At 44.3% G+C, this 57,671-nt stretch carries 52 protein-coding genes (2 of these 52 cut by a window edge); 29 read left to right on the forward strand and 23 right to left on the reverse strand.

Going from position 1 to position 57,671, the window contains the following annotated elements:
- The 5 genes from rsmG to Q0Q74_RS02730 all read left to right on the forward strand — a co-directional run.
- Positions 1-309, forward strand: the 3' end of a protein-coding gene (rsmG, locus tag Q0Q74_RS02710; RefSeq protein ID WP_294428267.1) for a 16S rRNA (guanine(527)-N(7))-methyltransferase RsmG. Its footprint begins 423 nt before the window's first position; 309 of the gene's 732 nt are visible here — the last part of the coding sequence; its start codon lies off the left edge, out of view; it ends in the stop codon at positions 307-309.
- Positions 310-434: 125 nt separating this feature from the next.
- Positions 435-2,663, forward strand: coding sequence for an Ig-like domain-containing protein (locus Q0Q74_RS02715; RefSeq protein ID WP_294428269.1), 2,229 nt, complete (start codon positions 435-437; stop codon positions 2,661-2,663).
- Positions 2,664-2,696: 33 nt separating this feature from the next.
- Positions 2,697-3,710, forward strand: coding sequence for a fimbrillin family protein (locus Q0Q74_RS02720; RefSeq protein ID WP_294428270.1), 1,014 nt, complete (start codon positions 2,697-2,699; stop codon positions 3,708-3,710).
- Between the two features lie 16 nt (positions 3,711-3,726).
- Complete coding sequence (locus Q0Q74_RS02725; RefSeq protein ID WP_294428272.1) at positions 3,727-5,706, forward strand: fimbrillin family protein; 1,980 nt, start codon at positions 3,727-3,729, stop codon at positions 5,704-5,706.
- A gap of 148 nt (positions 5,707-5,854) precedes the next feature.
- Positions 5,855-6,934 (forward strand): hypothetical protein, encoded by a 1,080-nt coding sequence (locus Q0Q74_RS02730; RefSeq protein WP_294428274.1) that lies wholly within the window; start codon positions 5,855-5,857, stop codon positions 6,932-6,934.
- A 739-nt stretch (positions 6,935-7,673) separates the two neighbouring features.
- Here Q0Q74_RS02730 and mazF read toward each other — a convergent pair.
- The 6 genes from mazF to Q0Q74_RS02760 all read right to left on the reverse strand — a co-directional run bounded on the left by mazF (position 7,674) and on the right by Q0Q74_RS02760 (position 13,541).
- Positions 7,674-8,012, reverse strand: a complete 339-nt coding sequence (gene mazF / locus Q0Q74_RS02735; protein ID WP_294428277.1) for an endoribonuclease MazF — start codon at positions 8,010-8,012, stop codon at positions 7,674-7,676.
- Positions 8,006-8,239 (reverse strand): AbrB/MazE/SpoVT family DNA-binding domain-containing protein, encoded by a 234-nt coding sequence (locus Q0Q74_RS02740; protein WP_178751232.1) that lies wholly within the window; start codon positions 8,237-8,239, stop codon positions 8,006-8,008. The genes mazF and Q0Q74_RS02740 overlap by 7 nt, the downstream gene beginning before the upstream one ends.
- Positions 8,240-8,582: 343 nt before the next feature.
- Positions 8,583-10,019 carry a HipA domain-containing protein gene (locus Q0Q74_RS02745; protein WP_294428281.1) on the reverse strand — a complete coding sequence of 479 codons (1,437 nt, stop codon included), beginning with the start codon at positions 10,017-10,019 and terminating at the stop codon, positions 8,583-8,585.
- A 130-nt stretch (positions 10,020-10,149) separates the two neighbouring features.
- On the reverse strand, positions 10,150-11,829 hold the full coding sequence (locus Q0Q74_RS02750) for a diguanylate cyclase (RefSeq protein ID WP_294428283.1): 1,680 nt from the start codon (positions 11,827-11,829) through the stop codon (positions 10,150-10,152).
- The gene (locus Q0Q74_RS02755) at positions 11,829-13,190 is read right to left on the reverse strand and encodes a GGDEF domain-containing protein (protein ID WP_294428285.1); all 1,362 of its coding nucleotides are present in this window, start codon (positions 13,188-13,190) and stop codon (positions 11,829-11,831) included. Before Q0Q74_RS02755 ends, Q0Q74_RS02750 begins: the two co-directional genes overlap by 1 nt.
- A gap of 3 nt (positions 13,191-13,193) precedes the next feature.
- Entirely contained in the window at positions 13,194-13,541 is a 348-nt protein-coding gene (locus Q0Q74_RS02760; protein ID WP_294428286.1) for a hypothetical protein, read from the reverse strand.
- Positions 13,542-13,625: 84 nt separating this feature from the next.
- Here Q0Q74_RS02760 and Q0Q74_RS02765 point away from each other — a divergent pair, with 84 nt between their 5' ends.
- Complete coding sequence (locus Q0Q74_RS02765) at positions 13,626-14,261, forward strand: AAA family ATPase (protein WP_294428288.1); 636 nt, start codon at positions 13,626-13,628, stop codon at positions 14,259-14,261.
- 2 nt (positions 14,262-14,263) lie between these two features.
- On the forward strand, positions 14,264-15,217 hold the full coding sequence (locus Q0Q74_RS02770) for a pectinesterase family protein (RefSeq protein ID WP_294428290.1): 954 nt from the start codon (positions 14,264-14,266) through the stop codon (positions 15,215-15,217).
- An 85-nt stretch (positions 15,218-15,302) separates the two neighbouring features.
- Here Q0Q74_RS02770 and Q0Q74_RS02775 read toward each other — a convergent pair whose 3' ends face one another.
- The gene (locus tag Q0Q74_RS02775; protein ID WP_294428292.1) at positions 15,303-16,850 is read right to left on the reverse strand and encodes a hypothetical protein; all 1,548 of its coding nucleotides are present in this window, start codon (positions 16,848-16,850) and stop codon (positions 15,303-15,305) included.
- A gap of 225 nt (positions 16,851-17,075) precedes the next feature.
- Between Q0Q74_RS02775 and Q0Q74_RS02780 the strand changes: the two genes are divergently transcribed.
- From Q0Q74_RS02780 to Q0Q74_RS02790, 3 genes are all read left to right on the forward strand, one after another.
- A complete protein-coding gene (locus Q0Q74_RS02780) occupies positions 17,076-18,431 on the forward strand; it encodes a glycoside hydrolase family 28 protein (RefSeq protein ID WP_294428294.1) in 1,356 nt (451 codons plus the stop codon).
- A gap of 88 nt (positions 18,432-18,519) precedes the next feature.
- The gene (locus Q0Q74_RS02785) at positions 18,520-20,403 is read left to right on the forward strand and encodes an SPOR domain-containing protein (RefSeq protein ID WP_294428295.1); all 1,884 of its coding nucleotides are present in this window, start codon (positions 18,520-18,522) and stop codon (positions 20,401-20,403) included.
- Positions 20,404-20,406: 3 nt separating this feature from the next.
- On the forward strand, positions 20,407-21,258 hold the full coding sequence (locus tag Q0Q74_RS02790; protein ID WP_294428298.1) for a phosphatase PAP2 family protein: 852 nt from the start codon (positions 20,407-20,409) through the stop codon (positions 21,256-21,258).
- Between the two features lie 5 nt (positions 21,259-21,263).
- Here the strand turns inward: Q0Q74_RS02790 and Q0Q74_RS02795 are convergent, their stop codons facing one another.
- A complete protein-coding gene (locus Q0Q74_RS02795; RefSeq protein ID WP_294428300.1) occupies positions 21,264-21,830 on the reverse strand; it encodes an ANTAR domain-containing response regulator in 567 nt (188 codons plus the stop codon).
- 42 nt (positions 21,831-21,872) lie between these two features.
- Positions 21,873-23,045 (reverse strand): glutamine synthetase family protein, encoded by a 1,173-nt coding sequence (locus Q0Q74_RS02800; RefSeq protein ID WP_294428302.1) that lies wholly within the window; start codon positions 23,043-23,045, stop codon positions 21,873-21,875.
- Between the two features lie 9 nt (positions 23,046-23,054).
- Between Q0Q74_RS02800 and Q0Q74_RS02805 the strand changes: the two genes are divergently transcribed.
- Together Q0Q74_RS02805 and Q0Q74_RS02810 are read left to right on the forward strand one after the other, a co-directional pair.
- Positions 23,055-23,177: a hypothetical protein gene (locus Q0Q74_RS02805; protein ID WP_294428304.1), complete on the forward strand. Its 123-nt coding sequence runs from the start codon at positions 23,055-23,057 to the stop codon at positions 23,175-23,177.
- 132 nt (positions 23,178-23,309) lie between these two features.
- Complete coding sequence (locus tag Q0Q74_RS02810) at positions 23,310-23,942, forward strand: RpiB/LacA/LacB family sugar-phosphate isomerase (RefSeq protein WP_294428306.1); 633 nt, start codon at positions 23,310-23,312, stop codon at positions 23,940-23,942.
- Between the two features lie 3 nt (positions 23,943-23,945).
- Here Q0Q74_RS02810 and Q0Q74_RS02815 read toward each other — a convergent pair whose 3' ends face one another.
- On the reverse strand, positions 23,946-25,091 hold the full coding sequence (locus Q0Q74_RS02815; RefSeq protein ID WP_294428308.1) for an SLC13 family permease: 1,146 nt from the start codon (positions 25,089-25,091) through the stop codon (positions 23,946-23,948).
- Between the two features lie 70 nt (positions 25,092-25,161).
- Between Q0Q74_RS02815 and Q0Q74_RS02820 the strand changes: the two genes are divergently transcribed.
- From Q0Q74_RS02820 to Q0Q74_RS02845, 6 genes are all read left to right on the forward strand, one after another.
- A complete protein-coding gene (locus Q0Q74_RS02820) occupies positions 25,162-26,163 on the forward strand; it encodes a DNA methyltransferase (protein ID WP_294428310.1) in 1,002 nt (333 codons plus the stop codon).
- A 91-nt stretch (positions 26,164-26,254) separates the two neighbouring features.
- Positions 26,255-27,625: a sensor domain-containing diguanylate cyclase gene (locus Q0Q74_RS02825; RefSeq protein ID WP_294428312.1), complete on the forward strand. Its 1,371-nt coding sequence runs from the start codon at positions 26,255-26,257 to the stop codon at positions 27,623-27,625.
- On the forward strand, positions 27,622-31,101 hold the full coding sequence (locus Q0Q74_RS02830) for an ATP-binding protein (RefSeq protein ID WP_294428313.1): 3,480 nt from the start codon (positions 27,622-27,624) through the stop codon (positions 31,099-31,101). The genes Q0Q74_RS02825 and Q0Q74_RS02830 overlap by 4 nt, the downstream gene beginning before the upstream one ends.
- Before the next feature lie 12 nt (positions 31,102-31,113).
- On the forward strand, positions 31,114-31,857 hold the full coding sequence (locus Q0Q74_RS02835) for a two-component system response regulator (protein WP_294428314.1): 744 nt from the start codon (positions 31,114-31,116) through the stop codon (positions 31,855-31,857).
- A 183-nt stretch (positions 31,858-32,040) separates the two neighbouring features.
- Complete coding sequence (gdhA, locus tag Q0Q74_RS02840; protein ID WP_294428315.1) at positions 32,041-33,411, forward strand: NADP-specific glutamate dehydrogenase; 1,371 nt, start codon at positions 32,041-32,043, stop codon at positions 33,409-33,411.
- A gap of 315 nt (positions 33,412-33,726) precedes the next feature.
- Positions 33,727-35,814 (forward strand): methyl-accepting chemotaxis protein, encoded by a 2,088-nt coding sequence (locus Q0Q74_RS02845; RefSeq protein ID WP_294428317.1) that lies wholly within the window; start codon positions 33,727-33,729, stop codon positions 35,812-35,814.
- Between the two features lie 157 nt (positions 35,815-35,971).
- Here Q0Q74_RS02845 and Q0Q74_RS02850 read toward each other — a convergent pair whose 3' ends face one another.
- Genes Q0Q74_RS02850 through Q0Q74_RS02860 form a run of 3 tightly spaced genes read right to left on the reverse strand, consistent with a single transcriptional unit; the run spans position 35,972 to position 39,401 of the window.
- Positions 35,972-37,243 (reverse strand): extracellular solute-binding protein, encoded by a 1,272-nt coding sequence (locus tag Q0Q74_RS02850; RefSeq protein WP_294428319.1) that lies wholly within the window; start codon positions 37,241-37,243, stop codon positions 35,972-35,974.
- A 35-nt stretch (positions 37,244-37,278) separates the two neighbouring features.
- Entirely contained in the window at positions 37,279-38,226 is a 948-nt protein-coding gene (locus Q0Q74_RS02855; RefSeq protein ID WP_294428321.1) for an HD domain-containing phosphohydrolase, read from the reverse strand.
- A gap of 2 nt (positions 38,227-38,228) precedes the next feature.
- The gene (locus Q0Q74_RS02860) at positions 38,229-39,401 is read right to left on the reverse strand and encodes a GGDEF domain-containing protein (protein ID WP_294428323.1); all 1,173 of its coding nucleotides are present in this window, start codon (positions 39,399-39,401) and stop codon (positions 38,229-38,231) included.
- Positions 39,402-39,536: 135 nt separating this feature from the next.
- Here Q0Q74_RS02860 and Q0Q74_RS02865 point away from each other — a divergent pair, with 135 nt between their 5' ends.
- On the forward strand, positions 39,537-40,073 hold the full coding sequence (locus Q0Q74_RS02865; protein ID WP_294428324.1) for a hypothetical protein: 537 nt from the start codon (positions 39,537-39,539) through the stop codon (positions 40,071-40,073).
- Here Q0Q74_RS02865 and Q0Q74_RS02870 read toward each other — a convergent pair.
- The 4 genes from Q0Q74_RS02870 to Q0Q74_RS02885 are packed head-to-tail and all read right to left on the reverse strand — an operon-like array spanning position 40,070 to position 44,034.
- Complete coding sequence (locus Q0Q74_RS02870) at positions 40,070-41,458, reverse strand: GGDEF domain-containing protein (RefSeq protein ID WP_294428325.1); 1,389 nt, start codon at positions 41,456-41,458, stop codon at positions 40,070-40,072. The genes Q0Q74_RS02865 and Q0Q74_RS02870 overlap by 4 nt on opposite strands.
- A 38-nt stretch (positions 41,459-41,496) precedes the next feature.
- Positions 41,497-42,198 carry an LrgB family protein gene (locus Q0Q74_RS02875; protein WP_294428327.1) on the reverse strand — a complete coding sequence of 234 codons (702 nt, stop codon included), beginning with the start codon at positions 42,196-42,198 and terminating at the stop codon, positions 41,497-41,499.
- A 31-nt stretch (positions 42,199-42,229) separates the two neighbouring features.
- Entirely contained in the window at positions 42,230-42,604 is a 375-nt protein-coding gene (locus Q0Q74_RS02880; protein ID WP_294428329.1) for a CidA/LrgA family protein, read from the reverse strand.
- Complete coding sequence (locus Q0Q74_RS02885; RefSeq protein WP_294428332.1) at positions 42,601-44,034, reverse strand: amidophosphoribosyltransferase; 1,434 nt, start codon at positions 44,032-44,034, stop codon at positions 42,601-42,603. The genes Q0Q74_RS02880 and Q0Q74_RS02885 overlap by 4 nt, the downstream gene beginning before the upstream one ends.
- 103 nt (positions 44,035-44,137) lie before the next feature.
- Between Q0Q74_RS02885 and Q0Q74_RS02890 the strand changes: the two genes are divergently transcribed.
- From Q0Q74_RS02890 to pyrE, 4 genes are all read left to right on the forward strand, one after another.
- On the forward strand, positions 44,138-45,280 hold the full coding sequence (locus Q0Q74_RS02890; protein WP_294428333.1) for an Mbeg1-like protein: 1,143 nt from the start codon (positions 44,138-44,140) through the stop codon (positions 45,278-45,280).
- A 54-nt stretch (positions 45,281-45,334) separates the two neighbouring features.
- On the forward strand, positions 45,335-45,604 hold the full coding sequence (locus tag Q0Q74_RS02895) for an ACT domain-containing protein (RefSeq protein WP_294428335.1): 270 nt from the start codon (positions 45,335-45,337) through the stop codon (positions 45,602-45,604).
- 110 nt (positions 45,605-45,714) lie between these two features.
- Positions 45,715-46,968, forward strand: coding sequence for a polysaccharide lyase family 1 protein (locus Q0Q74_RS02900; RefSeq protein ID WP_294428337.1), 1,254 nt, complete (start codon positions 45,715-45,717; stop codon positions 46,966-46,968).
- 600 nt (positions 46,969-47,568) lie between these two features.
- Positions 47,569-48,255 (forward strand): orotate phosphoribosyltransferase, encoded by a 687-nt coding sequence (pyrE, locus tag Q0Q74_RS02905; RefSeq protein WP_294428339.1) that lies wholly within the window; start codon positions 47,569-47,571, stop codon positions 48,253-48,255.
- Positions 48,256-48,315: 60 nt separating this feature from the next.
- Here the strand turns inward: pyrE and Q0Q74_RS02910 are convergent, their stop codons facing one another.
- Genes Q0Q74_RS02910 through Q0Q74_RS02930 form a run of 5 tightly spaced genes read right to left on the reverse strand, consistent with a single transcriptional unit; the run spans position 48,316 to position 51,162 of the window.
- Positions 48,316-48,741: a hypothetical protein gene (locus Q0Q74_RS02910; protein ID WP_294428342.1), complete on the reverse strand. Its 426-nt coding sequence runs from the start codon at positions 48,739-48,741 to the stop codon at positions 48,316-48,318.
- A gap of 3 nt (positions 48,742-48,744) precedes the next feature.
- Positions 48,745-49,428 carry a TMEM165/GDT1 family protein gene (locus tag Q0Q74_RS02915; RefSeq protein ID WP_294428344.1) on the reverse strand — a complete coding sequence of 228 codons (684 nt, stop codon included), beginning with the start codon at positions 49,426-49,428 and terminating at the stop codon, positions 48,745-48,747.
- Between the two features lie 3 nt (positions 49,429-49,431).
- Entirely contained in the window at positions 49,432-50,208 is a 777-nt protein-coding gene (gene rlmB / locus Q0Q74_RS02920; protein ID WP_294428346.1) for a 23S rRNA (guanosine(2251)-2'-O)-methyltransferase RlmB, read from the reverse strand.
- Positions 50,209-50,709 carry a YchJ family protein gene (locus Q0Q74_RS02925; protein WP_294428348.1) on the reverse strand — a complete coding sequence of 167 codons (501 nt, stop codon included), beginning with the start codon at positions 50,707-50,709 and terminating at the stop codon, positions 50,209-50,211.
- Between the two features lie 48 nt (positions 50,710-50,757).
- Positions 50,758-51,162: an Rrf2 family transcriptional regulator gene (locus Q0Q74_RS02930; RefSeq protein WP_294428350.1), complete on the reverse strand. Its 405-nt coding sequence runs from the start codon at positions 51,160-51,162 to the stop codon at positions 50,758-50,760.
- Positions 51,163-51,371: 209 nt separating this feature from the next.
- Here Q0Q74_RS02930 and purF point away from each other — a divergent pair, with 209 nt between their 5' ends.
- Together purF and rnhA are read left to right on the forward strand one after the other, a co-directional pair.
- The gene (gene purF / locus Q0Q74_RS02935) at positions 51,372-52,844 is read left to right on the forward strand and encodes an amidophosphoribosyltransferase (RefSeq protein ID WP_294428352.1); all 1,473 of its coding nucleotides are present in this window, start codon (positions 51,372-51,374) and stop codon (positions 52,842-52,844) included.
- 58 nt (positions 52,845-52,902) lie between these two features.
- Positions 52,903-53,397 (forward strand): ribonuclease HI, encoded by a 495-nt coding sequence (gene rnhA, locus Q0Q74_RS02940; RefSeq protein WP_294428354.1) that lies wholly within the window; start codon positions 52,903-52,905, stop codon positions 53,395-53,397.
- Between the two features lie 51 nt (positions 53,398-53,448).
- Here rnhA and Q0Q74_RS02945 read toward each other — a convergent pair whose 3' ends face one another.
- Complete coding sequence (locus Q0Q74_RS02945; RefSeq protein WP_294428356.1) at positions 53,449-53,766, reverse strand: helix-turn-helix transcriptional regulator; 318 nt, start codon at positions 53,764-53,766, stop codon at positions 53,449-53,451.
- 364 nt (positions 53,767-54,130) lie between these two features.
- Between Q0Q74_RS02945 and Q0Q74_RS02950 the strand changes: the two genes are divergently transcribed.
- From Q0Q74_RS02950 to Q0Q74_RS02965, 4 genes are all read left to right on the forward strand, one after another.
- The gene (locus Q0Q74_RS02950; protein ID WP_294428358.1) at positions 54,131-55,000 is read left to right on the forward strand and encodes a hypothetical protein; all 870 of its coding nucleotides are present in this window, start codon (positions 54,131-54,133) and stop codon (positions 54,998-55,000) included.
- 1 nt (position 55,001) lies between these two features.
- The gene (locus Q0Q74_RS02955) at positions 55,002-56,012 is read left to right on the forward strand and encodes a hypothetical protein (protein WP_294428360.1); all 1,011 of its coding nucleotides are present in this window, start codon (positions 55,002-55,004) and stop codon (positions 56,010-56,012) included.
- A gap of 107 nt (positions 56,013-56,119) precedes the next feature.
- Positions 56,120-57,007 (forward strand): hypothetical protein, encoded by an 888-nt coding sequence (locus Q0Q74_RS02960; RefSeq protein WP_294428362.1) that lies wholly within the window; start codon positions 56,120-56,122, stop codon positions 57,005-57,007.
- Positions 57,008-57,073: 66 nt separating this feature from the next.
- A protein-coding gene (locus Q0Q74_RS02965; protein ID WP_294428364.1) for a CsgG/HfaB family protein crosses the window boundary here: on the forward strand, positions 57,074-57,671 show its 5' portion. The gene runs 1,757 nt beyond the window's last position; the window shows 598 of its 2,355 coding nt (coding positions 1-598); it begins with the start codon at positions 57,074-57,076; its stop codon lies beyond the right edge, outside the window.

Genomic DNA, 57,671 nt, shown 5'->3' on the forward strand with positions numbered 1-57,671 from the left:
CTTGGCTTAAAAAATGTAACGGTCGAAGAAGATCAGGCGGAACGGTTGGAACAAAAGCGGTTTGATTTGTGCGTGTTCCGGGCTTTCCGTCCGCTTGAGAAGAAGATGGCAAAAGTCCTTCTTCGGATTTTAAAAGATGGTGGATGCCTGTGCGCATACAAAGCGAAAAAGGCAAATATTATAGAAGAAATGAAATCTCTTCCGCAAAAACCGAAATACGAGATTTTCCCGCTGGTCGTGCCCTTCCTTACAGAAAATACTGGTGATGAAGAAGAGAGGGAGAGAAATCTCGTGGTGATTGAAAAATAAAGACGGAGCAAGCAGATTAAAATCAGAAAATGTTAAAATTTTCCTTGCAAATTCCTTAAACTGGAGTCAAAATAATTTTGACTTTTGCTTAAGCGAAAGAAATTTTCAGTTTAAAGGAGTTGCCTATGAAACAACTATACAAACGACGGGGGGGGGTAATTTCTTCAGTCCTTATTTTATTACTTTCCCTCTACCTTCCCCTGTCCTTATTCAGTTGTAAAAGTGATGCTGACAATGATTCACCAACCTATTACACCATCACCATTTCTTCGACCATTGAAAACGGCTCTGTAGAAGCAAGCAAAAAAAGTGCTTCATCCGGAGAGTCGATAAAACTTACTGCAAAGCCCGCAACCGGCTATGAGCTTGATTCCTATTCAGTAACAGATTCTAAAGGTTTGGCAATCACTGTAACAAATGGCGAATTTAAAATGCCCGAAAGCAATGTAACGGTGAGTGCGACATTCAAGGAGACTACAGAAACCGTAAACCAGAAAGCGGCAGCTGCGGTTATCGCAAAAATCAACGCCATCGACACTGTCGCCTACACCGAAGCAAGCAAGAGCCTCATCGATACTGCCCGCAATGCCTACGACGCACTCACCAGTGACCAAAAGGTACTGGTAACCAACTACAGCACGCTCACAGCGGCAGAGACGACTTACAGCACGCTCAAAACCGAAGCTGACACAGCGACCGCAAACCAGGCCGCAGCTGCCGATGTCATCGCAAAAATCAACGCCATCGGCAACGTGGCCTACACTGACGCCTGCAAAACACTGATCGACGATGCCCGCACCGCTTACGATGTATTGAATACCGCACAGAAAGCGCTTGTTCCGGCAGACACGCTTACCGTGCTGACCACTGCTGAAACACAATACAGCACGCTCAAAACCGAAGCCGAAACAGCGACCGCAAACCAGGCCGCAGCTGCCGATGTCATCGCAAAAATCAACGCCATCGGCAGGGTCGCCTACACACCTGCCTGCAAAGCACTGATTGACGACGCCCGCAATGCCTACGACGCCCTCACCAGCGACCAAAAGGTACTGGTAACCAACTACAGCACACTCACCACTGCCGAAAGCAGCTACAGTGAGCTTAAAACCGCTGCCGACAACCAGGCCGCAGCTGCCGATGTCATCGCAAAAATCAACGCCATCGGCAGGGTCGCCTACACTGACGCCTGCAAAGCACTGATTTACGACGCCCGCACCGCTTACAACGCACTGAACGCCGCACAGAAAGCACTTGTTCCGGCAGACACGCTTACCGTGCTGACCACTGCAGAAACACAATACAGCACGCTCAAAACCGAAGCTGACACAGCGACTGCAAACCAGGCCGCAGCTGCCGATGTCATCGCAAAAATCAACGCCATCGGCACAGTCGCCTACACTGACGCTTGCAAAACGCTCATTGAAGCCGCCCGCAATGCTTACAACGCACTGAACGCCGCACAGAAAGCACTTGTTCCGGCAGACACGCTTACCGTGCTGACCACTGCTGAAACGCGATACAGCACGCTCAAAACCGAAGCCGAAACAGCGGCTGCAAACCAGAACGCAGCAAACACTGTAATCGCAAAAATCACTGCAATCGGCAGGGTCGCCTACACTGACGCCTGCAAAACACTGATCGACGACGCCCGCAATGCTTACGACGCACTGACTGCCGCGCAGAAGGTACTTGTGACCAATTACGGCACATTGACAGAAGCGGAATCAACCTATGAAAGCCTGATTACCTACACCGTAACCCTTACCGGCGGTGCGAATGCCACAGTAAGCGGCGGCGCAACGACCCAAAGCGACCTAAACGGCGCCATGACCACCGTTACCTACACAGCAAGCAACGGCTACTATTTTGTAGACTTTACCGCTACTACCACTAACGGCATAACCCTGACGCGCACCAGTAGCAGCGTCGTGACCGTTTCCGGCACACCAACAACCGACACAAGCATTACCGTTCCCGATGCAGCTCAAATCGTGCCAGTAACGGGCATTACCCTGAACAAGGCCAGCACCACCATATCTGCCGGTTCTACCGAGACCCTAAGCGTAAGCGCCTATGAGCCAGGAAATGCCACATTCCAGACCGTAACCTGGTCCAGCGACAACACTGCCGTTGCCACCGTCAACGCCACGACGGGCGAGGTGACCGCCGTAGCCGCAGGAGCGAACGGCACCAACGCTAGTGCAACCATCACGGCAACCGCCACTGACGGAAGCGGCGTGACTGCCACCTGCACCGTTACGGTAACGCCCGCTTCTGTAGATGTAGAGAACAGGGGATTTACCGCAAGTTCTTGGGAAGACGAGCCCGGTGACAATCTCATCACCGAGTAGGCAGTTTTACAGAAACGTAATAAGGAGCATACTATGAAACATAGAATACCATATCTTTTTGCAGCAGCAGTCTTTTCGGCTCTGTTTTTGGGCTGCCAGTATAACGATGTGGAAAGCGCACAAGGCTCAGCCAGCTTTCCAGAGGACGGCGTAATCCGCTTTACCACCAACCTCGTTGAGCCCACACAGGCGCGCGCCAGCATCACCGGTAGCGACCTGAACCAGAACGGCCAGCAGTTCCAGGTGAAGATTGTCAACCCGACCTCTGCCACCTACAGCTACTTCAATACCGTACAGTACGACGGCTGCGAGTGGACACCCGTGAACCGTATGCTCTGGCAGAACGACCAGCAGAGCATCACCGTGACCGCTGCCTACAAGCAGGGTAAGACATTCAGCGACTATGACTTTATCTGCGGCGCCAACCTCACCGTGGCTGCCGACCAGAGCACCGCGGCCAAGCTGAAGCAGCAGGACCTGCTGACCATGCCCACAAAGACCATCGCCAACCCCTCTATCGAGGAGACGCTGATGCAGAACGGCAAGCTGGTGGTGAACTTCTACCACGCCCTGTCCAAGCTGGACGTAACGCTGGATTTGTCAACCGAGTTTTTCGGTACCAGCGCCTCTGATGTAACAGATTTTACCATCAGCGGCACCAATGTCGGCTATAACTTCAATCCGATGGAGACTGCCAATGAGAACTACGGCACCGTGACCGCCACTGGCTCTACTTCTGCCGACATCCTGCCCTACCAGAGCGTCTTCAACGCTGCCACCGATGCCGACATGCACAGCACGGCCAAGTACGAGGCCATCGTTGTACCGCAGGAGATTGCCGCCGGGGCATTGACCGTATCGTTCAAAATTGGCACCCGCTCATTCTCATGGACAAACACTGAAAGCCTCACCTTCGAGCAGGGAAAATGCTACACCCTGCCCCTTACCGTGGGAAGCGACAGCTCAACATCGCTTTCGCCATCTGCAGGATTAAATCTTTCATCAACTGACTGGCTTGCAATGCCCGGCTGCTATGTAGCTGAATAAGAACAGGAGGCAAACAATGATAAAAGCACGAAACTATCTTTTTTTGGCTGCAGCCGCGACTCTTCTGCTTGCCGGCTGCCAGAACGGCCTGGAAGAGGAAAGCAAAGGCTCTTCTAATGTCGTTACCATACGATGCAATGCCGGCTCTCCGTCAAGCAGCCGCATCGCGTCCTATTCTACCGATTACGACCAGATGCGTTACTTCGAAGCCGGCGATCAGGTGTGCGTCAGTACCGACGGTCAGGACCCCGTCGTATACCAGTGTACCGACGCCGACCAGCAGACCTGGACTGAGGCAGATTCCAGCAAGTTCCTCCTCTGGACCGACAGCGAGATGACCTTCAAGGCTTACTATCCTGCCACCGAGGGCACTTCGATGACCAGCTTCACCCTGCCCGCCGACCAGAGCACGACCGGGAAGATTGCCCTGGCCGACTACATGACCCGCCAGCAGACCGGCAGCAACGAATACGGCAACGACATCAACCTGAACCTGGAGCGCAAGATGGCCCGCGTCATCGTACGCATCAGCGGCTTCGGCAGCCAGTACTTTGATGACCAGAAGACCGTCAGCAACGTCCGCATCTACAGCGAAGCCAGCGGCATTGCCGACGGCAATCCCACGGGCAGCAGCACCGAAATCCAGCCATACGCACAGGGCAACGGTGGTCAAGGCTCTACCTACACCGCCCTCGTAGTGCCTGGCTATGGTGACAGCGGCGCCCGCTTCATCCAGCTGACCGACGGCGAAGGCAGCACCCTCCTCGTGAAGGGCATCCCCGAACTGGAGGCAGGCAACAGCTACACCTTCAACCTCGTAGTGGGTAAGAACAGGATTGAGGTGGCAAGCGTCACCGTCACCGACTGGACCACCGGCGAGACACTCGCAGGAGGACAGGCTGAGGAGCAGGGCGGTGCCTCGCTTAGCCTCACCAGCCCCGCTGTGGGTCAGGTAATCGGCAGCGACGGCAAGAACTACGCCTACGGCAGCCTGCCCACGGGCGTGACCAAGGTAGCAATGATAGCCTACGTGTCTGGCTCCAACGGTCTCGCCATCGCCCTCGCCGACGAAGGCTCGTCGAATTGGGCGACGGCAAAATCCACATGCGAAGCAAAAACACCCGCCTTCACCAACGGCACATGGCACCTGCCCAGCCAGGCCGAGTGGAATCAGATGTTCAGTGCCAACGGCGGCAGCGAAGAAAGCTACTCCGGCCTGAATACGGCTATCACCACCGCCGGAGGAACAACCTTGCAGTCGGGCTTCTATTGGTCGTCGTCGGAGTACAGTCCAGGCGTCGGCGCCCACTTCGTGCACCTCGACGATGGCGATGTCGACTGGAGCAAAGCCAATGAGAGCCTCGGCCGCAATGTCCGTGCCTGCCTCGTATTCGAAGTGTCAGGCAGCGCGGCAACTCTCGTCACCGCCATCACGCTCAACAAGACCGCTACCACCATCTCGGCCGGCCAGACCGAGACGCTCAGCGTCAGCAGCGTGACACCCGATGACGCTACCGACCAGACCGTCACCTGGAGCAGCGACAACGAGGCCGTCGCCACCGTCGATGCTGACGGCAAGGTGACCGCCGTAGCCTTAGGCACAGCCAACATCACTGCCACGGCCAACGACGGCAGCGGCGTGACGGCCACCTGCGCCGTTACGGTAAGCAAAGTCGTCACCATCAACCAGAGCGATTGGGGAGATGGATATAGTCCTAGTTTCACAAAAGACGGTGTCACCGTCTCAGCAGGCATGATTGACTCTCGGCGCGGCAACCTCATGGACGACGGATCATTCTCTACCACCCTAGGCAACTTCACAAAGATTGTTGTGACGACCACCCGTTGCTATGCTTCCGGCACGGGCTGGAGTGGTGGCGGCTCATCAATGACCTGGGAGGGCACTCCTGCCTCCACAGTCTCTTTCAGCGGCGAATTTTTGGGCAATGGCACGACCCAAACCACCATCGTCTGCACCATCGTGCCGAAGAATTGAGAATAGACCTTGCTCACACAGACACATAAGGGATGGTTCTTATTGTGCACTTTAACGCATAGGACCAGTAACGATGTGTTCTAAATAGCACAAGGAGGACGGCACCGAAAGCCACGGCAGCCTGCCCACGGGCGTGACCGCCGTGGCCATGATAGCCTATCTGAATGGCTCCAACGGCCTGGCACTGGCGCTGACCGATGAGGGCTCGATGAACTGGAGCACGGCCCAGACAACCTGCGCCGCCCACACGCCGGCCTTCACCGACGGCACGTGGAAGCTGGCCACCAAGGACGAGTGGGACAACATGATTTCCGCTGCCGGCAGCTACACCGCCCTGTGCGATGGCTTCAGCAGCGTCGGCGGAACGAATATGCAGTCGAACTACTACTGGTCGTCTACGGGGGACGATTCCGACCGCGCGTGGTGGTACTTCTTCCGCAGAGGCACCTGGACGGGCACTCCTGCCTCCAGCGTATCGTACAGCGGCGATATTGTGGGTATGGAAGCGGGCAATACCAAGTTTGTGTTCACCATTGCCGTGGAGTCCAACACCGTCCCCGAAGGTGCCAACACCGTACCCGAGGGAGCCATCAACGGCGTTTTCAGCGTAAGCTCAACGAAGAAGGTGTATTTCTCCAAGGGTAACCTGCGCTACGCATCGGACACATGGAGCTTCTTCGACAACCAGTATGACTATTACACAAGCTACAGCGCAGACGCATGTGATAAGTTCTGCTGGAGCACATCTGCAACCACATACGGTATGAATACTTCTGTAAGCACCAGCACTTATTCCGGCGACTTCGTGGATTGGGGCGCAACGATGGGCACAGGCTGGTTCACGCTGAGCAAGGACGAGTGGACATATCTGTTCGACGACCGCACAGTAAATGGCGGCTCAGGCAGCGGCAAGAGTTACACACTGGGCCAGAGTGTGAACGGTAAGCTTGGCGTTGTCATCTATCCTGATAATTATACCGGTGCAGAGTATTCCGGAAGCGATTGGGCTACATTTGAGTCTGCCGGCTGTGTGTTCCTGCCTGCTACCGGCCACTGGTCTGGTTCGGCGGTGGAGAATGCGGGCACGAACGGCGGCTACTGGTCTGCTACGCCTTATAGCACGAGCATCGCGTACTACGTGTTCTTCCTTTCGGACGGTCTGACTCCCGAGAACTACGACAATCGGAGCTACGGGTACAGTGTCCGCCTGGCTTGCGAGGTCGAGTAGAATTTTTTACCCTTGCCCCCCACAGGCATGCTCACAGGGGGACAGCCCCCTGTGAGAACAATACCGTCTGACAGCACAGGCTGGTCAGACGGTAAGGGCAAAGTCACAGCGTGATGTGGGAGTAACCCTCACATCCCATGACCATAGCAAGACGCAACGACGCCCGGTCTGCTTGCTAGTTGAAAACTTGACGAACCTGTAAAGGCAGGATATAGTAAAAGAAAGCGGGGACGCAAAGCAGAAAAGCGACCGCCTCCGTTGAGTTATTGTTATAACCGCCCGAAGTCTGGATCACTTCATATAGGGCGGTTTTTTTATGCTCTCAGTCCTATTTAAACAGGAAGGTGAGCAGGTCTATAACAAGTGCGATAATTGCGATGACCAACATCGCTTTTTCGTAATCTGTCACAGACAGGCCTCCTTCATTCATGCGAAATCGGAGGCAAGCCGCCGCAATCTGCAAAGCGTCCCCTATAAATTGTATAGTACACTGAACCCCTATAATAATCAATAGATGTCTTTTGTACCAGGGATAGTAGCAGCAGCCCGCAAGGGCTGTTCGAACCTGGCGGAAATTGAGCGAAAGCGAAATGAACGCCAGGTTCGAATGGAGCGCGGTTAGCGCGGAACCGCGGATAGCCTGGCCCGCCGAAAGCCGTCAGGCTTCGGCGGGGGTGCCCAGAAAAGGACACAGACAATCCTTCGCTGAAGTGCACCCCAAGTAGCCTTTGTTATGTAATTATTCTATTAACAGTTTTATATTGTCCACAACAGAATTAATTTCCTCTTCTGTCGCTTTTTCTATAAAATCACAGTTTCTTTGTCTATAATCAAGATTTTTTACCTGATCACTTAAAATACAGCCGTTGATTGAATGATTTTCCAATACAATTTCAAAAGGATAACCTTTTATATGGCTTGTGATAGGACAGAACAAAGCAAGACCGATTTTCTGATTGTATTTTTTCTGAGAGATGCAAATTGCAGGACGACGACCTTTTTGTTCATGACCTGCTTGCGGATTAAAATCGAGCCAAACTAAATCACCTTTTTCTGGAGTATAATTTGAAGCTACCATTCTTCATTACCTACCGAATTGCCAGTTGATATTTCTGAATGGATGTTTTCTGAAGTGACCATAGCCAGCATGTCATCAAGAGTCTTTTTTTGAGGAAGAATTACCATTTTCCCTTTTTCTGCGATTACTTCAATTTTACTGCCATTCTTTACATTGTTGTCTTTTGCCCAAAGAGAAGGAATCCTAAAACCGAGGCTGTTGCCCCATTTCTGAACTACTGCCTGCATAATGCAACCTCCATACGTTAAGTGTATACATTGTATATCTTTATTGTCAAGCAAAAATATATAAAAAAGGCGAACTTGACTCGCCATGCTTAAAATCAGGACTGTCCTGATTTTTTTATTCTTGAAAATGGCGTGAGGTCTGCTTGCTAGTTGAAAACTTGACGAACCTGTAAAGGCAGGATACAATAAAAGAAAGCGGGGACGCAAAGCAGAAAAGCGACCTCCTCCGTTGAGTTATTGTTTTATAACCGCCCGAAGTCTGGATCACTTCATATAGGGCGGTTTTTTTATGCTCTCAGTCCTACGCACCAGGGATAGTAGCAGCAGCCCGCAAGGGCTGTCGCTATTCCAGCACTTCCCAAAAGCCGGTCTTGTTGGAGCCAAGTCGCCTTATTTTGCCTTCTGCCACGAGCTTTTGAAGGCTGCGCGTGATTGTGGCACGGGAAAGAGATAGAATTTCGGCGAATTCTTCTTTGGTGCGGCGGGGATTTTCTTTAAGCTGCTTTAGGAGCAGGATTTCTGGCTTTTCGCTGGCCTTTTCTTTGCTTTTGCTCGTCGCAAGGGGACTTTTTCTGTATTTTTCTTCCAGCAGATTCTGAGCTTCGGCAATGCGCTCGCCAAGTTTTCTTGCCAGGGCCTCTTTTTTGTCCTGGGAAAGGCGACGGAGGGGCTTTAGAAAATCTTTGTACCAGTCCTGAATGCCGTCCAGGGCCGAAAAATCCACCAGGCTGTAAAGTTTTTCCATTGGAAGAGAATTGAATTGCGCAAGCTGCTTTTCCTCAAAGGGCTTTGAATCAATCCAGGGGGAAGCCATTTCGTTAATTTCAAAATCAACCTTATTGAGGAACATTGACTTTCCTGAGTCGTAGACCGGGGCGACACCCAGCCACTGGAGCGTTTCGGCATGTCGCAGAAAGCCAAGGTTGTTTGAGTGCCGGTCCTCATTCGCAATTATGAAGTCGAGCAGGATGATTTTTAGAATGTTGATTTCTGCATCGGGAATTTTAAGGAATTCGCATCGTTCAATCAGCTTTTCGAAATCGTATTTCCCGTCGTTGAGCTTGATTCCCTGATAAACTGATTCCATTGGCACAAGCTCCGTGTTTTCGTCTACCATGTCGGGACAAATGCAAAAATACTGCTCGTCACGGATTTCAAGCTCATAGGGGACATAATTGATTTTGAGGCGGCGGCAGATTTCGCTTGCAAGCACTTCGTTGAGAGCTTCCTGCTGTTCGGTGCCTGTTCCTGCTTTTTCGAGAAAATTCTTTCCGTTTTTGCGAACCCAGCGTTTGGGAAGTTCTCCGTTCGTGGTGTTGTCGGGCGAGAGGGAATTTGAATGTTTGTTGAGGGCTTTTGACGCACTCATCAGGCGCAGACCGATTGCCTCATCGTATTCGTTCGTGAAGAAATTGATGTCTTCCCACCAGATTCTGCCCATGTCACTCATATTGCAAATCCAGTACTGATCGGAAAGGCTCAGATAATAGCTTTTTTTGGCAAGTTCTTCGTTTGTTTCAAGCTCCAGCTCGGAAAGCATGGTGCGGAAATCCCGGCGGCTGTACGGAATCATGCGGTTGTTGAAGAATTCCTCTAGTTTCTGGCAAAGACCGTATTCGTTTTCTTCGGATGCGATTCCATTTGTAAAAAGATGGGGCGGAAGATGGAGCAGATTGAAAATCTTTTTTATGGCAACGATGTATTCATCCTTGTCCTGTTCAAAGAGAAGGATGGGAATGTTTTTCTTGTATAAAATGAAGAGTTTGTTCTCCAGAGCCATGACTAATTTTATCGGCTCATTTTTGCGAATGTCAAGGGAAAAATGTAAGTTATCGGCTCAAATTTTGAAAATATCGGCTCATTCTGTAAAAAGTCTACGAAAAATCGGCCTTATTTGCTCTTTTATCGGCTCATTTTCTCCGCAAATCTTCGTGCTGCTTGTAGAATTCTTCCTTGTCTGCATACATGGCTTTGTCGGCCCGTTCCGCGACGGATTTGAAATCTTTGTCGATTCCGTTTTTGAAAGTGGCAGCCCCGATTGAAACTGCGAGCGTGAAATCAAATTCGTTTTCTTCGTTGAAGTCTGCGACTGCTTTATTGAAGGCGGCAATTTTCGCCTCAACATCTTCTTTCTCATCTTCAATCACAACCACAAATTCATCTCCGCCAGTTCGGAAAACCGTTTTTTCATCGAAAGCGATTTTAAGAGCACTTGCCGCCCCTTTGATAAGCGCATCGCCCATTTCATGACCAAGAGTGTCGTTGAGGTGTTTGAGTCCGTTCACATCGCAAACATATACCGTGAAATTTGCCATTCCTTCATCAATCTTCATTTCGATTGCGGATTGGTGCTTTAGGTATGCGGCCTTGTTGCGGCATCCTGTCATAAAGTCCTTGTAAGCCATGTCCCTTATGTGACCAATATATTCGCTCAGTTCCACTTCGATTTTTCGGATTGAAGACGCGAGCATTCCAAACTCATCCTTTGAGTAGACAGGAATCTTCGTGTTCAGCTCACCGTGAGCGATGTAATGTGCCGACTGATTGATTATTTCAATCGGTTTTACAATTTTGTTCGTCACAATGCCAATCACGCTAATCGCTATTGTCAATGACACGATGAACAAAATCGCCAGCTGCAAGAACATCTGGTGCTGCAATGAAATAAGCTGCTCTTTTGGAACAGAAAGCGCGAGCAACATTCCGTTTTTAAGCATTCCCAAAATAAGAACCTGCATGCCATCTTTCCATTCGTATTCGTAAGTTGTTTTTGAGTCGGCATATTTAGCGGAAAGAAATTTCGTCAAATGAGAAAGGTCTTTGTCAGTGCAAAATTCTTCAGATGAAAGACCTGACGGAAAATCCTTGTGATAAATAAAATCGCCTTTAGGGTTCACAAGAATGCCGGATGAATTTCCGTAGTCAAGACTGTCGATTTCGGAGCGTAATGAAAGGAGCGTGATTTCAACCCCGACTACGCCGCAGAATTTGCCGTCAGAAAAAACAGGCGACAAATATGAAATCATCGGAGCAAAATCTTCTGCATTAATGCCAGGATATGTGCCAATCCACATTGGAATTTTATTTTCTTCTGCCGCATAAAACCACGGAATATGCTCTCTTGAATCTTTGCCGCGCTTTGCAATATCGAAGGTCAAATTGATGTAATCGCCGTCTTTGTCGGTTGTGAAGCGAAAATGATTCGCCGAGCCGTTCACCGTATTCAGAAGATACAGGCACTTCGATGAGTCTGTTTCGTTTGGATTCGGGCAGAAGTAAATCGTTTTGACGAATTTCTGGTCATCGAAAGCCAGAACTGATTTTTCGAAAAGCTCTTCATAGAATTTCTCGTCATAATGCTTGTTGCGGCTTGCGATAAAATTGTTCAATCTGCTGACATTTTGCTCTATCCCAGAAAATGCCGTGTTGAGCACGGTGATTTTCTCTTCCAGAAGAAAGTGCATTGAATCCGCCGAGTACTGAAAAATTGCGGTACGGACATAAGAAATCGAGACTGTGCCGACAATCACCCACAGACAGAGAATCATTATTATGTAGGAAAGAGCGATACGAGTGCGTATTGATTTCATCAGTCTTTTTTCACTCCGTTTCCGCCCAGCTCTTTTACCATGTAACAGTAACGAGCGGCACGATGATAGTTGGTTTTGATTGAATCTGAGAGATTAACGGCTGTGAGTCCGATTGATACTGTTATCAGACCGTTTTCTTCTATTGATTTGCAGAAATCACGGCAGATTTTGTATGCGTTTTCCAATGGAAGCTCGAAAAGCACAACGAATTCATCTCCGCCCCAGCGCAGCATAACTCCATGGTTTTCGAGAAGGGCACTCATCTTTTTTACGACAGAAAGCAATGCCTGGTCTCCGTTCATGTTATCGTTTGCTTCCTTAAAATAGTCGATGTCGAACACTGCGATGCACTTATAGATGGTCGTGTTGAAAAGCCCGCGCTCGCCGAACTGGTCTTTAAAATAATTGCGGTTCGGAAGACCTGTGAGCTTATCAAGCTGCTCCTTTGAGAAAATCGAGACATTGTTTTGGCTTCGGAGAATTTTTGTCGTCATGAACAAGACAAACAAATCTATGCTCAAAATCGAGACCGCAATCAGATAGAAAAGCAAAAATCTTGTGTTGTTCTCGGTTTTGTCCGTGCTTCTGATGATAAAATACCAGTCAAAATCAGGAAGATAGTAACTCGCAAAGAAACTTGTGAGACCTGTTTTTTTGAACTGATTTTCTTTTTTGTTCCCGGTCAAATGCGAGAGGTTCGCAACCATGATTTCGGAAAAAGTAGAGTCAATATTGACGATTCCCGAACTGTCCGTTGTGTTGATTTTTACATGATATTTTTCTTCAAGTTCGGAAAAAGCGGCCATCACATCTTTTATATAAATTGAAGGGCTTGCGACCCCGAGAAATTTCCCGTCAGCGTTCTGAATGCGGTAATTCACATACATTTTTGAATAATCAATTCCCCTTATGTGGCGGAAGACATTAACCGAAAAGTCTTTGTAGCCGGCCTCGAATAAATTGAACCAGAGATCGTGAGAATAGCCTGTAGGATTTATTATTTTGTACATCTTGTCATCGCGGTAATATCGATAGGTTTTGGCGGAAATAAGAGTCGCCTGTGCAAATCCGAAATTATTTTGTATCCGTGAAAGATAAGATTTCATCGTTTCGGTATCGGAATCCAAATCCCCTTCATTCTGGAGAAAATTCAGCAGAAAACCATCGCTTGCCATCATTTTGGAAACGATAATTGGTTCGTTGAGTTTTTTGAGTGCCGCGTCACGAATATGCTCGCAAAGTATCTGGTCAGCCTTGCGAACCGTTTTTTCGCTGATATTAGTAATAAAGAAAAAAACTGCGCACAAAATCAGGATTGAGGCAGAAATAGTGCCGATTGCAATATAAGCTAATTTTCTCATAATTTAACTGTCGAGCCAGCCTCTCAAAACATTTGCAACATCTTCTGGGCTTTGAGGAATTTCTTTTTTAAGGGCTTCGAGATTCTTGTCAACCATGATGAAGCCGCCGTTTTCTGGTGCGATATTGCGATAAATCCCACGAAGCTCACCGAATTTTTTTACTTCTTCAAGAACGGCTGTTTCGCGCTGAACATGAAAAAGATTACGGGGATTGTAAGCTCCAAGCGACATGATGTTTTTGCTGATTTTATTCATTTGAACTGGCGAAAGATTGAGTCTTGAAAGGATTGTTTCACTTGTTTCCGAGCCGAGTTCCGTTAAAAGAATCGCAATTTTTTCGTAACCAGTCATTTTTTCTCCCGTTTTTCAAAATCCATGATATAATAGTTTTGGAGAAAATTCTACGGGCGTTTGCCGGGTATCAGGAGGTTCAACATGAAAAAATACATTACTATCAGCCGTGAATACGGTTCTGGCGGGCGTTTGATTGGCAAGATGGTTGCTGAGCAGCTTGGCTATGCTTTTTATGATCGAGAAATCATCGATATGGCGGCCCAGGAAAGCGGTCTTTCAGCGGACTTTATCAAAAAAACTGAGCAGAATCTTTCTTCAGGATGGATTTATAATCTTCTTTTGGGAACCAGTTATGCGGGAACGGCAGCGGGCATGAATCAACCCATTACTCAGGCGAATTTGCCTCTTGTTGATCAGATTTTCAATGCCGAGCGCAAAATCATTATCGGTCTCACAAAAGAGCCTTGCGTAATCGTTGGCCGTTGTGCAGATTACATTCTCTCCACTTATGATGGAATCGACAATAAAGACCTTCTGAATGTGTTCATTTACGCGGACATCGAAGCAAAAGTCAAGCGAATCGAGGAAATCTATAAAGAAACGGAATCTTGCGCCAAAAAGACAATCATTCAAATCGATAAGCGGCGTGCAAATCACTACAACACTTTCACCGAAAACACCTGGGGGGACCGCAAAAATTACGATATGATGATTAACAGCACGAGTGCGGGTATCGAAGCCACGGCAAAGTGGATTGTTGAAATGGCGAAGATGTAATCATGAAACTGACACTTACAACAAACGACTCGCTTTCAGAAGTTTTTTCTAAAATTTCACCATCTGATGAGTTGATTCACATTTTGCTTTCGGACGGTGAGCATAAAGGCCTTCTTCACGAGCGTATTTTTTACAATTTGCCGAATCCGCTCGTGATTGAAAGTGAATCTGGAAATGCCGAAAAATGTGCCTTGCGCTCCGAAAATTGCGAGGCTTATCACAAAGACACTGAAAATCGAGCCGTGCTCACTTTCGGTGAAAAATGCACTTCGGTTACGCTTAAAAATTTCACGCTCGAAAACACTCATGTCAAAACCTGTGATGATGCCGCACTTGGAAATCAGGCGGAGGCAATCTGCTTTCACTGTCCGAGCGGAAAATTGAGCTGCGAGGGAATGAGCTTTGTGAGCCGTCAGGACACGATTCATGTCAAAGGCTTTTCACGGTTCAAAAATTGCTTTGTTTGCGGCGATGTTGATTTTATCTGGGGATATTGCGACACTTCTGTTTTTGAAGACTGCACCATTCACACCAGGGCAGACAATCGCGGAAGTGACAGGCCAGCCTATGTGCTTCAAAGCCGTGCACTCAATTCAAAACCCGGTTTTGTCTTCATAAACTGCAATTTCACGGCCGAAGACCGCGGAAAGGATGCAGAGATTTACATCGGGCGTTCACAGGGAACCGGCAAAAAAGACAGCGTTGACAGATGGGATTCAATCGCGCTCATAAACTGCACGATTTCTGAACTTTACGACCTTGCGCTTTGGACTGACGAAAACGGGACGCGTGCCGTCTACCCCGAAAAAGGAAGCGCAAAATGCGGCTGGCGGCAGTACGGCACAAAGATTCGCGGCGTTGACGGAAGTCTTTCTGATTATGACAGCCGCCTGCAAGAAAAGCACGGCTACACAATGACAGAAGATGAAGCAAAAGAACTTGCAGCATTGATTTAAAGCAAAAAAAGGACTGCCTTGATTCGGGACAGTCCTTTTTGTTTAATATGAACTAAAATCCGTGAATTTAGTTATTCAAGGAAGATTAGTTATATGTTACCGTGATTTTTTGAATTCTTATGGCTCGTGAGTCACCTGCTGTTATGACAACAGGTCCTGCTTCAGTTGCTGTAAAAGTGACTTCAGTAAGAGCTGCGCCTGCAATTGTCTTGCTTTCGTTCAGACCACCACCTACAACAGTATAAGCAGATTCATTGTTGGCTCCTGTTGATGCAACAGTAATTGAAATTTTTGCGTTAGCATCGACATTAAAACTTGCAGTACCTGTTTTTTTGGTAAGTTCAATCTGCTTGGTTCCAGAATTTGCATATTTGATATTTGCGACTGTTACGCCATCATATGTTCCGTCAGCACAAGCACCACCTTTTTCCCAAGTTGGCATTGTTGTGGAAGTTGAAACATCAAAAGCGATTGGAGTGACATCACCATCATCAACAACAGCAAACCAGCTCTCATATTCTTTTGAGAAGACAAGGTTAACATAAACTGTCTTTGATGCTTCGATTGTGCTGAGTTTTTTTGCGAGGGCTGCTGCTTCTGCGGTGTCATCGTCTGCATCGTCTGCATCGTTGAATGCTTTCCAGTCAGCTTCGCTTCCAAAGAAGATGAAATCAAATGAATCTGCTGTAGCAGTTTTGTCTGTGATTTTTGCAGCTGCGAGTATTCCGTTAAGCTCTTTTACAATCTCTGTAACGATAGGTTTTGCAGCATCTGCATTCTTAATCTTTGTGTTCAAATCGCTTGCTGAGATTGATTCAGCACCGATATCGAAGTCTTCGAATCCTGCCCATGAAGAGTTGTCTTCGTCATAATATTTGATAGAGATTTTTGTTACGACATCTGATGCATTTGCTGTAAGCTCATTCAAAGCTGTTACTTTGTGCAATCGTGAAGCCTGCATATAGATTGTGTAAGTTCCAGCTGAAACCAAAGAACTTGTTGTCAGAGTCTCAATCTGATTTTTTACGAGGTTTTCTTTTGCAAGAAGAACCTTTCCGTCTTTGTCAGTTACGATAACCCATGAGTTGTATCCTTCTGTGTTGCTAGAAATGTCAAATGAGAGTTTAGATGAATCGGTTGTTGTGAGTTCAAGCACGCCATACGCATAGTTAGCTGTGTCTGTGAAATCAAGGGTTGTGTATGAAGTAGACTCAGCAACTTTTTTTGAGGCACAGTAAAGTCCGTATGCATTTGGATTGTCAGAAGTCTCATCCTTCCATTTGAATTTGTTTCCAGATTTGATGACAAGGCTTGCACCTTTTTCTGTGCTGTTGTCGATTGAATTCTTTCCTTTGGTTGCCAAAGAGATAGGATATGTTGAGAACACGTTGTTGTTTCCGTTTCCTGCAAGGTCAGCCTTGAAATCCCATGTTGCGTTTACAACGAGTTTTGGTTCAGCAACTTTATTGCTTTCCTCATCGTCCTTCTTTTCTTCTTCTTTCTGGACTTCTTTGTCTGATTTTGTTGCTGAGTTGCCATCATCATCGTCATCGCTTGAGCAAGACAAGAACAAACCGCTGAAAAGAAGTGTGCTAGCGGCAAGAAGTGCTGCCAATTTTGTAATCTTTTTCATATTTCCTCCAAAAGATATTTTTTATACGAAAATAGTTTATAAGACAGTAGAAAGATTTTTGTGTTAAGAATTTGCATTTTGCCGATAAAAGCGCGGCTTGCACATTCCCGATATTTATAAATCTTAATTTTTATCGCAAAAATACAAAATCATATCATAATGCTATATTGTGAATCAGAAATTCCTCTGTACAATTACAACAACAAAAGTTTAATGAGGAAAAGTATGTTGGAGATTAATATCAGAGATTTCGGCGGAAAAAGTGACGGCATTTTTGACAACACGGCTGCTTTTAAGGCTGCGTTTGACGAACTTGCTAAAAACGGCGGCGGAAAGCTTGTCATTGGCTCTGGAAATTGGCTTACAGGCCCGATTGATTTAGTTGACAATTCAACTCTCGAAATTAAGGAAGGTGCGGAACTTACTTTTATCACTGATCCTAATGCTTATCCTCCTGCATTTACCCGCTGGGAAGGCGTTGAATGTTATGCAATGCATTCTCTTGTCCGTGCGGCAAATTGCGAGAATGTTAAAATCACTGGAAACGGTACAATAAATGGTAACGGAAGCGACTGGTGGGGAATCGTAAAGGCAAAGAAGGTTGCCGGTCAGTCAAAGCCAATTGCTTCTTATGAACTTGCGCTCGCTAAACTGAATCCGGGATATGAAAATCAGCCTGGTGGCGGCGGCGGCCGTGGAATTCAGTTCTTGCGTCCTTGCCTGGTTGAATTTGTTCATTGTAAGCATGCAGTGCTTGAGGGCGTTCAGCTTAAAAATTCGCCTTTCTGGACCGTTCATCCGCTTTATACCGATGATTTGACGATTCAGAACATTACTATTGAAAATCCTTATACTGCACCTAACACTGACGGAATCGATGTTGATTCATGTACTAATGTAAACATCCTTAACTGTCATGTCGCTGTCGGTGATGACGGAATCTGTCTCAAATCAGGTTCTGGTGCTGACGGAATCCGCGTAAACAAGCCGACCGCAAATGTTACAATCAAAGATTGCACTGTCCGTTTTGCGCATGGCGGAATCGTCTTCGGTTCAGAGACTGCGGCTGGAATTCAGCATGTCAAAGCCGAAAACTGTGATTTGAGCGGCACTGACCGTGGAATCAGAATCAAGAGCCGTCGCGGTCGTGGCGGTGATTTGTATGATATCGAACTTAAAAATCTCGTGATGAACGACACTCTCTGCCCGATTGCGATGAATATGTACTATAAATGTGGCGTGAACGACATTAATTCACCTCTCTTTTCTTTGGATAAGCAGCCTGTTACAAGCGAAACACCGCGAATCCACGATGTCAAAATCCTCGGCTGTTCGGGCAAAAACTGCAAGGCTAGTGCGGGCTTCATCGTAGGCTTGCCGGAAATGCCAATCGAGAATCTTGAAATCCGTGACTGTAATTTCACCACTGATGAAACTTCTGAACGGTCTCCGATGGAAAGCGATATGTTCTACGGCCTTCCTGAAGTGAGCGTCAAAAGTTTCCGTGTACGAAATGCACCCGGCGCAAAATTCGAGAATGTAGTGATTGAAGGTCCAAAAGAAACATTCATCTACGAGTAAAAATCTGCCGATAATGTCTACAGGCTCTAACTGTCGGTTTTTTCTAGTGCGACTTCCGCGCGTGACAGTTAGAGTTATGGGGGCATTAATGAAAAAAAATCTAAAATCTTTATTCATAATCTTTGCTTTGAATCTTCTTGTTCTTGGCTCAGTTTTTGCAGAAGGTTATCATGTTTGTGTAGCTTCTTACAAAAGTCTGAAAAATGCACAGACCATGGTTCATAAACTTGAGACTCAGAGCGTTTCTTCGTTCATCAATGAGAGCAAAGTTAAAAATGAAAGCTACTATCGTGTTCTTCTTGCGAAAGAATTCAAAAAAATCGAAGATGCACGCCGTTATCGGGATGAAGTAAAAAATTATTCGTTCGTCCGTGAGCTTGGAATGAAAGGATTTTGGGTATGTAAGGGTGATAAAAATCTTGCACCTAAAACTGAACCTAAGCCTGAGCCGAAAAAGGTCGAAAAACCGAAGCCAGCTCCAAAAAAAGTCGAAGCCCCAAAGCCGGAACCACTTCCTGAGCCTTTGCCTGAACCGGAGCCAGAGCCGTTGCCAATCACAGAACCGTCTGTAAAAAATGAAATTCCTGTTCCTGAGCCGGAACCAGAGCCGGAGCCTCCTCTAATCATTGAAGAACCACAGGCTCTTGATAAAAACGAAACTTCTGTTCTTTCTGAAGCAACTCCTTATTCAATTCTCGTCCGCTCATACAAATATTCTCAGTTCGCAGAAAATGACTGTGACCGTCTCAAAGAACTCGGATTCAATGCTTATATGCTCAACACTTTTGACGACAATTCATTCTTTGCGTTCAACATTCATGCTGGAGCGTTTGCCACTAAAGAAGAGGCTGAAGAACTGAAAGCTAAATTCGATGAAGCCGGAATCCTTGATACGAGTGTTTCTAATTTCCTTGAGATTGAAGAAAAAGTCAAAAAATACGATGAGATTATCGCAAACGAGACAGTTCTTTTTGACAACGGACGCATTGATTTCCCAAAATCAGCCTCTGAATCAATTGAAAAACTCGTAAATCATTTCCCTGCCAACAGCAATTTCCCGATTCAGGAAATCACGATTCTCGATTATGACAATTATCGTGCCAGTGCTACTAAGCCGGAACTGCCTCACAAGGTTCTTGCGCTGGTTGAAGATGAAGAGAGCGTTCATTCTGCCATCTTCGGTACATTCCGTGATGAGCTGTTCAGAAAGGAAGTTTCTCTGTTGCTCGTGAATGCAGAAAATTTCCCTGCTGACGATGCTGTCGGTGATGTTGAGACAATGCAGTTTGATGCAAAAAATGGCGTTTTCGACTGCACGCTTTATGAAAATGCTGGTGAGCTGGTGCTTTTCGGTGAAAATCAGGCAGAAAAGGTCTTCATCCGGATTAAATCAAAGGATTTTACAAAAGAAGAATTCATCAGCTTCCTTATTGATTCGTTCAATGACACTTCTCTGGTGCTTTATCCTCAGCTCAGACGAACTTTCTTCGTTCTTCCTGACCAGAATTCTGACAATTCGCGCAATTTCATCTGCTTCAATCTTAAAAAAGTAGATTCTTCGTATGCTTCTGAACGAGGAAATGTTGCATGGGCACTGCCGATTGTTGGTCATTCGCTCGCAAAAACTTACTTCAATGAAAAAAATTTGCTTCTCTGTCTCGGATTCTATGATTTGGACTATGATTTCAATGCGAAGAACATTCATAAGCATTTCGTAGAGGCAAAGATTAGTGCCGAAGTTTCTGGTTCAAATCACTCTATTCCTGTGAAAAGTGCGGAAGGATGGTATCTTTTGAACTCAAAGCAGCGTGAAATCTCTTTCTCGACAAAATCTTATGTAATCGCTATTGATACGGCTCCGAACAATGCCTTTACAGAAAGTGATCTGGCAAATTTCGGTTCAGATTTGAAAGTCTGGTATGAAGGAACAAAAATGCCTTCAAATTCAACTGAAGTGATTGATGCAAAATAAGCCATGAAACTGCGTTTTTCTGTTGCCGCAAGGTTCTTTTCGCTTTTCCTTATGATTCTGCTGATTTTTCCTCTTAGTGCTGAGGAAAAGTCTTCGGAACAGGCCTTCAATTTTTGGGGAAGCGGAAAGGTTTTCGCACTGAATCCTGTTAAAGACGGGCTTTTGCTTGGTGCGGGAGTTGCGCTTTCAGGTTCGGATTTGATTCTGGATAATGTTCTTGAAGTTAACCGTCAAAAATACGATGGAAGGCTTTATGATAAAGACGATGTAAATTCTCTGGACAGGATTTTCATGCACTCGTATTCAAAATCGCGTGACCGTGCCGCTGATTTGCTTCTTGTTGCCGGCATGGCTAGTCCGTGCGTGCTTGCGGCGACTGAAAAAGAAGAGTGGCTCACTTGCTTCGTGATGTACTCTGAGACGCTTTTAATTGCAAACGGAATCAAGGAATTGACTAAGCTTGCAGTGAACCGCACAAGGCCGTACATGTATTACGACGCAGATACTTTCCCTGAAGACGATGTTGATGACGGTGACTGGGCGAATTCCTTTCCTTCAGGACATTCGACAATGGCGTTTGCGGGAGCGACTTTTGCAAGCTATACTTTCTGTAAATATTTCCCTGATTCTGCATGGAAAATCCCTCTGGTGGCGGGAACTTATTCAATGGCGGGCGGTGTTGCAGCCCTTCGTCTTTCGAGCGGAAATCATTTTTTGACCGATGTTCTCACTGGTGCTGTTATTGGAACTTCTGTAGGTTTTCTGGTCCCGTGGCTTCATACCTTCAATGCCGCACATGATGATTTGAATGTGAGCATCCTTCCAAACGGCGTGAGCATCGCCGTCAACTTTTAAACCTTTTAGCTTAATGTCTTGATTATAATTTCTGCGACGGCGGTCTTTTTTGAGCCTGTGTCCATCGCTTCTTTTTCGATGTAGCGGTGGGCTTCCTGCTCTGTCATTGATTTATTCTGCATCAAGAGCATTTTTGCCCTGTTTACAAGCCTGATTTCTTCCATCTTTTGTTTGAGCTGAGTGGCCTTGCTCGAAAGAACCTGCACTTTATATTGTACGGCGATTGCGACTTTAATCATGTTGTAAAAATAGAACTGATCGAACGGACTTGTGAGCGTAAGGATTCCGTAAGGCTCGACTTTGTAGCTGATTTGATCAAAATGCTGCGCGGGTGCGAGAAGCAGGATTGTTGAAAGACTGTCCGAAATATCAATCGCGAAATCCGTGCCTTCACCGTCGGCAAAATCTACCAGAATAATATTGAAATTCATCTCGCCGCATTTTCGCCTAGCTTCATTGAAGTCGGAGCACTGTGAAAGCTCAAACACCGGCGGAATCAGCATTGCACTTACTAGAGAAGAAATCTTTGTGTCTTTTGTCACAACAAGGACAGAATATGTGTCAGATGTCATAGTTCTATCGTCGGCGCCGTTGCCTGTGGAAGCAATGACGGTTTAGCCCAAAATCTCCCCGATGAATTCGCTTTTCTCCGCAATGTATTTTGCCTCATCCAGTGTGTCTGGAATAGGCTTGTAACCGCTATTTTTTGCAACCTGCGGGTCAAACAGATTCAAATCGCTTGGTTCGCATGGTTTCAGGTTGTTTTTGATTCCGTCGATTGCTGCGTGAATCAAAAGTGTGAATGCGATGTACGGGTTGCAGCCTGAATCTGACGAACGGATTTCAATTCGGGCCTTTTCTTTGCTTACAGGAACTCTCAAAAGGGCAGAGCGGTTTGCCTTGCCCCAGCAGATGTATTTTGGAGCCTTTGCCTCGCCCAGTCGGTTGTATGAATTTTCTGTGGGATTGAGGTAATAGGTTATTTCTTCGATGTGTTTGAGGATTCCTGCAAGGATATTTTCATTTTTGCTGCTATCAGAGCATGAAATGTTGATGTGCATTCCGCTGCCAGGTTTTTCCTGAATCGGTTTTGGAGAAAAATCTGCGTAAAGACCGCTTTCTGCCGCCTTTGTGCGTACAATCCACTTGAAAGTTGAGGCATTGTCTGCTGCGGTGAGCGGGTCTGAATAGCGGAAATCAACTTCGTTCTGGCCTGGGCCTTCTTCGTGATGGCTTGCTTCCGGCGTGATTCCCATTTGTTCGAGCGTGAAGCAAATGTTTCGACGGATATTTTCACCTTTGTCTTCCGGGGCAATGTCCATGTAGCCTGCGTTGTCGAATGGTATTTTTGTTGCTTCGCCGTTTTCGTTCAGTTTGAAGAGATAGAATTCAAATTCTGTACCGAATTGCAGGTCAACTCCGCACTCTGCTTTGATTTTTGCAGTTGCTGTTTTGAGAAGATGACGGCAATCTTTTTTGTAAGGCGTGCCGTCCGGGTTTTTGATGTCGCAGAACAGACGGATTACCTTGCCTGCACTCGGTCGCCACGGCAGCACGGAGAGAGTTGAAGCATCCGGGTAGAGGAATAAATCAGCCTTATTCGGTTCTTCAAAATCAGGTATTGCAGAAGCGTCAAATGCGATTCCATTTTCAAAGGCGCGTGGAAGTTCGCTTGCCATAATCGTAGCGTTTTTCTGTTTGCCTGAAAGATCAAAGTAAGCAAGACGGACGAATTTAACATCTTCCTCTTTTACATAATCCAAAACTTCTTCTTCTGTATACAACATAATTTCTCCATGAAAAAAGGTCGTAGATTTTTTGCCGAAAGACAGATTCAGCTGAAAACCTACGACCTCTTTGCCGTTGGAGTTATATTAGCTGATTTGAAGAGTTTTTGCAACATGATGAATGTGATGTGACGCACACTAATACCGATAGCTCTTCAATGTCAGTTTATTCTAAAATCCGTGTTGATTAATTTTGTGCGGCATCTGCTATAATTTCATGAAAATCAATACCGTTAACGCGGAATCTATTCAAGGAGAATCTTTATGAAAATCGCTCTTATTAATGAAAATTCGCAGGCTGCAAAAAATGCTGTTATTTACAATGCTCTTAAAAAAGTCGCTGATGCACATGGATTTGAAGTCGTAAACTACGGAATGTACTCAGCTGACTCGCCATCGCTCACTTATGTTCAGAACGGAATTCTTGCCGCAACACTTTTGAATTCAAAGGCAGTTGATTATGTAATTACAGGCTGCGGAACTGGTGAAGGTGCCATGCTTGCGCTCAACAGTTTCCCTGGCGTTATCTGCGGTCATGTCGCAACACCGCTCGATGCTTACACTTTCGCTCAAATTAACGACGGAAACGCAATTTCTATTCCATTCGCTCTCGGTTTCGGCTGGGGCGGAGATTTGAATCTCGAATACATCTTTGAAAAGCTTTTCTGTGAGCCAAGCGGTCAGGGCTATCCTCGCGAACGAGCTGAACCAGAGCAGCGCAACAAAAAGATTCTTGACGGCGTTCGTGAAATCGCGTTCAAACCGTTCGTTGATATTCTTGAAGGATTGGACAAAGATTTGGTAAAAGGCGCATTCGCAGGAGAAAAATTCAGCGAGTTGTTCTTCAAAGACTGCAAAGACGAAAAAATCGCCGCCGCAGTCAAGAAGTTAATGTAATAATTACAGATAGTAATTTATCAAAAGCAGCTGTGGAATCACGACCACGGCAAAAAATGCGAGGCTTATCCAGGTGAAGGTTTTGATGAAAGAGAGAGACTTTCCTGGATATTCCCTTGCGTACAGTCGTAAATTTATGACGCTGGCAAGGCTTCCGATTAGAGAGCAAAGACCTGCGCTGTCGAGACCATAAAGCAGTGCGCGAAGATTCGTTGAAAACGGATACAATACAATGCTTGCCGGAACATTTGAAATCACCTGACTGAGCAGAATGCTCCATATATATTCATGCCCGGCGACAGATTTTGCAAGGAACTGTGAAATCGCGGGGTGACGGCAAATCGAAGACGAAAAAGTGAAAAAGCACAAAAAAGTGAGCAAAAGAACATAATCCGTTTTGATGAGGATTTTTCGGTCACCAATCAGAACGGTGAGTGCCACAATTGCAAGCACAACCGGATAATATGCCGTGCGGGTGACGATTGAGGCGACGACAAGCACGAACAGAAGTTCATACATGATTTTGCGACCCGGATGACCGCTGACAGTTTCGTTGCGGACAAGATTCGTGATTTTCTGTTTAGACTTTCCCCAGAACAAAATAAAAATGAATATACATAGAAGAAAAGCGCTAAAAATCCACAATGGAAGCATCATCTTGATAAAATCAGGGGTGGAGATTCCGCTTTTTGCGTATAAGAAAAGATTTTGCGGACTTCCAAACGGCATCAAAAGCGAGCCGCGGATTGCCGCAATGTTTTCAAAAGTAAGAACCGGCAGAATGTATTTTTCCTGATTACAAGCCCTGAACAGAATGATTGTGAGCGGAACAAAAATAATCAGCGAGACATCATTTGTGACGAACATTGATGAAAAAAACACGCAGAAAACAAAAAAGACGCTAAGATTTTTAAGCGAAGAAAGTTTTTCTGTCTTTTTAAGAAGCGGTTCAAAAATATTCTCGCTCTTGAATCCTTCCAGAACCGTAAGAAGCATGAACAGTGTGGCAAGCGTGCGCCAGTTTATGTCATGAAGCAAGGCTGCTGACGGCGGAGTGATGAAAAGTGAAATTACAGCTGCCAGCAGTGAAACTGAAAGCATGACTTCCTTTTTGAAGATTTCTTTGATTTTAATTGCGAAGTTCTGCATATTCTGAATGATAGCAAAAAATCACCGTTTTGTACTATAATTAGACTTGAAGGTGGAGAAAACCGTTTTTATGAAAGAAAAAGCCCCACGCAATCGAACGCTCACAGTTGAAGAATCCGAAATTCCTGAGCTTAAAAAAAATCTTCTTACTTATGAAGGCTTATCTTCGCTTCGTGCTGATTCAGAATCGGGCGTTCCCATCGGGCAAATCCTTGACAAGACAATTAATGCCGACATCTTACAGGCACTTCCGCTTTTGCCGGACGGGTTTGCGGATTTAATCATAATCGATCCGCCGTACAATCTTACCAAGAATTTTCATGGAAATGTGTTTAATGCGCGTTCAGAAGAATCTTATGATGAGTATCTTGCCACATGGTTTCCGCTCGTGTGCAAAAAATTGAGCAAATCGGGGTCGCTTTACATCTGCGGTGACTGGAAATGCACTTCTTCATTGCAGCGTGCTGTCGAAAAGGAACTTTGCGTGCTCAACCGAATTACATGGCAACGAGAGAAGGGCAGGGGCGCAAAATCAAACTGGAAGAATTCAATGGAAGATATCTGGTTTGCTGTCAAAAATCCTGATGATTATTATTTTGATGTTGAGGCTGTCAAAATGAAGCGAAAGGTCATCGCACCGTACAAACTTGACGGCGTTCCTAAAGACTGGGAAGAAAGTGAAGAGGGCAATTTCCGTCTGACATATCCGGGGAACTTCTGGGATGACATTTCAATTCCCTTCTGGTCAATGCCAGAAAACACCGACCATCCGACTCAAAAATCTGAAAAACTGTATGCAAAACTGATTCTGGCCAGTTCCAAACCAGGCGATGTCGTTTTTGACCCTTTTTTGGGGAGTGGTACTGCAAGCGTTGTTGCAAAAAAACTCGGCCGGCATTTTGTGGGTGTGGAACAAAACGAAGAATATTGTCTTTGGGCCGAAAAACGCCTTGCAAGAGCCGAATCTGACAAATCAATACAAGGCTACAGCGACGGTGTTTTTTGGGAGAGAAATTCACTTTCTGAGCAGAAAAAGTCAAATCCTAAAAATTCTCCTGCCGATGCATGCTGAGTCTTTTTTCTTAATATTTCCTTTGATTTCCGGCTTTTCCGTGGTACAATTGATTATTATTTAAAAATAATTTGCCACAGGGGAACTTTTAATGAAGCATAAAATTTTTACGGCGGTGTTACTCATTGCTATAGGCACGACTTTTTCTATTCTTAGGCCGTCTATTTTCTACAATGCACAGAACGATGCTTCAAAAAATCAGCTGATTGCCAGTCACATTTATGATTCTATAAGCAAATGCGTTGGGGTGCCTTTTACGATTACCCGAACGATGGCGACAGACCGTTTTCTTTATAAAGCACTCAAAGATGAAGAAAAATACGATGAAGGCGAAATTGCCGAACTGATGACAGAATATCTTTCTTCTATTAGAAATAAGTTTGGTTACATTGCCACATTTGTAATTTCAGACAAAACGAAGCGCTATTACACGCCGAGAGGAATATCAAAAATCGTTGATCCAAAAGAAGCTCCTTATGACATCTGGTACAAGCTTTTTGTTGATTCTGGAAAAGATTTGGCCTTGGATACTGACCGCGATCAGGTTAATGATTACAGGTGGACGGTTTTCATCAATGCGCGTATTACTGATTCTGACGGAAAGCTTCTTGGTGTCTGCGGAATCGGGGTGTTTATGGATGAGCTTCAGGATTTGATTTTCCGCTATGAAACTGAATATGGCCTAAAAATCAATCTTGTTGACCATGAAGGTCTTGTTCAGGTTGATACTGATTCTACTAATATTGAAAATGCTTTCATTTCTGAGGCAATCGGGGATAAGGCTGGTCCTGATTCTTTTGTTTATTCCGAAAAACGCATCGGTGGTTTCAGATTTACGCGTTACATGCCGGATTTGGAATGGTATCTTGTCATTCAGGGATATCCGCTGCAGTCAGAAAGCATAAAAAAAGAAATTCTCGTTGCTTTAATCTATTTTTTCCTCTTCGCCTTGCTTTTGATTACAATTTGCAAACGCAAAAAGAAAGCACCGCATAATTTCATAAAAAATTCCCTTCCGGAAGATTTTCTTACTGGTCTTCCAAATCGAAATTATCTGCGTGATTCTTACGGTGAATTGGGAATTTTCAATACGACACGCTACAAATCACTCATCATGTTTGACATTGACAGGTTTAAGGTAATCAATGATACTCGTGGCGAGGGCGATGCCATTATTCTTGCGGTTGTTGAACGGGCCAAAAAAACAATCGGTGATGAAGGAATTTTGTTCCGTTGGAGCGGTGACGAATTTGTGGCTTTCTTTGAGGCGGATGTTCAGGAGGCTGAAAAGCGTTTCAATGAATTTTGTAAATCTGTAAGTGAGAGTTTGGATGTGACGGTTTCTGTTGGAATTGTCACGGTTGATTTATCGGAGAGCATAAAAACAAATTATCATCGGGCCGTCCAAATGTGTTATGTGGTCAAAGAAAACGGCGGAAACGGTGTAAAGGTACGAGTATGAAAGTAAAGAGATTGCTTTCCCTGAAGTTTCAGGCTGTTGTTTCTATTGTTCTCGCTGCACTGTTTGCTTTTGTGCTTACGGCAAGCATTCTCCTAAAGAATCAGTCACATCTTATAAAACTCAATTTCACCAAGGCTTTGGGGCTTACCGCTGATAAAAAGGCCCTTGAGCTTGATTCCTGCTTCACATCAATCGAAAATTCCGTAATCAATGCTCAGAATTACATCTTGCGCACAATCGATGAAGAGCGGATTCTGACAGACCCAAAATATGAAGAAAAGTACATGCAGGCTTTGACCGAAGAGCTTGATTCTCTTGCACGGCTCACGAAAGGTGCGGTTTGTGCTTACTTTAGAATGAATTTTGAACGCTTCGGCGGAACAAGAGGCGTAATTATAGAAGGAAATACAAAAACTGGCTTCATGAGCGTCGGAAACACTGACTTGCAAAAATATTCTCCTTCGGATATGGAGCATGTTGGCTGGTATTATATTCCTCTTTGGAAGGGTGAGCCTGTCTGGACGGCTCCCTATGAAAATAAAAACATCAACATGCACATGATTTCGTACATCATTCCTATGTACCGAGGAGACGAATTTCTTGGTGTTGTAGGTATGGACATAAATCTTGCCACTTTGAAAGATATCGTTAACAATCTTCCTTTTGAAAATACACTGGCTGTTCTTATCGGACAGGAAAAGAATCTTGTTCATTACAATGATGTTCATGCTTCAAATAAGTCAGTTGAGCATTCATCTGATACCCGCGTAATCTTCGAGAAGTTCCAAAAAGACGGGGCAATTCTCGGCGGAGTGCAGGAATTTCAATGGGGGCCTTCACCTTATTTTGGCCTGATGAAAAAGCTTGAAAACGGCATGTCGCTTGTGATTGCGCTCCCGGAGCGATTTCTCACAGCTTTGCGCAATGCTCTGATCTTAAAACTTTCGATAGCTTTTTTGCTGATTTCCCTTTTGACTTTTATTCTTCTGTATCTTGCTTACCGTTATCTGCTCACTCCAATCAATATCATCGCTGAAACTACAAACCGCCTTTCTCGCGGTGAGTTGAACATTCATATTCCTTACAAATCAGAAAATGAACTTGGTCTTCTTGTTGATAATATTCGAAAGATGACGGCTCAAATGAAGGAATATATTGACTATATTCGGGAACAGACGAAAAAAGAGCGTGAAGCGAAGGAAGTTGCCCTTACTGAAAGCAAAAGCAAAAGTGAATTCCTTGCGAGCATGTATCTTTCCTTGCATGAAATTGACCTTGAACATGATTCGTTTGCGGAAATCCACAGCCGTGGTGATATAGGTGAGACAATCGGAAGGGTGGTCGGCAATGTAACCGAAAAACTTCCTGCGGTAATGAAGCAGTTGTCCAACGAAAGTTCTTGGGATTCACTGATTCCGTTTGTTGATTTGAATACCATTAACGAGCGCATGAAGCAAAAAATCACTATCGCGCAGGAATTTCTTGGTGTTGGCGGTAAGTGGTGCCGTGGTCGTTTTATTGCGATGGACAAAGACAGCTACGGAAATTTACGGCATGTTCTCTGGGCTGTTGAATACATCGATGAAGAAAAGAAAGCGCGTGAACAGCTTCAAAAAGAGCGTGATAAACTTCAGATTGAAGCCGAAAAGAATTTTGCCGCATCACAGGCTAAAAGTACCTTCCTTGCGAACATGAGTCATGAAATCCGTACTCCGATTAACGCAGTTCTCGGTATGGATGAAATGATTCTTCGCGAGTGTAAAGACACTGGTATTCTTGAATACGCTTCAAACATCAAGACTGCTGGAACAAATCTTCTTTCTATTGTAAATGACATTCTTGACTTTTCGAAAATTGAAGCGGGCAAAATGGAAATCCTGCCCGAATCGTACGAGACTTCTACTGTCGTCGGCGATTTGCTCAATATGATTAGCGAGCGTGCAGAAAAGAAAGGCCTTAAACTCATACTCAAAGCTGATTCAAATCTGCCGAAAACCCTCTTTGGTGACAGCATTCGCATAAAGCAGTGTATTCTTAATCTTCTGACGAATGCGGTCAAATATACAAAAGAAGGAAGCGTCACATTCACCATTGATTATGAAAAACTCGATGAAAAGAGAATCTTGCTGAAAGTGAGCGTTGAAGACACTGGTTCCGGTATCAAGCCCGAAGACATGGAAAAACTGTTTACTCCGTTCGAGCGTATTGAAGAAGGCCGGAACAGGACTATCGAAGGAACTGGCCTCGGCATGAGCATTGTAATGAGAACGCTCAGCATGATGGACAGCAAACTCGAAGTGCAGAGCGAATACGGAAAAGGCTCGGTTTTCTCGTTCAAACTCGAACAGATTGTTGTTGACTGGGAAAAGGTTGGTGACATCAGAGAATCATACAAAAACAGTACTTCGCGTTTTGTTGCCTATAGCGAAAAATTCCATGCGCCAAAAGCAAAACTGCTCTTTGTTGATGACACGGAGATGAATCTTGAAGTTATAAAAGGTCTCTTAAAAAATACAAAAATTACGATTCATACGGCATTGAGTGGTAAAGAAGCACTCGAAATGGTTCAGAAGGAGAGTTACGACATTCTTTTCATTGACCATCGAATGCCCGAAATGGACGGAATTGAAACCTTCCACGCAATGCAGAAAATGGAATCAAATTTGAGCGCAGGAAAGCCGTGTATCGTGCTTACGGCAAATGCGCTTAGTGGTGTCAAAAAGATGTACCTCGACGAAGGATTTACGGACTATCTTTCAAAGCCGGTAAATCCAGAAAAACTCGAAGACATGATACGGCTTTATCTTCCTCCTGAATATATTGAGATTGTTTCCGAAGATGATTCTTCAAATGCTGAAGTTGGAAGCGGCTCAAATGATGCAGAAAATCAATTCGTGCAAAAATATCGCACTATCGAAGAAATTGATGTTGAAACGGCACTGGCAAATTGTGGTTCAGCAGAAGTGCTTGAGTCAACTGTTCAACGCTATCATGCGTGCATTGATGAAAAGGCAAATGAACTGCAAAAATTCTATGAAGAAGGCGACTGGAAAAATTACTGTATAAAAGTTCATGCACTTAAAAGTACATCCCGTCTGATTGGTGCGATGGAACTTTCAAAAATGGCTGCTGAACTCGAAAGTCTTTCTGATAAAAAGCAGGTTGAACAGATTCATGAAAAGCATCAGCCTTTGATTGATTTGTATCTGAGTTACAGGCAGAAATTGCTCGAAGTCGTTCCGATTGAAGATTTGCCTGAAGCTGAAAAAGCAGAAATTACCGAAGAAGAATGTTCGGAAAAACTAAAACAAATAGCAGATTTTGCCGCTTCGTTTGATATTGACGGTCTTGACGATTTGATGGCTCAGCTTTCAAAAGTCTCAATTCCACAGACATTTGCTGAAAAATTTGATAAAATCCGTACAGCCGTGGAAAATGTTGATTTTATCGAAGTTTCAAGACTTGCGGCAGAGTAAAGAGGGAGAACTATGATAAAAGAAATGTATGTTGTTGGCGATGATTCCCGCTTGGTTGTAAAAAGCCTGATGAATGAACTCAAGGCAACAGAATGTGAAGTTCATGTGATTTACCCGGAACCTGAATATCTGAATTTTATATGTAATGTTCCTGTGCATCTTGTTCTGTGTCTTTCTGAAGGTATGGATTTTGATGTTATTCGAAAACTAAGCAAAATTCAGAAAGATGGAAATCTGAACATATATACGGTCGGCTCAATGCAAATGTCAATCGACGAGCAGGAACTTTATGATAAACTGCCTTCAATCCGTTTTCCGACCTATTCACTTGATATTTCCCTTCTTTTAGATTTAATGGAAAAAAATGATGTTGAAAGAAAGCGGATTCTCGTTGTTGATGACGAACCGATAATGCTCCGAAATATTAAAACCTGGCTCGGTAAAGATTTTGATGTTTCGCTTGTAAATTCGGGTCAGACCGCTCTTCAGTTCCTCGATATGCACCCGACAGACCTTGTTCTTCTTGATTATAAAATGCCTGTGATGGACGGTCCTCTTGTTTTAAAAAAGATTCGTGATACCGAAAATTTGGCTTATCTTCCTGTAATGTTTTTGACTGCACAAAACGACAGGGAAAGCATCATGAATGTCATGCATTTGAAGCCGGAAGGTTATATTTTGAAAAGCCGCACTCCCGAAGAAATCCGTCAGGCAGTAATTGATTTCTTCAAGAATAGAATTGTTTTTATGCAATAAAAGGTAATTTTCAAAAATCTATAGACACAATTTTTGTTTTTGTATATAGTAACCGTAAGACAAAGGCGTCGTAAATAAACCGCTATAGGTGCGTCCAAATGGATTCGCTGTGGCAGTTTGTTTATGACGCCTTTTTTTGTTTCTTTAAGAAGCAAAAAATAACGCCACGAATAGGAGAAAAAAATGGCAATCAAAGAATTTAACGTTAAGAACGCTTATTGTAAGCGCGTTTGGGACGAGCTCAAAACTCGTTATGCTGATCAGGAGCACTTCTTGCAGGCAGCAGGTCTCGTACTTGAGACTCTTTCACCAGTTGTTGACACAATGCCTGAGCTTGAGAACACAGCTGTTCTTGAGCGCTTCGTTGAGCCAGAGCGCATCATTATGTTCCGTGTACCTTGGACAGACGACCAGGGCAAACCTCACGTAAATCGTGGTTTCCGCGTTCAGTTCAACTCTGCAATCGGACCTTACAAAGGAGGTCTCCGCTTCTCTCCAGAGGTTGGTCTTGACGTTCTTAAATTCTTGGGATTCGAGCAGGTTCTCAAAAACTCTTTGACAACTCTCCCGATGGGTGGCGGCAAAGGTGGTTCTGACTTCGACGGTCACGGAAAATCAGACGGCGAAATCATGCGCTTCTGCCAGAGCTTCATCACTGAGCTTTACCGACACATTGGTGCTGATACAGATGTTCCAGCTGGCGACAAAGGTGTAGGCGGAAAAGAAGTTGCTTACATGTTCGGTCAGTACAAAAGAATCACAAACCAGTTCACTGGCGTTTTGACTGGTAAAGGCTTGGACTTCGGCGGTTCTTTGATTCGTCCGGAGGCTACAGGTTACGGTCTTATCTACTTCGCAGAGTGCATGCTCAAAGCTGCCGGAACAGACTTCAAGGGCAAGACAGCAATCATCTCTGGTGACGGAAACGTTGCTCAGTACGCTTGTCAGAAAGTTACTCAGTTGGGCGGAAAGGTCATCACATTGTCTGACTCAACAGGTTACATCCTCGATGAAGACGGAATCGACGCTGAGAAGCTTGCTTACGTTATGGAATTCCGCGCTCGCCGCGAAAAGATTGACGCTTACGTTAAAAAATATCCAAAAGCAAAATTCTTCAAGGGCGAAAAACCATGGGGAGTTAAAGCTGACTGTGCATTCCCATGTGCAACTCAGGACGAAATCTACATGGAAGATGCAGAAAAACTCGTTGCTAACGGCGTAAAACTCGTTGCAGAGGGTGCAAACATGCCAACTCGTGCAGACGCAATCGCATTCTTGCAGTCAAAGGGCGTTCTCTTTGCTCCAGGAAAAGCTTCAAACGCTGGTGGTGTAGCAGTTTCTGGCCTTGAAATGTCTCAGAACTCAGAGCGCCTCTCATGGACTCGCGAAGAGGTTGATGCAAAACTCAAGCAGATTATGACAAACATCCACGACAACGCATATGAAACAGCTAAAAAATACGCTCCAAGCGCAACAATCGACTACGTTTCAGGCGCAAACATCTACGGCTTCCTCAAAGTTGCCCGCGCGATGATGGCACAGGGATTGGTATAATCCGAGCAAGAAAATGCCGACTCTGAAAGTAGCAAGTGCTATGTAGGGAGCCGGTCGCCGTCAGGCGAATAAACTCACGAGGTGAGTTTATAGGCGAGTCTCCGAGCAGCTATGCTGCGAAGGCGTTGGCTCAGGGATTGGTATAATCCGAGCAAGACAAAGCCCAATGCTTTAAGCTAATTTTATGAACGCTCGCTTCTGATTGGAGGCGGGCGTTTTCTTTTTATATGGAAGAAAATTTGCGAATTTGTAAAAGGGTGGCATAATTAAAGGATAATATCATAGTCATTTTGACTTTTTATAGGAGCCCCCTTTATGCGAAGCATTAAATTCAAATTGATTCTTTCTACATCGGCCATGCTTATTGCATCGCTTGCTTTTGTTTCGATCACAATCCTTACAAAACAAATCAAAACCCAGGAGCGTAATCTTGCTGAATCAGCAGGTTACATGATGCGAATCGTAAATGCTGAAGTCGAGCAGTTTCTTGCGGCGCCCAAAACACTTCTCAATGCTGTTGAAGGCTATGTAAAATCAACTGACGATATCGACAAAGTTGCCCTTGAAGATTGGATGGAGCAAACCGTAAAAGGCAGCGAATCAGCTGTTTCTCTTCTATATTTTACGAGTGATGTTCCGTACAAAAATGGCGGCTTGGTTGCTTTTGACATTCACTATATTCCGCCGGCAGAGTGGGATCAGACAACGCGAGGTTGGTTCATCAACGCAAAAGCTGATTCTTCTCATTCAATCGTCATGACGGATCCGTATATTGATACTGTGACAGGTGATTTGGTTGCAACTCTTTCAAAGGCTGTCTATAAAGACGGAAGATTTATCGGTTGTGTCGGTGCTGACATCACGATGAACGAGCTTATGGGGCTTGTCGAAGATTTCTCTCTTTCTGATTCAGGTGCTTCTTATCTTCTCGACAAAAATGGCCTTTATATCACTCACAGCGACAAAAAAAGAGTCTTGACCAATAACTTCTTTACAGAGCACGGTTTTGAAAATCTTTCAACTGCTGTCAATACCAAGGAAGGTTATGTCAATCTTGAATCAGGCAACGGCAATTATCTGATTGGTTGCGCGCTTCCAAAAGAAACTGGCTGGCTTTTTGTAAGTACGGGCCTCGACAGTGAGCTTATTCAGGAAATCATGGCAAATTTGTTCTTTACGATTCTCATTGCGGTTGCCTGTCTTGCGGGCGCATTTATAATCATGATTTTTATTGCCAGAACTTTGGCTAAGCCTATTCATCAGGTTGATGTTGCGGTCAACGGAATTGCTGAAGGAAACGCTAATCTCACGCAGCGGCTTTCTGTTTCGAGCAAGGATGAAGTTGGTCATCTGGTCGGTGGATTCAATAAATTCATGGCAAAATTGCAGGACATCGTAACTGATGTTAAGAATTCAAAAGACAATCTCGGTGTAATCAAAATTGACTTGCAGGAAAGCATTGACAGTGCGGCAAGCTCAATCACGCAGATTCTTTCAAATATCGACAGTGTAGGCGGTCAGGTAGGGCAGCAGGCAGAATCAGTCACTCAGACTTCTGCTGCAGTCGCCGAAATCGCAGAGAACATCAACAGTCTGGAGCGAATGATTGATTCTCAGTCAAACGGTGTTTCTCAGGCTAGTGCTGCCGTTGAGGAGATGCTTGGTAACATCGCTTCGGTCAACAGCAGCGTCGATAAAATGGCAAATTCGTTCAGTTCACTTGAAGCTAATGCCAACGAAGGAATTCAGCATCAGAAGGTTTTGAGTGAACAGGTCACACAGATTGCAGAACAGGCAACTACTCTGCAGGATGCGAACAAGGCAATATCTGCAGTCGCAAGCCAGACAAATCTTCTTGCAATGAATGCCGCAATCGAGGCGGCTCATGCGGGTGAAGCGGGCAAAGGTTTCTCGGTTGTCGCAGATGAAATCCGAAAGCTTTCAGAGACTTCGGCTGCCGAATCAAAGAAAATCGGTGAAGAATTGCGTAAAATCAATGAGGCAATCAACTCAGTCGTTATTACGAGCCGTGACAGTTCAGAAAGTTTTGCGGGCGTAAGTGAAAAGATTCAGCAGACGGACATGCTTGTTCAGCAGATTAAGGCAGCAATGGAAGAACAGCAGGAAGGTTCAAGGCAGATTGTTGATGCTCTCAAAGTCATGAACGACAGTACGAGCGAAGTCAAAACGGCATCGCGTGAAATGGCAGAAGGAAACAAGACGATTCTTAATGAAATCCATAACCTTCAGGATGCAACTCAGGTCATCAAAGACGGCATGACCGAAATGTCAGTCGGAGCCAAAGAGATGAACCAAACAAGCGCAATCCTGTCAGAGATTTCAAGCAAAGTAGGTGATTCAATCAACCAGATTGGCGCACAAATTGATCAGTTCCAGGTATAAATAAGTTAGCAATTAGCAGTGAGGAGTTAGCAATTATGAAAGCGTAACAAAGCAAGAGACGCAAATCATAAAGAAAACTTCTTGCGGCAATTTGACAGGAAGTGCTGAGTAATCGCGATAAGTGTTAATCAGCACTTCCCTAGCTTTTCAGTCTTTTTTATTTCTTTTGGGCTTTTGATTCTGCCATCATTTTTTCGAGTTCAATTTGGGCACAATTGAGGCCTGATTGTACGGATTTTTCCCCATTGATTATCAATTTCATTTCGCGGCCTAAAATCGTGTAGAACTGACTCCATTCTTCCATTACCGGTCTGTAAACTCCGCCTTCGAGAGCCTTTCGGACGGCTTCATATTGTGGGAATTTTGAGAGAATTTCCGGGTCATTCAGGCTTGAGTAGCGGCATGGAACTCCACCATAAGCAACGGTTGATTTTTGAACATCTCTGTCCATGAGGAATTTTAACAGTTTGACAGCATATTCTTTATTATTGCTGTTTTCTGGAATGCCGATTGTCCAAATGCCGTAAATATTTGAGTTGTATGCACCTCGGTCACTTCGGTATTTTCCAGAAAGCGCGATGTAATCCATTGATGAATTGCGTGTCGGCGTGTACCAGCCTGGCCATCCGATTCCAACAGCGGCTGACTTGTTTGCGATTGCCGCAATTAAATCATCCTTTTTGGCTGCCCGTCCGGTTTTCAGAAGACTCAGGTAAAAATACATTGCCTCACAGAATTCCAGTGTATTCACCGTTGGATTATTGTTTTCATCAACAACATAAGTTCCTCTGGAAAGCAAAATTGGCAGGAAATCAACTACGATATTGTTTGCTGTGTCACCGCGGAACATAAAACCGAGATTGTGACGCTTTTTCTGAAATCTGCATATTTGCAAAATATCTTCAAGGGAATCAATATTTTCTGGAGAAAAACCTGCTTCCTTGACCATGAGCCTGTTATATAGAAGAACTGTAACATTGCCGTAATATGGTGCGAGATAAACGCTTCCGTCGTGGTAACAAATTGTTTTTGTGGCCGGGATAATGTCTGAATCAAGGTCGTAGCCCAATTCACTTAAATTTGCGAGGATGCCTTTTGCAGTGTATTCTGCCATCCACGAACCGTCAACCATACACAAGTCGTATGAACCTTCGGTATCTTTTGCGATACTGTCATGCAGACCGCTTTCACTAAAATCAATGACATCGCACCGCACATTAAATTCTTTTTCGAAGTTAGGCAGGCAGTTTTTTATGACATCTGAATATGTTCCAGCCCTGAGAGCGAGCGTGAGGCTTGCGTTCGGATTTGAAGTGCAATAATGTTTTCCGTCAGCATTCGAAAAGCATGAAGCGAAAAGCATGGCGGAAAATGAAAAGGTGAGAGTTAATGCAATCTTTTTGACGCAGTTTATTTTGTTTGTGTTCATGGAAACTTCCTTATACACAATAGCCTTTGACAATCTTACCAGCGGAATTCACCGGCCTGATATTTCTTCATGCGGTTCCTGACATCGTTCATACAGTCAAGAACTTTGCCCTTTGGAATGTTGCAGAAAATGTCTACAAGTTCTTTGTCAAGCTGTGTTCCCGCAACAAGCCTTAGCTCTGAAATCGCATTCTCGTATGGAAGAGAAGCGCGGTAAGAGCGTGACATTGTGATTGCGGAATAAGTGTCTGCAATAGCGAGAATCCGTGATGCGAGAGGAATTTCGTTTCCTTTCTTTTTATAATAGCCGTTTCCGTCCACGCGTTCATGGTGATATTTAATCCAATATGTGACTGTTGTGAATGAAGGAATCTTTGAGAAAATTGCCTCACAGATTTCAGGATGTCTTTGAATCAGTTCGCGTTCTTTTGGAAGAAGTTTGCCCTTTTTGGCGATTATGCTTCTTGGTACACCGAGTTTGCCGATATCAAGAAAAAGGGCCGCATACTGAAGGTTGACCGGATTGATTTTAATTCGCTCAAATGGTGAAAGATGCTCGTATATGAGCATGCTGAGATTCTGAACATGAAGAGAGTGACCGTCAAGATTTTCGTCTCCAGCTTCGATTACTCCGACCAGAGTTTCAAGGACTTCCATAGACCTGTCGCTCAGACCGTTCATTTGAATGAATCCCCAGGTGAGCATGACCGTAAAAAGTGCGGCAAAAGTGATTTGCGGTATGCAAAATTGTTGGGCCAGATTTTCATTTGTGAGAATTACTGACGATGCGAAAATAAAAGCGACTTCCGTAGTCAAAATGATGATGTTTGCCAGAAATTTTGTGCCGCTGTTATTGTAGAGTGCGTCATGCCGTATGTAGAGATAGAAAATACTGAGCAAAAAGTTGATAAGCATTAGCAGGATGCTTATGAGAATAAGATATTCGGAAACAACAATTGAATCGATAAAATTTAAGTGAACCATAATTATGCGTCTCCTGGAACTGACTCCGAGCTGAAGTGAATCTGGTTTTTTCCAGAGCGCTTTGACTCGTAAAGAGCTTCATCGGCACGCTTATAGGCATTGTCTATGTCCCTGTCATTTGCTGCTAGTTCAGTGACACCGAATGAAGCGTGAATTCCTTCGAGTCCGTCAAATCTTACTGCATTGAGCGAGTCCAACACACTTTGCAAGAGTTCCCGTACTTCAGTCTGTGATTTTTTGCCGCGAAGGAAGAGAATGAATTCATCGCCACCGAGACGGCCTGCAAGACTTCGGAAATTGTTTAACTCCCATTTTGAGATTTCCATGCGCTCTTTGTCATCGATACCAAGGCCAAGGGCTTGAATGAGCGTTTTTCCGACAGTCTGGATTACTTTGTCGCCCATCTGATGACCGAGATTGTCGTTAATCTGCTTGAATTCGTCCAAATCGAGAATGCAGAGAGCCATGTATTCATCTGTTTTCTGACGAAGAATTTCTGCTGTGATTGAGAAAAAGCGGCCTCGGTTCAAGAGTGAAGTGAGCGCATCAAAACTAGATTTAATTTCAAGTTCTTTTTGAATTTGAAGGTCTTTCTGATAAAGGATGAACTGTGCGACCCGCGTTCGCTGGAAAGTGTAGTGCAGCGTGACTGCGAGCGTAAAAACGACCATTACATTGTAAGTGTCGTGGTATGCGATGGAAAAAGTCTTAAAAAGGTAAGAAGTAGTAAGAAAAAACGAGATACCAACAATCGCAATTAAAATCATTATGTACATCCTTCCGATATATGAAAGGGAAGTGAGCGTAAGAACGATGAGCATCATGGTCGCTGGCATGTACGGCTGTGCTACGGAACTTAAAATGCCGTAGATAAAAAACATTGAAATACTTGCAAAAACAGCAAGATAATTGTGCTTTTCAACGGATTTTGGAAATACAATAAGCCAGATGTCAAAAGCAAGGCTCAGCATGGCAAATGAAAAGTAGAACGGCACTCTTTCCTGACTGACTCCGAAGAGATTGAGAAAAGAAAACACGATATAGAGCAAATTGATGAAGAAAAACCATGTTGTCAAAATCGTGATGTGCTTTCTGTTTGTACTACGGATTAAACCAGAACATTCTTTGTACGATTCTTTTGTGTAACCGTAATAGTTGAAGCTTCGTTTCGTCATATTACCGTTTCCTCTCAAAGTATTTTATATATTGTAAATGCAAAAATCTAAAACCGCAAATTTATTCGTTTTTGATTTCAAAAAAATTGAGATTTTGGAGATTTATGTTATAATGCTCGAAATGGAGATTAAGATATGGAAAACAATCAAAAAACTGCATTTGCAGAACAGCAGCGCAAAATCGGCAAAATCATGTGCATTCTGATGGGCGTGAGTTTGAGCTTTTTTCTTTCATTAATAGGGCTGCTTTCTTCGGGGCATTTTGAGATTAAAGCGTGGATTTTGAGCTTTGTACTCAGCACGGCTCTTAGCTTTTTGATTGGATTGTGTCTGCCTGTCCGTAAGACTTCGCTCGCTGTTTGTGCTTCTTTGGGATTAAAAGAACGCACTCTGCCTTTTCATTGCATGGATTCTTTGATTTCTGATATTTTTTACACACCGCTGATTACGCTTTTGATGGTCGCGCTTGCATTTATGGGAGCAAAGCGTGGAATTGCTGAGGCCGTCTCTCATGGTGCATCAGCCGATTCTCTTCCACAGATTCAGTTTTTGCCGATGTTCCTGCATGGCCTTTTGATTTCGATGATTGCCGGATTTGTGCTGATTTTCGTTCTTCAGCCGCTTTTCCTAAAAATCCTTCTGAGAAAGAATTTGAAAAAATCAGCTGATTAAAGTTCCCGGATATTTCTGCGCATTTCAGCGTGCTGCCTGTAGAATTCTTCTTTTTCTTTGTACATTTGCTCGTCGGCAAGGTGCATTGCAAGCCGGAGATTTTCTCCGTACATGTCCCAATGAGAGCCGACAGCAAGACAAACCGGTGAACCATAGACAGTTTTTGCCTTTAATTCAAGAACCTTTCTGACGAATTCTGATTCATCGCAGGCCGGACAGATTACAACGAATTCGTCACCACCTGCACGATAAATTTCATAGTTCTTAAAGACCTGCTTAATGATTTGTGCCGCCGATTTGATGAGGTTGTCACCCGCTTCGTGACCTTTATTGTCGTTAATCTGCTTGAGACCGTTTAAATCGGCGAAGACTACACCAAATGGTGGTACAACAAGCTGTTCTTTTGTGACGAATAAATCAACCCGCGTATTCATTGCGTTGCGGTTTCGGACACCAGTAAGAATGTCAGTGTTGCTTAAAAGTTCGAGCTTTTTCATGAGATAATGACTTGCAATTTCTGACGAGATAAAAAATGCCGTCAAATCAATCACTTCCTGTATTTCAAGAAGTTTACTTGTGTCAAAATTGGTGATGAAAATGTAACCGATGATTTTTTTAGACTGTTTGAGCGGATAAAGAATCAAATTTTTGACATCGGATGCTTTGAGCGATTCTACCCAGATGGGATTTCTTTCGTTGAGAAGCTGCATGTCGTGCTCATCCTTGACGACTACGCCAAAAGTGTTGCCGATAGTTTCTTCCCATGAATTTACGACTTCGTAAGTCAGGTGTTTTTCGTAATTTCGAACTTTTCCTTCGCGGTCACGGAATTTTTCTGCAAGAACCTCATATTTTTCGTTGATTCTGTCCAATGTAAGGAGAACACAGCAGAATGATTCTGCTTTTTGCTGAATTTCCGCGATGACATCATTTATGCTTGTTTGAAAATCATCTTCTCCGCGAAGGGCAACGCAGCTTTTGATGACCGAAGCGGCCGTTTGTGCTGAAACCTGAGAGAAAATTTCGGGGTTTACATTTCGGGTTTGTTCAAGGAAAAATGCACAGTAACCGATTTCTTCATTTCCGCCCTCAATTGGAATGAGCGTGAGCACGGACCAGCAGTGAAGCCCCGGTGTTTCTAGATAAGTGTTCAGTTTTTGCTTTTTGAACGCGCAACGATAACAATAATCTTCGAACAGAAGTTCTTTTGGCACGAGTTCAGAGTAAATCATGTTGTCCCTGTAGCGTGCGACACCCATTGCTGATTTGTAGATGTCATTTGATTTTACGATGCGGATTTCGCCGGGATGTCCAGTAGATGATTTTTTAACAGATAGAACTGCACAGGAGACGGAAAATGTATTGACGAAGCTCTGAAAGTCCATTTCTTAATGATAAAACGGAATTTCATTTTTTGCAAACCTTAAATCAGATTTACGAAGAAAGGCATAATTACTACTGTGAGGACTCCGCATACTGCGATTGAAAGGCCGCTCATTGCTCCCTGGACTTCGCCCATTTCAAAGGCTTTTGCTGTTCCCATTGCGTGACCGCTGGTTCCGCAGGCAAGACCGCAGGCTACAGGCTCTTTGATTCTGAACAGCTTACAGAAAATGATTCCGAAGATGTTCGCAAGATTACCGGCGATTGAAATCAAAAGGATTGTAACAGATTCGATTCCGCCGTTCTGATTTGACAGTGCAATGCCAATTGGTGTGGTGATTGATTTTGGGAGCAGTGAAACATATTCCGTGTGACCGATTTTGAAAAACCAGCACATTCCGAAGATGAAAAATCCGTTCGCAAGAATCCCGCTCAAAATTCCAAGGATGATTGCAAGGGCATTTTCTTTGAGCTTTGAAAACTGGCGGTAAAGAGGAATCGCGAGCGCAACAGTGCACGGAGTCATTAAATAGTAGAGAAATTTTGCTCCCTCAAGATATTTTTCGTATGGAATCTTAAAAATGACCAGAAAAATGATTATGAAGGTGCATGAAACAAGCAAAGGTGCGAAAAGGACAAATTTCGTCTTTTTATAGATTAAATCTGCAATCCAGAAGCAGACAAGCGAAATGAAGAGTCCGAAAGAAGTTGAATTGGTCAAAAAATCAGAAACCGAGTCCATATAATTACCTTATTTAACCACAGATGAATTTCTAATCCGTGTTTTTCTTGTCCTTTGATTTTTTCAAAAGCCGAATCACAAGCTGAGTGACATGCCCGGTCACAAAGAACACGACCATCGTTCCCAAAATCCCGATAATCAGGAACTGAAGCCACCAGACTTTTAGAATATCCCATGCAAGAATCAGGCCGACCGTAGACGGAATAAACAAAAGCGGCATGATTGAAAGAATGCTGTCAGAAACCTGTTCCACTTCAGACAGCGGCATAATCTTGAACTGCAAGGCACAGAACATGAGCACAAGTCCGTAAATGCTTGCAGGCACCGGAAGCGGTATGACCGCATGGAGAATCTCACCGATAAAACAAGTGATGACCAAAATACAAAATTGTTTGACGAGTCTCATTCTCTACCATTCCAGCAATAAGTGCACAGCTTTTCGTGGGGAAGGCCGGTGCTGTTTAGCATGTCGTCCAGACGGTGGAAGCGAAGTGTGGTAAAGTGAAGCTGCTTTCGGATTTCTTCCTGCATTTTTGCGTATTCAGGGGTGTCCGGGTCGCAGTATTTTGCCAGAGTTTCAGCGCTTACATTGTCGCCCTCAAACTGTTTTACGACGCGGCGTGCAATCAAATCCATTTCGCTTTTTGAACGTGAGAAATTGAGGTATTTGCAGCCGAACATGATTGGCGGACAAGCCGGTCGCACATGAACTTCCTTTGCACCAGACTGATACAAAAAGTCCGTGGTTTCGCGAAGCTGAGTTCCGCGCACGATTGAGTCATCAATCAGCAAAATGCTCTTGTTTTTAATCAGCTGCTGAACCGGAATCAACTTCATGTGTGCAATTAAATTTCGCTGTTCCTGGTTTGTCGGCATGAACGAGCGTGGCCATGTCGGAGTGTATTTGATGAATGGTCTTGTAAACGGAATTCCTGCCTCGTTTGCATAACCGACTGCATGTGCCGTGCCCGAATCCGGAACACCTGCCGCACAGTCCGGGTGAATATTGTCATCCTTGTCGCGCATGGCAAGATATTTTCCGCAGTTATAGCGCATTGCCTCAACATTTACGCCCTCATAACAGGCCGTCGGATAGCCGTAATAAATCCACAGGAAGGTGCAGATTTTCATTTCTTTTTGTGGTTCCTGCAAAACTTCGTAGCGGTCAGAAGTGACATAAACGATTTCGGCCGGACCAAGTTCATGCAAATCCTTGTAGCCAAGATTGATGTAGGCAAAACTTTCAAAACTAAGGCAGTGTGCAAGAATCGAGCCTTTTACATCCTTTTTGATTCCGACTTGAAGAGGTGTGCGCCCCATTTTATCTCTTGCACCGTAAATGCCATCAGGAGTGGCAACGAGCATCGTGATTGAGCCTTGGATTTTTGACTGAACATATCGGATTCCATCAAGGATTGTTTTTTGTGTGTTCATCAGGGCGAGAATAAGCTCTGTCTGGTTGATTTCGCCGCCGCTCATTTCAAGGAAAGAGCCGCCATTATCCAAAAGTTCTTTTACAAGTTCATCCTTATTAGAGACAACTCCGACAGTTGTAACGGCAAAACTTCCGAGATGTGAGCGTGCCAAAAGCGGCTGCGGTTCATAGTCGGAAATACAGCCGATTCCGATGTGACCGTCCATTACTTCAACATCGTTTTCAAATTTTGTTCGGAAAGGTGAATTCTGGATGTTGTGGATTGATCTGTGGAATTTATTGTCGCTGCCCCATACAGCAAGACCGCCGCGACGGGTGCCAAGATGTGAATGATAGTCAACGCCGAAAAACAAGTCCAAAGTACAGTTGCCTTTTGAAGCAACCCCGAAGATGCCGCCCATTTTGAATCTCCTGATTTTTAAATATACATTAAATGTAACTTAATGCAAAATATAGCATAAAAATCAATTTGAGTGAATCGGAATTATGATTTAGAATTAAGGTATGAATAAGGAAAGCAAAAAATTTGATATTTGTGATTATATTGACTGGCGCGATGATTTGACCTTTGAAGTTTCGCCTTTTAATGAAGTTGACGCGCTTATCTTCTGTCAGCTTTCATATTTGAATTTCTCGAATCTTGTACCAGCTTCGTTTGATTCTTCTATTAAACTGTCAGAATTGGCGAAGATTTTCTTTGCTTCCACTGATTTTGAATCCCGCTCTGATTTGGGTGTATTGATTGATAAAAAATCAATTGAACTTCTTAAAAAGGCCGGTGAATCGCTTCGTTTTGGCGATGTTGATGTCACTGCTTTTGTGAGCGAATACAATGCCGAAAAAGAAGAGCAGTTTTCCGCCGTCACCTTCGTTACAGGTGATTCAACAGTCCTTAACAAGGGGCAGATTTTTGTCGCTTTCCGGGGCACGGATGATACGATTGTCGGCTGGAAAGAGGATTTCAATCTCGCTTTTCTTGATGAAGTTCCTGCACAGGCCGATGCCGCAGCTTATCTCGAAAACGCCTCTTCTGCATTCAAAAAATCTGAAATTTTTGTCGGCGGACATTCAAAGGGCGGAAATCTTGCAGTTTATGCTTCTGCGAGCCTGAACGAAAAGGCAAAAAAGAATCTCGTAAATGTATACAATTTTGACGGACCAGGCTTTTCTCAGAACGACCTTGATTCAGATAAATTCTTCTCAGTCAAATCAAAAATTCGCTCTGTTTTCCCGCAGTTTTCAATCATCGGTATGCTCTTCCATCATTATGATTCGTTCAAAATCGTTCTCAGTGATGAAAAATTCTTGATGCAGCATAATCCGTTCTCATGGTTCGTAAAAGGCGTTCAGTTTGCAGAAAAAGACGAACTTGATTCAGGCAGTGAGCTTTTCTTCAAATCATTCAATAAGTGGTTCGAAGAAATTCAGCCCGAGCAGCGCGAGCAGTTTGTTGAGACGATTTTCGGTCTTCTTGATTCAACAAATGCTGTCTCTAACACTGATTTGAGCAAGGACGCACTCAAAAACACTGGCAAAATCATAAAGGCATTTGCCCGGCTGGACAGTGAAATTCGCGACAGTGCGGTAAAACTTGCTGGTGATTTCGTAAAAACCGTGCTGGCGGTCAAGCGAGATGAACTTGAATAGCAGTCAATAAGCGGCTTTTGACTAAGAATGTGATTTCAGATAGAATTATGAATTATGAACGCGATTATTACTGTCGTTGGAAGCGACAAAGTTGGAATCATTGCGAAAGTGAGCGCACTTCTCGCAGAGCATAAAGTTAACATTGCTGACATCACACAGACGATTCTTTCAGGCAATTTCGTTATGATGATGATGGTCTCTCTCGAAGAGTCTGACATTTCTATCGATGAACTTCGTTCCGTGCTTACATCGGCAAGTGAAGAAATGGGTGTTGAAATCAATGTAATGGCAGAAAAGGTCTTCTCATCAATGCACAGAATTTAATCAGATTTATATAAAAATAAGTCTGTTTTCTTTCTGTAAAACGCGGATTTCTTGCATTAAACTCTCCTTACAATTCCGTGTTTTGTCCAGGCGGATTTGTAAGGAACTAAATGAAAAAACATCTCTTTTCGGTCTTAGCATTTCTTTCAATCTCTTCGATTTTTGCCGTTCCGTCCATTAATCCAGGCGATTTGCCCGTTGGATTTGCTTCAGTTGCGCCTAAAAACGAAACTGGCATTACCGTAAGCACAAAACAGGAGCTTGTTTCTGCATTGGCAAAAGGCGGTCTGATTTATCTAAACGGAACGATTGATGTTTCTGAAGGCTGTCTTCCGAATGAAGCTGGCGGAAGTACGCCCGCACTTGATTCCTTTGTCAAAGAAAACACGAACGGCGCGTATAAGACATATTCTGAATTTCAAGCGGCTTATGCTGCCGGGTGCAAATCTTCCACAAAAGATAACTCTTCAAGTTCACCGGAATCCAAACTGGGCTCAACTTTATGGAAATTAAACAAAGCGTACGGTGTAAAAATCAAGCTGAACTTAAAATCGGACACAACTCTTATCGGTCTAAACGATGCTGTCATAAAAGGCGGTACAATTCAGATTTCTTCTGTCTCCAATGTCATAGTCCGTAACATCACGATTCAGGATGGCTATGACCCTTTCCCGCACCACGAAAAGAACGACGGATTCAATGCACAATGGGATAATATTGCAATAATCGGCTCAAAAAATGTCTGGATAGACCATTGTACGCTCGAGGATACGATGCTTTATAAGAATGTGACCATTTCGGGCGGTGGCAAGGAAAAATGGCAGACTTACGACGGTCTTTGCGACATCACCAAAGGCTCTTCAAATGTAGTCGTATCGTACTGTTTTTTCAAAAATCACGACAAAACGATGCTCATAGGAAACAGCACATCTGACACGGGAAGCAGCATAACTGTTCATCACAACAGATTTCTTAACTGCGGCCAGCGGCTTCCAATGGCGGCTCTTGCAAATATGCACATATTCAACAACAGCTACGAGCGCGACAAAAACGCTTATTATAAGCAGAATGCCAGCATAGCCCTTCGCGGAGCAAACTACACGGTCATCGCTGAGAACAATTATTTTGGCGGAGGCGTGGGGTACTGCATTACATCTTCTGACGGAAGCAAAGGCAAATGCTATATAAGCGGAAATGTTTTCAAATCGCGAAGTGAAGGAAGCAAATCCGTAAGCACACAGTCAGCAAAACCGTTCACACCAGATTACGACTACAGGCTTGATGAAGCGAAGGATATTCCTGCGATTCTTGAAAGTGAAGCTGGAAGCGGTGCTACCGTGATTTTTGACGGAAAAGATATGTAAATTTTGTCGGAAAAGTAAAAAAAACATAAAATTTGAAAAAAAATGCAAATTTTTTGAAAAAAAGACTTGCATTTCTACAGAAGTGTGCTATCCTAAAGATGTAGTGAGGAGCGAGATGAGGACGCACACCTGCTGCACGAAAGGAGGCGTAATGCAATTTCCGACAAAAAGGCCTGACTCCTTGGGGGTCTCGTGATTACATTCAACTCCACCTGCGGTTATGCAGGAACTAATAAAATGCCCGTCAATTCATTGATTCGAGGCAAACTATAAACCTCCATAAGCTGGAGGTTTTCTTTTTTTAAACGGTGTCAACGGTGAGCGCTGGGAGCCTCGCCGTAAGGCGTTCTGGAGTGAGCGTAGCGAGCGGAAGAATGGAGCGAAAGCGGAAAGGCGTACATAGCGACGGCGAAGCCGGCACCGCCTGTTTCTTATTTTCTGAGTTTTCGCTATAATCATTTCTATGGAACAGTACAAAAAAGAATTTGTACTTTGATGAAAAATCCTCCTGATTTTTCACAAAGTACCGAGAAACTTTGTTTCTCTTTGTCTGTGGTGCACATCCGTGTGCACAATGTTTTCAAAATGGGGATATTTAAAATGGAAGCTTACAAAGAAGAGTTTATTAGATTCATGGTTGAGTGCTCGGTTCTAAAATTTGGTTCATTCACGCTCAAAAGCGGCCGTCAGTCTCCGTTTTTTATGAACGCGGGGGCATATGTTACAGGAAGTCAGCTCAAGCGTTTGGGTGAATATTATGCCAAGGCAATTCACGACAATTTCGGTGATGAAATCGATGTGTTTTTCGGACCAGCATACAAGGGTATTCCTCTTGCAGTCGTGACGGCTGTGGCTTATTCAGAACTTTACGGCAAGGAAATCAAGTATTGCTCAGACCGAAAAGAAGAAAAAGATCATGGTGCCGACAAAGGTGCGCTTCTCGGTTACAAAATTCAGGATGGAGACCGGGTTGTGATTATTGAGGATGTCACGACTTCTGGCAAATCTATAGAAGAAACTTATCCAAAAATCAAAACCCAAGAAACGAAAGAGGGCGGAATCAAAATCGTGGGTGAGATTGTGAGTTTGAACCGCATGGAAAAGGCTCCTGATTCAGAAAAAGCCGCACTCGATGTGATTTCTGAAAAATACGGTTTCCCGGCACGCGCAATCGTGAGCATGGCCGATGTCGTTGAGGCACTTTACACGAACGGCGACAAAAAAATTATCACTGATGAGATAAAGGCCGAAATCGATAAATATTACGAGATTTATGGTGCAAAATAACGAGGCTTCGAACGCCTCTAATGAAAAAGGGCTGCTGCATGATACAGTAGCCCTTTGTTTTTATACACCTTCAAGTACTTCAAAAGTGTCGTCTTCTTTTTCGGGTTCTGGAGTGACAGGTGGCTGGTCAAAAAGATATGCGTACGGCTCTTTGATTTTATCGACAAAACCGCTTGTGATTTTGATTTTGCCTTCGCCTAAATCGCGCACGAAAAACACGATGTTAAGGCTTTTGATGCGGGTGATTTTTTTGTTTTCTTCGGTGTAGGTTTCTTCAACCTGAACATTATCGTCCTCTTTGTAAAATCGGCGCCATGTTCCAAGCTGCAATTTAAAGAAATCAATGGCTGTTGAATAAGACATTTGTGAGGTGTCGATTTTGTTTATTCGTTCAAGAATTTCGTTCGAATCTTCACTTGGCTTGACTTTTTTGATATCGCCGCGAGTCCACGATTCTTCGGTTTTATTAGTCGTAATGTGAAACATAAATCATCCTCCTCTTTTTTTGTTCTTAATCAAGATTATAGCACAAATCAGGATAAAAACAAACGCGACGCTGCAAATTACAGGCACGGTATATTGGACTAAGTTCATGCTGTTTATTGTGTCAAACAGATTTACGAAACCGAAGACCGCGAACACTGCAAAAGCGAGAAGATTGAAAAAACGGTCGGGCGTTTTCCCATGTAGAAAATGACCAACACACAGACCGATTATGTCAGCAAACAAAAGCGCAAGAGATGATGAAAGCCAGATTACAATGGCATTTGCGTTGAGACCGTTCGTTGCGCCAAAGGTGATTGCCGTAAGTTGTGTTTTATCACCGAATTCTGCAATGAAGAAAATACAGAAAACCGCGAGAGGTGCGAATTTAATTTTGCTGCCCGAAGATTCTTCTTCATCTTCTTCTTTTAAGAGGGAAGTGATTGAAAAGTAAAAGAATGCCAGACATGCAATGAGTTTTACAATCCAGATGTGAGTGCTCAAAAATTCGTTTAGGAGACCGCCTGCGAGAACTGCAAGTGCGTTGAGCAAAAGGATTGATAAAGTTGTGCCAATAAGAATGTCGCGGACTTTATACTTTGATGCAAGTGCAATCAAAAGAAGCTGGGTTTTGTCACCCATTTCCGCGACAAACACGGCAAGAAAAACCGTAAAAAAAAGGGAAAGCATTTATTAGAGACCTTGCCTGTATCTTTCGTAAAGTAGTACGCCTGTGGCGACCGAAACATTCAGACTGTCGATTTTACCGCAGGTCGGAATTGAGACGATTGAATCGCACTGTTCTTCCAAAAGACGGCTGATCCCTGTGCCCTCGCTGCCCATGACAATACAGGTTTTTGCAGGGAAGGTGAGGTTCTGAACGGATTCTCCGCCTGCATCAGCTCCGTAAATCCAGAAATTTGCTTCCTTGATTTTTTGAACTGCACGATTTAAGTTTTTGACTACGGCGAAAGGCACATAGGCACTCGCACCTGCAGAACTTCGCGCGATAATTTCGTTCTCGCTTACATTGCCAACACTGTTTCTTTGCGGCATGACCACGAGATTTACGCCGAACTGGTCGCATGAGCGTAAAATTGCGCCGATGTTGTGCGGGTCGGTGATTGAATCAAGCACGAGGATTGTTGAGCGTTTTTCTGAAAGATTGCTCTGTGCAATCCATGTGTCGAAGTTGACTTCGTTAAGACGGCTTTCTGCTACATTTTCATCAACAAGTACGATTCCCCGGTGATCACGGGCGACTTCGTTTAATCCCTGAACAAGTGAATCGAGGAATTTGCCGTCAACCTGAGTGCATGGAAGACCTGCAGTGTGAGCAACATCGAGAATCTTTTTTACGCGTGGGCCGATTTTTGAATAATAAAGAGAAAGACCGCTGATTTCACCTGATTCACAGGCAGAGCGGGCTTTTTCTTCGATTGCATGAAATCCTGTAATAACTTGTTTCATTTATCTTCCGCAGCATTTTTTGTATTTTTTGCCGCTTCCGCATGGACACGGATCATTTCGACCGACTTTTGCACCTTCACGGACAACTGTCATCGGTTTAACTGAACCTACTGAGTAAAGCCAGTCACCGTTTACTTTTTTGAAGTAACCGACTTCGTGATGGATGTCACGCAATCCGCCTTTATCGGTGTATGTAGCTTCAAATTCTACAATGCCTTCTTCATCGCTTTCGGTACCCTTTTCGGTGCGCAGGATTTTGAGGCCGTGCCAGGTTGAATTTTTTGCCCAGTCTTCAGTTGCCTTTCGGTCAATTTCAGCAATTTTTTCGCCCTCTTCGCAAGAGTTGATGATGAAATCGATTTCCTGTTTTACATAAGATGTGTAGCGTGCACGCATCAATGCTTCTGCTGTTGCCGCTTTTGAAGTTCCTTTGATGATTGGCTCACAACATTCGCCATAAGTTTTTCCAGAGCCACAAGGACATAAATCTTTTTCTGCCATTTTTGTTTTCCTATATAAAGTTGAAAGTCCGACTATTATAATGAATTTCTATTTTTTCATCAAATCCCGTATGGTCACGGAATCGAGATAGCCTTCAATCAGTTCATCGAGTTTTGTCCACATTCCGATTGTGCGACATTCTGCCTTTTTGGGGCAAAGTTCAGCACCTGTTTCGAGACAAGCAACTGGCGCGAGAGTGCCTTCGGTGAGACGCAGAATTTCACCGACATGGTAATCTTCTGGTGCTCTGTTCAGCTTGTATCCGCCGCCCTTACCGTGAACACCGTCAACAAAACCGTTTTTTGAGAGCAAAGTCATAATCGACTCGATGTATTTTTGTGAAATATCCTGTCGTTCTGCAACATCTTTGAGCGGAATTCGTGCTTCATCTGAATGTTCCGCCAAATCAATCAAAACCCGGAGGGCATAACGCCCGCGTGTAGAAACAATCATAAAAACCTCGTTAAAGTGCAGGTGCCCAAAAAATGCGCTCGCTTTGAGACTAACGCTTTAAGAACACCATCCGTAAAAATCTTTCAACCTAGTATAACACAAGGTTTGATTAAATGACAATGGAAAAGACAGCCTGCCAGACTGATTCGCGTCGTATTTTCTTTTCCGCCGTAATTGCTTATAAGACGATTTTATGATATTTTCTTTATATGTGCGACAATGATTTATTTAGCCCGGAAGAAGATAAACTCCGTGATGAATGTGGTGTGGTAGGTATTTTCCAGAACGCAAAGACTTCCACTGACGAAAATGGCAAGGAAGTTCAGGAGCCTTATTCTGCAAAGCACTTTAACGCGGTTCAGCAGGTTTATTACGCTTTGTATGCCTTGCAGCATCGCGGTCAGGACAGTGCGGGAATCGCCGTCAGCGATGGAACTGCTGAAGGCAAAATGCGTGTCCACAAGGGCATGGGTGATGTCGCCAGTGTTTTTAAGACAGAACATCTAGAAAGCCTTACAGGGCGCATGGCTGTTGGTCATGTGCGCTATGCTACCGCCGGAAGCTGCACAATCGAAAACGCACAGCCGATGGTTCAGACTTCAAAACTCGGCACAATCGCCGTGGCACATAACGGCCAGTTAATCAATTACGAACAGCTTCGTGAAATGCTTGAAGACGCTGGCTGCACTTTCCAATCAACCAGCGACACAGAAGTAATCGTAAAGCTGATTGCTCGTTCATATAAAAAGGGATTGGAACGGGCGCTTACTGATACAATCCAGATGATTAAAGGCAGTTTCGCACTTGCCGTCATGACGGACAAATGCCTGATTGGTGCAAGAGACCCCAACGGAATCCGCCCATTGTGTCTTGGTCAGACCGAAAAAGGCTGGATTCTTGCAAGTGAGTCATGTGCAATCGATGCAGTGAACGGCACTTTTGTTCGCGACATCAATCCTGGTGAAATCGTAATCATCAATGACGACGGCGTTCTTTCTTTTGAATTCGGTGAACGCACAAGCAAACGCACTTGTATCTTTGAATATGTTTATTTTGCACGCCCTGACAGCGTGATTGATGGAATCCCTGTTCAGCAGGCACGATATGCTCTGGGTGCTCAGCTCGCAAAAGAAAGCGGAGTTCCTGCCGATGTCGTTGTCGGCGTTCCTGATTCAGGTTTGGGAGCCGCAATGGGCTATGCAAAAGAAAGCGGAATTCCTTACGCTACAGGAATCATCAAAAATAAGTATATAGGAAGAACTTTTATCGCTCCGACTCAGCGGGAACGCGAGAACATGGTCTTCGTAAAATTGAACGCAGTTCCCTGTGATGTCAAAGGCAAACGAGTCATAATCATTGACGACTCAATCGTCCGGGGCACCACATCAAAGCGTCTCGTACAGATTTTGCGCCGCGCTGGTGCGACCGAAGTTCATTTCAGAATCTCATCTCCACCAGTCAAATTCCCGTGCTATTTCGGAATCAACACGCCTACGCGCGATGAACTCATTTCCGCACAGCATGACACCGAAGAAATCCGTAAGATGATTGGTGCAGATTCGCTCGCATTCCTTTCACCTGATGGATTGATGGAAGCCTGCAAGAGCGTTAATCCCGAAAGCTACGGATTCTGCAAGGGCTGTTTTATGGGCGAATACCCAATGGCATGCCCAGAAAATTAAATTCTGCATCTTTGCGGAACCTCGACATCATCAGTCTTTTTAAGATATACTTCTCTCCATGCAAGGCACATTTTCTTTTGACGAAATGACTCCAACTGGAGAAAAAATAATCGTATATACTGACGGCGGATGCTGGGGCAATCCCGGAGTCGGCGGCTGGGCCTGTGTCGTAATTGCGGACGGCGATGCACGGGAAATGAGCGGCGGCGAAAAACTCACCACGAACAACCGCATGGAACTCACGGCGGCCATTTCTGCCCTCACTGCAATCTACAACACAGAGCGTTTTCGAAACAGACCGATTCTAGTGAACATCGACAGTCAGTATGTCAAAAACGGAATCACGAGCTGGATTCACAACTGGAAGAAAAACGGCTGGCGCACCGCGGCAAAAAAGCCCGTCTTAAATCAGGAACTCTGGCAAAAACTCGACGCACTCAATTCTTCGCTCAATGTGGAATGGAACTGGGTCAAAGGTCACGCAGGTGTAGAGTATAATGAGCGATGTGACCAGCTGTGTCAGAATGAAATGAGCATGCTGAAAAATTCGTGATTTGCGACATTAGAGGTGTTCGGAAACTTCAGTTTTCCGAACACCTCTATTCTATTCATGTAAAATTTCAACCATCTCTTTTATGACTGCCTGTTTTTTTGAATTCAGCGTGAGATAGCCGTTTATAAAATCAACAAGTTCTTTTGTAAGAGGAAGTTTTCCTTGTATTTCTCTTCCTGTCATCAAATATTCAACTGAAACATTTAAAGCCTGTGCTATTTTAAAAGCATTCGTAACGCTCGGTTCCTGGGGATTATTCATCAGATAATGGTCAATAGTTCGTTTTTGGACCCCAGCTTTATCGGCAAGGTCTTTCGTGCGAATGTCTTGATATTCTAACTCTGCTTTTAGATTTTCCCTAAATCCCATGCCTATAAAATACCGCTTTAAGAGTAATTATTTAAAAGATTTACACTTATAACGGAATATGTTATCATCGAATTTGCTTATGACGGCAATTTTATGAAATTGATACCGTTTCAAGAGCAGAAGACGCTGCTAAAAATTCTATTCTTAAAGAGGTCAGAAAATGAATGAAAAAATCAAAAACTGTTTATCGTCGGTTTGCAATTTGGTGAACAAATTGCCTTTCAAAAAATTCTCGGAAAAATATTCAGACAAAGTTCCGTTTTTAAAGACGATTGCACCTTTTTCAAATTTTATAGTCTGCGGAATTGTTTTTGTGTTTGTTGGGGCGAAAATTGTTGTTCCACAAGTGCGGTTCAACAACTATATGTCAAAAATCGAAAAAATTTGGCTGGAAGAGGCTCGACGTTATGATGCTATTGATTTTACTGATGAGTTCAAGGCTGCTTTTGATAAGAGTGTTGCTGATATAAATGGATGCTCAAATGACGAAAAAGGCTTGAAAAATATTGAGAAAGTCAAAGATGATTATGAAAAACGCCTGGAAGATATAAGACAAGATTTTGAAGCCAAATGTACAGATATTTCAAACGCTGGTACAGTAGCGACATCTGGCATAGAAAACTTGAACTTTGCAATGTCTACAAGTCAATTCAATAAGTATAAATCACAGACGGAAGAATGGTCTAAACAAATTTTTGAATCCAGTGAAAACTGCTACATGCGAAATAACACTTTGTACTGTAACTGCATAAACGATTTGAATAAGCTTTATTCTGAAAAAGTTGAGAAAATCCACGATAGCATTGTTGCGGCCATGAAAGAAGCGAAGCGGAAGGCTTATCTTGCAAAACTTGCCCACATTCGCGAAGCTGTTGTTGGTTGCTGGAAAGATTCAGGAGGGAAAACAAAATTACTTTTTAATCACGATGGAACTTTTTCATTTGATTATTATGCCGAGGCATGGAGTTTAGTAATAGGACCTGACAAAATATATGCTGATAAAGCTGGTATTGTAAAAGTAGCATCGGGAAGAATTTCTGAACCGGAAAAAGTACGAAGGTTTTCAGGCACATATTATTTTGAAGAAGATGTGATTGTTCTTAATGTTACATCAGCTGTTTATAAGAATACACCAGAAATTAAACCTGGAGATAAAATAAAATCAAAGATTTATCTTTCGGATTCAGAAAATTCTCTTTGGTTTGATAAAGCAAATTATAAACGGGCATGGTAATATGAATAAAATTTTCAGATTAGTACCTGCCTTTTTTACTGTGATGATTTTGTGTTCAGGATGTGCAAGCACTTCTGGCGGGCAGGTTCCCGCTTGGATGAGCGACTGGCGCACTGTCTACCCCGACACGGAATATATCGCACAACGCGGAAGGGCAGACGCGGAAGAAACGGCAAGAACTGAGGCTGTCGCTCAAATCGCACGGTATTTTCAGACTAGCGTTAACGCCTCATTGAAAACAAGCATCCAGAGCGTGACGAGCGGTGAGAATGTTAGCGAGACAACTTCGGTCGTGAACGATGTCGATGTCATGTCGCAAGTTGAGCTGTTCGCCGTGGAAACGACTGACCCATTTTATTTCAAAAAGGAAAACAAGTGGTACTGCCTGGCGTTTATTGAGCGTGAAAAGGCTTGGAACCAGTACCAGCCGACTGTTGAGAGTGCGAAAGCCGAGTTCTACTCGATGAAAAAGAATGCCGATGACGAAAGCGACCCGTTCACAAAATCTTCACTTTACGGAAAGACCTGGAAAAGCGGAAAAATCTTGCTTGAAAAACTCGAATACGCACGAATACTGAACGCTAAGAAAGAAGCTGCTTACTCCGATGACAGAAAGTGCGTGAGTGAAATCCCGGCATTGATTGCAGCTGAAAAAGAAAAATGCACAGTCTATCTTTCAGTAAGTGGAGACTATGGAAACATAATCTCATCTTCACTTTCTCAGACTCTCTCCAAAAACGGATTTAAAATCGCAAAAAATCAGAAGGAATCACTTTATACGGCAGTCGCGACCGTTGAAACAAATTCAAGCGGAAACGACCCGATTTCTGTCATGCCGAGTCTGGACTTAAAAATCGAAAGCAGGGGCGGAAAAACTGTCTACGCAACACAAATCAAAAGCGGGAAAAAGACGCTTGCCTACACGCTCGAAAACGCACAGAAAAAGTCTTACCCGATTCTCGCGGAAGAAAGTTCAAAAATCATCAGCTCGGAGCTTTCAGAAAAAAATTAGCAATTAATTAGACGCGGATTTTCGCTGATAAACGCGGATATTACGGAAATCTTGTAATCTGCGGGCATCTGCGTTCATCCGCGTCAAAAATATTGGAGGAAAAAACTATGAAAAAGACAATCAAATCAACATTCGTGCTTGCGGCATTTGCAATCGCACTCACTTCATGCGGATCAACAAAGGTTGAGGATTCCAGAAACAAAGTCCCGGAAGCAAAGACTGACGAAATCGACAAGGTTGTGGTCGTTGACTGGACTGACCGTGCTTTAGGCGAAGTTTCTGCCCCGACTTGGCTCAAGAACATGAGGCGTGGAAACAGCGACACATTCAAGGAGCAGTGGAAGGTCGATGCAAGCCGTGTCGTAAAAATCAGCATGGCGACAGGAAAGACCGAAGCCACAGCACAGGCACTTTCGCGAGCTGGCTTTGCATACACACAGGCGGCGGAATTGAATCAGAAAGTAATCGGTCGTGTTGGTCAGGGCTTGAACGATGTCGGACAGCTTGAAGCATTGTTTGTGGCAGCAAGTGAGACGAAAGCGGACATGACGGGCCTGCGTGAAGAGACAGGATTCTTCCAGAAAATCCGTACGACCAACGCCGAGACGAAGCAGACCAGCGAACAGTTTGTTTATTACACTGTGTACTCAATGAGCAAGGAAACTTGGGATGCCCTCTGTAAAAAGTATCTCATGGACATCATGGGCGGAGCGGATTTGACGACAGAGACACAGAAGAAAGTTGGTGCACTGTTCAGCGAGATGAAAGAAGACTCGGACAAAAAAGAAGCTGCAAAACAGGCTGAGGAAGAAGCATTGTACAAGGCACAGATGGCTCGTCTTGAAGCCGAGCGGGCAAAGGCTAATGCAGATGCGGCAAAAGCCAACGCGGAGACTGCAAAAGCAGGCTTGAAAGCAAAGGAAATGGACGCACAGGAAGCGGCGACAAAGAAAGCGGCAGAAGAAGCGGCGGTGCTGGCGAGCTATTTGATGTAAAAACTACGGGCTGATTGAGAGTGTTGAAATCAGCCCGAATAAAAATTATAGGGAGAAGAATTCAAAATGAAAAAACTTATTACAACAATTCTAACAACAATACTGTTGTCATTTGCTACATTCGCACAGACAGCGAACTCTATTGCTGTGCCAGCTCCAAAGACTGTAAATCTTGGTGACGGCAATAACTGGATTCCGCTCTTCATACAAGGTGTGATTACATCAAACTTTCAGCAGTATTCGGGTATGAAAGTCGTGGACAGGCAGAATGTAGATATGGTAAAAGCGGAGCAGAAACTATCAGAAAGTTCAGCTTACGATGAAAAAAATGCGATTGAACTAGGAAAATTGACAAGTGCAAAATTTATTGTTACTGGAAGCATTACCGTGAAATCAAGTTCTTATGCATTAATGTTCAGCATCACGGATGCGGAAACTGGCGAGACAAAGGCGAGTGCGACTGTTCCGAACTGTCTTCCATCCGCTTTGGAAGATGGCTCTGCTGCAAATCAGATTTCCTATGATTTGATGAAAGGTTTTGGAATTAGTCTTTCTTCAGAAGCTCAGAAAAAACTTACGCAGAAAGCAAGCGTTATGTCTTCGGATATTTCTGCACAGGCAAGCGTTGCAAAAGGTATCGTTGCGGAACAGAGCGGTTCCAACA

This window comes from uncultured Treponema sp., from assembly GCF_946187725.1.
Taxonomy (GTDB): Bacteria; Spirochaetota; Spirochaetia; order Treponematales; family Treponemataceae; genus Treponema_D.

Bases quoted from the DNA above. Each gene is read 5' to 3' on its own strand.
- Q0Q74_RS02780 (WP_294428294.1), top strand. From the start codon at position 17,076: ATGTTGGAGATTAATATCAGAGATTTCGGCGGAAAAAGTGACGGCATT.
- Q0Q74_RS02750 (WP_294428283.1), bottom strand. From the start codon at position 11,829: ATGAAATCAATACGCACTCGTATCGCTCTTTCCTACATAATAATGATT.
- Q0Q74_RS02785 (WP_294428295.1), top strand. From the start codon at position 18,520: ATGAAAAAAAATCTAAAATCTTTATTCATAATCTTTGCTTTGAATCTT.
- purF (WP_294428352.1), top strand. From the start codon at position 51,372: ATGTGCGACAATGATTTATTTAGCCCGGAAGAAGATAAACTCCGTGAT.
- Q0Q74_RS02845 (WP_294428317.1), top strand. From the start codon at position 33,727: ATGCGAAGCATTAAATTCAAATTGATTCTTTCTACATCGGCCATGCTT.
- Q0Q74_RS02955 (WP_294428360.1), top strand. From the start codon at position 55,002: ATGAATAAAATTTTCAGATTAGTACCTGCCTTTTTTACTGTGATGATT.
- Q0Q74_RS02890 (WP_294428333.1), top strand. From the start codon at position 44,138: ATGAATAAGGAAAGCAAAAAATTTGATATTTGTGATTATATTGACTGG.
- Q0Q74_RS02885 (WP_294428332.1), bottom strand. From the start codon at position 44,034: ATGGGCGGCATCTTCGGGGTTGCTTCAAAAGGCAACTGTACTTTGGAC.
- Q0Q74_RS02765 (WP_294428288.1), top strand. From the start codon at position 13,626: ATGAAAAAATACATTACTATCAGCCGTGAATACGGTTCTGGCGGGCGT.
- Q0Q74_RS02825 (WP_294428312.1), top strand. From the start codon at position 26,255: ATGAAGCATAAAATTTTTACGGCGGTGTTACTCATTGCTATAGGCACG.
- Q0Q74_RS02915 (WP_294428344.1), bottom strand. From the start codon at position 49,428: ATGCTTTCCCTTTTTTTTACGGTTTTTCTTGCCGTGTTTGTCGCGGAA.
- Q0Q74_RS02730 (WP_294428274.1), top strand. From the start codon at position 5,855: ATGATAGCCTATCTGAATGGCTCCAACGGCCTGGCACTGGCGCTGACC.
- Q0Q74_RS02875 (WP_294428327.1), bottom strand. From the start codon at position 42,198: ATGGACTCGGTTTCTGATTTTTTGACCAATTCAACTTCTTTCGGACTC.
- Q0Q74_RS02950 (WP_294428358.1), top strand. From the start codon at position 54,131: ATGTCAAAAATCGAAAAAATTTGGCTGGAAGAGGCTCGACGTTATGAT.
- Q0Q74_RS02795 (WP_294428300.1), bottom strand. From the start codon at position 21,830: ATGACATCTGACACATATTCTGTCCTTGTTGTGACAAAAGACACAAAG.
- Q0Q74_RS02945 (WP_294428356.1), bottom strand. From the start codon at position 53,766: ATGGGATTTAGGGAAAATCTAAAAGCAGAGTTAGAATATCAAGACATT.
- Q0Q74_RS02930 (WP_294428350.1), bottom strand. From the start codon at position 51,162: ATGATTGTTTCTACACGCGGGCGTTATGCCCTCCGGGTTTTGATTGAT.
- Q0Q74_RS02755 (WP_294428285.1), bottom strand. From the start codon at position 13,190: ATGAGAAAATTAGCTTATATTGCAATCGGCACTATTTCTGCCTCAATC.
- Q0Q74_RS02815 (WP_294428308.1), bottom strand. From the start codon at position 25,091: ATGCAGAACTTCGCAATTAAAATCAAAGAAATCTTCAAAAAGGAAGTC.
- Q0Q74_RS02745 (WP_294428281.1), bottom strand. From the start codon at position 10,019: ATGGCTCTGGAGAACAAACTCTTCATTTTATACAAGAAAAACATTCCC.
- Q0Q74_RS02865 (WP_294428324.1), top strand. From the start codon at position 39,537: ATGGAAAACAATCAAAAAACTGCATTTGCAGAACAGCAGCGCAAAATC.
- Q0Q74_RS02805 (WP_294428304.1), top strand. From the start codon at position 23,055: ATGAAAAAAGGTCGTAGATTTTTTGCCGAAAGACAGATTCAGCTGAAA.
- Q0Q74_RS02800 (WP_294428302.1), bottom strand. From the start codon at position 23,045: ATGTTGTATACAGAAGAAGAAGTTTTGGATTATGTAAAAGAGGAAGAT.
- Q0Q74_RS02895 (WP_294428335.1), top strand. From the start codon at position 45,335: ATGAACGCGATTATTACTGTCGTTGGAAGCGACAAAGTTGGAATCATT.
- Q0Q74_RS02770 (WP_294428290.1), top strand. From the start codon at position 14,264: ATGAAACTGACACTTACAACAAACGACTCGCTTTCAGAAGTTTTTTCT.
- Q0Q74_RS02880 (WP_294428329.1), bottom strand. From the start codon at position 42,604: ATGAGACTCGTCAAACAATTTTGTATTTTGGTCATCACTTGTTTTATC.
- Q0Q74_RS02725 (WP_294428272.1), top strand. From the start codon at position 3,727: ATGATAAAAGCACGAAACTATCTTTTTTTGGCTGCAGCCGCGACTCTT.
- Q0Q74_RS02855 (WP_294428321.1), bottom strand. From the start codon at position 38,226: ATGGTTCACTTAAATTTTATCGATTCAATTGTTGTTTCCGAATATCTT.
- Q0Q74_RS02830 (WP_294428313.1), top strand. From the start codon at position 27,622: ATGAAAGTAAAGAGATTGCTTTCCCTGAAGTTTCAGGCTGTTGTTTCT.
- rlmB (WP_294428346.1), bottom strand. From the start codon at position 50,208: ATGAAACAAGTTATTACAGGATTTCATGCAATCGAAGAAAAAGCCCGC.
- Q0Q74_RS02790 (WP_294428298.1), top strand. From the start codon at position 20,407: ATGAAACTGCGTTTTTCTGTTGCCGCAAGGTTCTTTTCGCTTTTCCTT.
- Q0Q74_RS02760 (WP_294428286.1), bottom strand. From the start codon at position 13,541: ATGACTGGTTACGAAAAAATTGCGATTCTTTTAACGGAACTCGGCTCG.
- Q0Q74_RS02835 (WP_294428314.1), top strand. From the start codon at position 31,114: ATGATAAAAGAAATGTATGTTGTTGGCGATGATTCCCGCTTGGTTGTA.
- pyrE (WP_294428339.1), top strand. From the start codon at position 47,569: ATGGAAGCTTACAAAGAAGAGTTTATTAGATTCATGGTTGAGTGCTCG.
- Q0Q74_RS02870 (WP_294428325.1), bottom strand. From the start codon at position 41,458: ATGGACTTTCAGAGCTTCGTCAATACATTTTCCGTCTCCTGTGCAGTT.
- Q0Q74_RS02860 (WP_294428323.1), bottom strand. From the start codon at position 39,401: ATGACGAAACGAAGCTTCAACTATTACGGTTACACAAAAGAATCGTAC.
- gdhA (WP_294428315.1), top strand. From the start codon at position 32,041: ATGGCAATCAAAGAATTTAACGTTAAGAACGCTTATTGTAAGCGCGTT.
- Q0Q74_RS02925 (WP_294428348.1), bottom strand. From the start codon at position 50,709: ATGGCAGAAAAAGATTTATGTCCTTGTGGCTCTGGAAAAACTTATGGC.
- Q0Q74_RS02775 (WP_294428292.1), bottom strand. From the start codon at position 16,850: ATGAAAAAGATTACAAAATTGGCAGCACTTCTTGCCGCTAGCACACTT.
- Q0Q74_RS02900 (WP_294428337.1), top strand. From the start codon at position 45,715: ATGAAAAAACATCTCTTTTCGGTCTTAGCATTTCTTTCAATCTCTTCG.
- Q0Q74_RS02740 (WP_178751232.1), bottom strand. From the start codon at position 8,239: ATGCAGGCAGTAGTTCAGAAATGGGGCAACAGCCTCGGTTTTAGGATT.
- Q0Q74_RS02720 (WP_294428270.1), top strand. From the start codon at position 2,697: ATGAAACATAGAATACCATATCTTTTTGCAGCAGCAGTCTTTTCGGCT.
- rnhA (WP_294428354.1), top strand. From the start codon at position 52,903: ATGCAAGGCACATTTTCTTTTGACGAAATGACTCCAACTGGAGAAAAA.
- Q0Q74_RS02960 (WP_294428362.1), top strand. From the start codon at position 56,120: ATGAAAAAGACAATCAAATCAACATTCGTGCTTGCGGCATTTGCAATC.
- Q0Q74_RS02910 (WP_294428342.1), bottom strand. From the start codon at position 48,741: ATGTTTCACATTACGACTAATAAAACCGAAGAATCGTGGACTCGCGGC.
- Q0Q74_RS02850 (WP_294428319.1), bottom strand. From the start codon at position 37,243: ATGAACACAAACAAAATAAACTGCGTCAAAAAGATTGCATTAACTCTC.
- Q0Q74_RS02810 (WP_294428306.1), top strand. From the start codon at position 23,310: ATGAAAATCGCTCTTATTAATGAAAATTCGCAGGCTGCAAAAAATGCT.
- mazF (WP_294428277.1), bottom strand. From the start codon at position 8,012: ATGGTAGCTTCAAATTATACTCCAGAAAAAGGTGATTTAGTTTGGCTC.
- Q0Q74_RS02820 (WP_294428310.1), top strand. From the start codon at position 25,162: ATGAAAGAAAAAGCCCCACGCAATCGAACGCTCACAGTTGAAGAATCC.
- Q0Q74_RS02715 (WP_294428269.1), top strand. From the start codon at position 435: ATGAAACAACTATACAAACGACGGGGGGGGGTAATTTCTTCAGTCCTT.